Origin of the sequence: Comamonas sp. E6, from assembly GCF_001010305.1 — a bacterium.
GTDB classification, from domain to species: Bacteria; Pseudomonadota; Gammaproteobacteria; order Burkholderiales; family Burkholderiaceae_C; genus Comamonas; species Comamonas thiooxydans.
The window spans coordinates 57,672-115,142 of record NZ_BBXH01000006.1 but is presented as its reverse complement, the minus strand read 5'-3'; the positions used below and the strand labels follow the sequence as shown (position 1 = coordinate 115,142).

The 57,471-nt window shown below is 62.1% G+C and carries 52 protein-coding genes and 1 riboswitch (2 of these 53 running past the window's edge); of the genes, 17 read left to right on the top strand and 35 right to left on the bottom strand.

The window, feature by feature from the left end:
• The 6 genes from CSE6_RS03795 to accD all read left to right on the top strand — a co-directional run.
• Positions 1-2,756, top strand: the 3' portion of a protein-coding gene (locus CSE6_RS03795; protein ID WP_059439925.1) for a FimV/HubP family polar landmark protein. The gene continues 154 nt to the left of window position 1, outside the view; the window shows 2,756 of its 2,910 coding nt (coding positions 155-2,910); its start codon lies beyond the left edge, outside the window; the stop codon is at positions 2,754-2,756.
• 40 nt (positions 2,757-2,796) lie between these two features.
• Positions 2,797-3,627: a tRNA pseudouridine(38-40) synthase TruA gene (gene truA, locus CSE6_RS03790; protein WP_034389371.1), complete on the top strand. Its 831-nt coding sequence runs from the start codon at positions 2,797-2,799 to the stop codon at positions 3,625-3,627.
• 49 nt (positions 3,628-3,676) lie between these two features.
• The gene (locus CSE6_RS03785) at positions 3,677-4,462 is read left to right on the top strand and encodes a phosphoribosylanthranilate isomerase (protein WP_059439924.1); all 786 of its coding nucleotides are present in this window, start codon (positions 3,677-3,679) and stop codon (positions 4,460-4,462) included.
• On the top strand, positions 4,387-5,679 hold the full coding sequence (gene trpB / locus CSE6_RS03780; RefSeq protein WP_059439923.1) for a tryptophan synthase subunit beta: 1,293 nt from the start codon (positions 4,387-4,389) through the stop codon (positions 5,677-5,679). The genes CSE6_RS03785 and trpB overlap by 76 nt, the downstream gene beginning before the upstream one ends.
• Positions 5,676-6,485 (top strand): tryptophan synthase subunit alpha, encoded by an 810-nt coding sequence (trpA, locus tag CSE6_RS03775; RefSeq protein WP_003064247.1) that lies wholly within the window; start codon positions 5,676-5,678, stop codon positions 6,483-6,485. Before trpB ends, trpA begins: the two co-directional genes overlap by 4 nt.
• Positions 6,486-6,672: 187 nt before the next feature.
• Positions 6,673-7,548: an acetyl-CoA carboxylase, carboxyltransferase subunit beta gene (accD, locus tag CSE6_RS03770; protein ID WP_034353411.1), complete on the top strand. Its 876-nt coding sequence runs from the start codon at positions 6,673-6,675 to the stop codon at positions 7,546-7,548.
• A gap of 161 nt (positions 7,549-7,709) precedes the next feature.
• Here accD and CSE6_RS03765 read toward each other — a convergent pair whose 3' ends face one another.
• Positions 7,710-8,276: a YggT family protein gene (locus tag CSE6_RS03765; RefSeq protein ID WP_034389370.1), complete on the bottom strand. Its 567-nt coding sequence runs from the start codon at positions 8,274-8,276 to the stop codon at positions 7,710-7,712.
• Between the two features lie 60 nt (positions 8,277-8,336).
• Here CSE6_RS03765 and CSE6_RS03760 point away from each other — a divergent pair, with 60 nt between their 5' ends.
• The 5 genes from CSE6_RS03760 to CSE6_RS03740 all read left to right on the top strand — a co-directional run bounded on the left by CSE6_RS03760 (position 8,337) and on the right by CSE6_RS03740 (position 13,932).
• Complete coding sequence (locus tag CSE6_RS03760; protein WP_034353402.1) at positions 8,337-8,987, top strand: LON peptidase substrate-binding domain-containing protein; 651 nt, start codon at positions 8,337-8,339, stop codon at positions 8,985-8,987.
• Positions 8,988-9,229: 242 nt separating this feature from the next.
• Positions 9,230-10,774, top strand: coding sequence for a lysine--tRNA ligase (gene lysS / locus CSE6_RS03755; RefSeq protein ID WP_059439922.1), 1,545 nt, complete (start codon positions 9,230-9,232; stop codon positions 10,772-10,774).
• Between the two features lie 162 nt (positions 10,775-10,936).
• Positions 10,937-11,965 (top strand): hypothetical protein, encoded by a 1,029-nt coding sequence (locus CSE6_RS03750; protein ID WP_059439921.1) that lies wholly within the window; start codon positions 10,937-10,939, stop codon positions 11,963-11,965.
• 233 nt (positions 11,966-12,198) lie between these two features.
• On the top strand, positions 12,199-13,137 hold the full coding sequence (locus CSE6_RS03745) for a diguanylate cyclase domain-containing protein (RefSeq protein WP_003064229.1): 939 nt from the start codon (positions 12,199-12,201) through the stop codon (positions 13,135-13,137).
• Positions 13,138-13,275: 138 nt separating this feature from the next.
• A complete protein-coding gene (locus CSE6_RS03740) occupies positions 13,276-13,932 on the top strand; it encodes a mechanosensitive ion channel family protein (RefSeq protein WP_083994674.1) in 657 nt (218 codons plus the stop codon).
• 71 nt (positions 13,933-14,003) lie between these two features.
• Here CSE6_RS03740 and purT read toward each other — a convergent pair whose 3' ends face one another.
• The 26 genes from purT to CSE6_RS03610 form a co-directional block, all read right to left on the bottom strand.
• A complete protein-coding gene (purT, locus tag CSE6_RS03735; RefSeq protein ID WP_059439959.1) occupies positions 14,004-15,221 on the bottom strand; it encodes a formate-dependent phosphoribosylglycinamide formyltransferase in 1,218 nt (405 codons plus the stop codon).
• Positions 15,222-15,355: 134 nt separating this feature from the next.
• Positions 15,356-15,709 carry a hypothetical protein gene (locus CSE6_RS03730; protein WP_046461215.1) on the bottom strand — a complete coding sequence of 118 codons (354 nt, stop codon included), beginning with the start codon at positions 15,707-15,709 and terminating at the stop codon, positions 15,356-15,358.
• Between the two features lie 115 nt (positions 15,710-15,824).
• The gene (locus tag CSE6_RS03725) at positions 15,825-16,295 is read right to left on the bottom strand and encodes a hypothetical protein (protein ID WP_003057958.1); all 471 of its coding nucleotides are present in this window, start codon (positions 16,293-16,295) and stop codon (positions 15,825-15,827) included.
• A gap of 54 nt (positions 16,296-16,349) precedes the next feature.
• Positions 16,350-17,405, bottom strand: coding sequence for a 6-phosphofructokinase (locus CSE6_RS03720; protein WP_059439919.1), 1,056 nt, complete (start codon positions 17,403-17,405; stop codon positions 16,350-16,352).
• Positions 17,406-17,517: 112 nt separating this feature from the next.
• The gene (locus CSE6_RS03715; RefSeq protein ID WP_059439918.1) at positions 17,518-19,299 is read right to left on the bottom strand and encodes an ABC transporter ATP-binding protein/permease; all 1,782 of its coding nucleotides are present in this window, start codon (positions 19,297-19,299) and stop codon (positions 17,518-17,520) included.
• A 193-nt stretch (positions 19,300-19,492) separates the two neighbouring features.
• Positions 19,493-20,587: a beta-N-acetylhexosaminidase gene (gene nagZ, locus CSE6_RS03710; protein ID WP_059439917.1), complete on the bottom strand. Its 1,095-nt coding sequence runs from the start codon at positions 20,585-20,587 to the stop codon at positions 19,493-19,495.
• 56 nt (positions 20,588-20,643) lie between these two features.
• Positions 20,644-21,039, bottom strand: coding sequence for a holo-ACP synthase (acpS, locus tag CSE6_RS03705; protein WP_034378694.1), 396 nt, complete (start codon positions 21,037-21,039; stop codon positions 20,644-20,646).
• A 64-nt stretch (positions 21,040-21,103) separates the two neighbouring features.
• Complete coding sequence (locus tag CSE6_RS03700) at positions 21,104-21,877, bottom strand: pyridoxine 5'-phosphate synthase (RefSeq protein ID WP_059439916.1); 774 nt, start codon at positions 21,875-21,877, stop codon at positions 21,104-21,106.
• Positions 21,874-22,653 carry a DNA repair protein RecO gene (recO, locus tag CSE6_RS03695; protein ID WP_003064206.1) on the bottom strand — a complete coding sequence of 260 codons (780 nt, stop codon included), beginning with the start codon at positions 22,651-22,653 and terminating at the stop codon, positions 21,874-21,876. The genes CSE6_RS03700 and recO overlap by 4 nt, the downstream gene beginning before the upstream one ends.
• A gap of 145 nt (positions 22,654-22,798) precedes the next feature.
• Positions 22,799-23,902 carry a GTPase Era gene (era, locus tag CSE6_RS03690; RefSeq protein WP_122974417.1) on the bottom strand — a complete coding sequence of 368 codons (1,104 nt, stop codon included), beginning with the start codon at positions 23,900-23,902 and terminating at the stop codon, positions 22,799-22,801.
• Positions 23,899-24,582 carry a ribonuclease III gene (rnc, locus tag CSE6_RS03685; protein ID WP_059439915.1) on the bottom strand — a complete coding sequence of 228 codons (684 nt, stop codon included), beginning with the start codon at positions 24,580-24,582 and terminating at the stop codon, positions 23,899-23,901. Before rnc ends, era begins: the two co-directional genes overlap by 4 nt.
• A gap of 9 nt (positions 24,583-24,591) precedes the next feature.
• Positions 24,592-24,942 (bottom strand): DUF4845 domain-containing protein, encoded by a 351-nt coding sequence (locus CSE6_RS03680; RefSeq protein WP_034378690.1) that lies wholly within the window; start codon positions 24,940-24,942, stop codon positions 24,592-24,594.
• A 72-nt stretch (positions 24,943-25,014) separates the two neighbouring features.
• The gene (gene lepB, locus CSE6_RS03675; RefSeq protein ID WP_034378688.1) at positions 25,015-25,992 is read right to left on the bottom strand and encodes a signal peptidase I; all 978 of its coding nucleotides are present in this window, start codon (positions 25,990-25,992) and stop codon (positions 25,015-25,017) included.
• Positions 25,992-27,800, bottom strand: coding sequence for a translation elongation factor 4 (lepA, locus tag CSE6_RS03670; protein WP_059439914.1), 1,809 nt, complete (start codon positions 27,798-27,800; stop codon positions 25,992-25,994). The genes lepB and lepA overlap by 1 nt, the downstream gene beginning before the upstream one ends.
• A gap of 429 nt (positions 27,801-28,229) precedes the next feature.
• A complete protein-coding gene (locus CSE6_RS03665; protein ID WP_059439913.1) occupies positions 28,230-29,729 on the bottom strand; it encodes a DegQ family serine endoprotease in 1,500 nt (499 codons plus the stop codon).
• Positions 29,730-29,989: 260 nt separating this feature from the next.
• Positions 29,990-30,778 carry a sigma-E factor negative regulatory protein gene (locus CSE6_RS03660; RefSeq protein WP_059439958.1) on the bottom strand — a complete coding sequence of 263 codons (789 nt, stop codon included), beginning with the start codon at positions 30,776-30,778 and terminating at the stop codon, positions 29,990-29,992.
• 27 nt (positions 30,779-30,805) lie between these two features.
• Positions 30,806-31,435, bottom strand: coding sequence for an RNA polymerase sigma factor RpoE (rpoE, locus tag CSE6_RS03655; RefSeq protein ID WP_003064186.1), 630 nt, complete (start codon positions 31,433-31,435; stop codon positions 30,806-30,808).
• A gap of 38 nt (positions 31,436-31,473) precedes the next feature.
• Complete coding sequence (locus CSE6_RS03650) at positions 31,474-31,956, bottom strand: hypothetical protein (RefSeq protein WP_034378685.1); 483 nt, start codon at positions 31,954-31,956, stop codon at positions 31,474-31,476.
• A gap of 124 nt (positions 31,957-32,080) precedes the next feature.
• On the bottom strand, positions 32,081-33,325 hold the full coding sequence (gene fabF, locus CSE6_RS03645) for a beta-ketoacyl-ACP synthase II (protein ID WP_034353357.1): 1,245 nt from the start codon (positions 33,323-33,325) through the stop codon (positions 32,081-32,083).
• Between the two features lie 36 nt (positions 33,326-33,361).
• Positions 33,362-33,601, bottom strand: coding sequence for an acyl carrier protein (gene acpP, locus CSE6_RS03640; protein ID WP_003058049.1), 240 nt, complete (start codon positions 33,599-33,601; stop codon positions 33,362-33,364).
• 159 nt (positions 33,602-33,760) lie between these two features.
• Positions 33,761-34,504, bottom strand: a complete 744-nt coding sequence (fabG, locus tag CSE6_RS03635; protein WP_003058052.1) for a 3-oxoacyl-ACP reductase FabG — start codon at positions 34,502-34,504, stop codon at positions 33,761-33,763.
• Positions 34,501-35,445, bottom strand: a complete 945-nt coding sequence (gene fabD, locus CSE6_RS03630; protein ID WP_059439912.1) for an ACP S-malonyltransferase — start codon at positions 35,443-35,445, stop codon at positions 34,501-34,503. The genes fabG and fabD overlap by 4 nt, the downstream gene beginning before the upstream one ends.
• A 51-nt stretch (positions 35,446-35,496) precedes the next feature.
• Complete coding sequence (locus tag CSE6_RS03625) at positions 35,497-36,477, bottom strand: beta-ketoacyl-ACP synthase III (protein ID WP_034389360.1); 981 nt, start codon at positions 36,475-36,477, stop codon at positions 35,497-35,499.
• An 8-nt stretch (positions 36,478-36,485) separates the two neighbouring features.
• Entirely contained in the window at positions 36,486-37,526 is a 1,041-nt protein-coding gene (gene plsX, locus CSE6_RS03620; RefSeq protein WP_034353347.1) for a phosphate acyltransferase PlsX, read from the bottom strand.
• 197 nt (positions 37,527-37,723) lie between these two features.
• Entirely contained in the window at positions 37,724-37,906 is a 183-nt protein-coding gene (rpmF, locus tag CSE6_RS03615) for a 50S ribosomal protein L32 (RefSeq protein WP_003058062.1), read from the bottom strand.
• A 241-nt stretch (positions 37,907-38,147) separates the two neighbouring features.
• Positions 38,148-38,702, bottom strand: a complete 555-nt coding sequence (locus tag CSE6_RS03610; protein WP_059439911.1) for a DUF177 domain-containing protein — start codon at positions 38,700-38,702, stop codon at positions 38,148-38,150.
• Between the two features lie 25 nt (positions 38,703-38,727).
• Between CSE6_RS03610 and CSE6_RS03605 the strand changes: the two genes are divergently transcribed.
• Positions 38,728-39,336: a Maf family nucleotide pyrophosphatase gene (locus CSE6_RS03605; RefSeq protein WP_059439910.1), complete on the top strand. Its 609-nt coding sequence runs from the start codon at positions 38,728-38,730 to the stop codon at positions 39,334-39,336.
• Positions 39,333-40,121: an SAM-dependent methyltransferase gene (locus CSE6_RS03600; protein WP_034353338.1), complete on the top strand. Its 789-nt coding sequence runs from the start codon at positions 39,333-39,335 to the stop codon at positions 40,119-40,121. The genes CSE6_RS03605 and CSE6_RS03600 overlap by 4 nt, the downstream gene beginning before the upstream one ends.
• Before the next feature lie 97 nt (positions 40,122-40,218).
• Here CSE6_RS03600 and CSE6_RS03595 read toward each other — a convergent pair whose 3' ends face one another.
• The 4 genes from CSE6_RS03595 to CSE6_RS03580 are packed head-to-tail and all read right to left on the bottom strand — an operon-like array spanning position 40,219 to position 43,338.
• The gene (locus CSE6_RS03595) at positions 40,219-41,265 is read right to left on the bottom strand and encodes a S49 family peptidase (protein ID WP_034353335.1); all 1,047 of its coding nucleotides are present in this window, start codon (positions 41,263-41,265) and stop codon (positions 40,219-40,221) included.
• 1 nt (position 41,266) lies between these two features.
• A complete protein-coding gene (locus tag CSE6_RS03590) occupies positions 41,267-41,632 on the bottom strand; it encodes a Rieske 2Fe-2S domain-containing protein (RefSeq protein ID WP_034378675.1) in 366 nt (121 codons plus the stop codon).
• Positions 41,633-41,640: 8 nt separating this feature from the next.
• Positions 41,641-42,324, bottom strand: a complete 684-nt coding sequence (locus CSE6_RS03585) for an HAD family hydrolase (RefSeq protein WP_034408589.1) — start codon at positions 42,322-42,324, stop codon at positions 41,641-41,643.
• A gap of 9 nt (positions 42,325-42,333) precedes the next feature.
• Positions 42,334-43,338: an RluA family pseudouridine synthase gene (locus CSE6_RS03580; protein ID WP_034385443.1), complete on the bottom strand. Its 1,005-nt coding sequence runs from the start codon at positions 43,336-43,338 to the stop codon at positions 42,334-42,336.
• A gap of 585 nt (positions 43,339-43,923) precedes the next feature.
• Here CSE6_RS03580 and CSE6_RS03575 point away from each other — a divergent pair.
• The 4 genes from CSE6_RS03575 to queF all read left to right on the top strand — a co-directional run bounded on the left by CSE6_RS03575 (position 43,924) and on the right by queF (position 49,663).
• Positions 43,924-46,890, top strand: a complete 2,967-nt coding sequence (locus CSE6_RS03575) for an Rne/Rng family ribonuclease (RefSeq protein WP_059439909.1) — start codon at positions 43,924-43,926, stop codon at positions 46,888-46,890.
• A gap of 107 nt (positions 46,891-46,997) precedes the next feature.
• Entirely contained in the window at positions 46,998-47,798 is an 801-nt protein-coding gene (gene yaaA, locus CSE6_RS03570) for a peroxide stress protein YaaA (protein ID WP_034389356.1), read from the top strand.
• Positions 47,799-47,843: 45 nt separating this feature from the next.
• On the top strand, positions 47,844-48,743 hold the full coding sequence (locus CSE6_RS03565) for a 2OG-Fe(II) oxygenase (protein ID WP_059439908.1): 900 nt from the start codon (positions 47,844-47,846) through the stop codon (positions 48,741-48,743).
• A 74-nt stretch (positions 48,744-48,817) separates the two neighbouring features.
• The gene (gene queF / locus CSE6_RS03560; RefSeq protein ID WP_034389354.1) at positions 48,818-49,663 is read left to right on the top strand and encodes an NADPH-dependent 7-cyano-7-deazaguanine reductase QueF; all 846 of its coding nucleotides are present in this window, start codon (positions 48,818-48,820) and stop codon (positions 49,661-49,663) included.
• Positions 49,664-49,759: 96 nt separating this feature from the next.
• Here the strand turns inward: queF and CSE6_RS03555 are convergent, their stop codons facing one another.
• From CSE6_RS03555 to CSE6_RS03540, 4 genes are all read right to left on the bottom strand, one after another.
• Positions 49,760-52,120: a hypothetical protein gene (locus CSE6_RS03555; RefSeq protein ID WP_059439907.1), complete on the bottom strand. Its 2,361-nt coding sequence runs from the start codon at positions 52,118-52,120 to the stop codon at positions 49,760-49,762.
• A 74-nt stretch (positions 52,121-52,194) separates the two neighbouring features.
• On the bottom strand, positions 52,195-53,751 hold the full coding sequence (locus CSE6_RS03550) for a PAS domain-containing methyl-accepting chemotaxis protein (RefSeq protein WP_034353311.1): 1,557 nt from the start codon (positions 53,749-53,751) through the stop codon (positions 52,195-52,197).
• Between the two features lie 137 nt (positions 53,752-53,888).
• The gene (dinB, locus tag CSE6_RS03545) at positions 53,889-55,106 is read right to left on the bottom strand and encodes a DNA polymerase IV (RefSeq protein ID WP_233425095.1); all 1,218 of its coding nucleotides are present in this window, start codon (positions 55,104-55,106) and stop codon (positions 53,889-53,891) included.
• Positions 55,107-55,308: 202 nt separating this feature from the next.
• Positions 55,309-56,829: an amino acid permease gene (locus CSE6_RS03540; protein ID WP_034353308.1), complete on the bottom strand. Its 1,521-nt coding sequence runs from the start codon at positions 56,827-56,829 to the stop codon at positions 55,309-55,311.
• Between the two features lie 543 nt (positions 56,830-57,372).
• A riboswitch (glycine riboswitch) is annotated at positions 57,373-57,471 on the top strand (it continues 1 nt past the right edge of the window).

Below are 57,471 nucleotides of genomic sequence, written 5' to 3'. Positions count from 1 at the left end.
GCGCTGCCGAGGCCGACAGCCTGCAGGCCGCTATCGCATCGCCAGCTGCATTCCGCGCCCAGGGCATGGAATTCACGGGCACGGCCAACTCGGTACGCGTGCAGGTGCAAAAACGCGCCAACGGCTCGGCCGTGCTCAAGCTCAGCAGCTTTCAGCCGGTCAATGATCCCTTTGTCGACCTGGTGATCGATGCCAACTGGGCATCGGGCAAGTTGCAGCGCAACTACACCTTGCTGCTCGACCCTCCTGCAACGCGCCGCCCTGCTCCTGCGCCCACCACCGCTGCCCAGGCCACGCCTGCCGTGGTGCCTGCGCCTGCGCGTCCCGCTGTGACTGCACGCCCGGCGTCCAGCCCTGTCAACACGGCCGGCCGGGACCTGCGCAATGACCGCGATCAGGACGAAGCTGCAACCAAGCCTCAGCGAAAACGCCAGGCCGGCACTGCAGCACCGGCTGGCAGCAGCGATGAAGTTCGCGTCAGGACAGGCGACACCGCAGGTCGCATTGCTGCAGCGCACAAGCCAGCAGGCGTCTCGCTTGATCAGATGCTGGTCGCCATGCTGCGCAGCAACCCGCAGGCCTTTGTCAATGGCAATATCAACCGCATGCGCAGCGGCGCGGTGATTCAGTTGCCCGATCAGGCGGCCGCCCAGGCCACCTCGGCCAAGGAAGCCCGCCAGATCATGGCGGCCCAGTCTCAGGATTTCAACCAGTTCCGCCGTCAACTGGCTGGCGTGGCACCTGTGGCTCCTGTGGAAGCAGCATCGCGCAGCGCTTCGGGCCAGGTTCAGGCCCATGTCGCAGATGCCAAGGCCAACACCGCAGCCCCCGACAAGCTGACCCTGTCCAAGGGCTCCGTCAAGGGCGTGGCCGCGGATGAGCAAGTGGCCCAGCAAAAACAGGCCGCAGACCAGTCTGCGCGTGCCGATGAGCTCAAACGCAATATGGCCGAGCTGAGCCAGATTGCGGCAGCCACCAAACCTGCAGGTACGGCTGCAGCTCCCGCAGCAGGCACACCGGCTGCAGCTGCACCAGCGGCAAGCCCTGCAGTCACCGTACCCGCGGCCAGCGCCGCCAATGCTGCAGCGCCTGCCCTCGCACCGGCTGCTGATGCGGCTGCAACGTCTGCGCCCCCAGCCACACCCGAGGCGGCTGCAGCCGATGCAGCCAAGCCAGGCGACACCACGCCTGCACCAGCTCCGACCGAAGGCGAACCGGCACAGGCCGCAGCCGAGCCTGCAGCGCCCACACCGGCACCGGTTGCACCTCCCAAGCCTGTTGCAGCACCGGCCCCCATTCCCGAGGAGCCCAGCTTTATCGACAGCCTGATGGAAGACCCGACCATCCCGCTGGCTGGTGCAGCACTGCTGGCCCTGCTTCTGGGCTATGGCGGCTACCGTGTTTCTCAGCGTCGCAAAGCCGCTGCGGCAGGCGCGGACAGCACGCTGGGCGACAGCCAGCTTTCAGCGGACTCCTTCTTCGGCGCCAGCGGCGGCCAGCGCGTGGACACCACGACCAGCAGCAGCCAGATGTCGGGCCAGTCCATGCAGTACTCTCCCAGCCAGCTCGACGCCGGCGATGTGGACCCGCTGGCGGAAGCCGATGTGTACCTGGCTTACGGCCGCGACCTGCAGGCCGAGGAAATCCTCAAGGAAGCGCTGCGCAGCGACCCCAACCGCCTGGTGCTGCACCAGAAGCTGGCTGAAATCTATGCCAAGCGCCATGACCGCATGGCCTACGCATCTGTAGCCAACAACGTCTTTGCCCTGACCCAGGGCAAGGGGCCCGAATGGCAGCGGCTGGCCGATCAGGGCCGTATCCTGGACCCGGAAAATCTGACTTACCAGCTGGGCGGAGCTCCCCAGCCCCAAGCAGGCGCAGCGGCTGCGCCCAACGCCTTCAGCCCCACCGATCCCTCAAGCGCCCTGCAAGGCGGCGTGGCCGCCGCCGTGGGCTTCGGCTCGGCACTGGCTGCAGCACAGGCGGCCGAAGCCGCTGCCAGCCACGAAGGGCCACCCACAGAGCCCGCCGGCATGGACTTCGACATGGATCTGGAGCTGCCGGCGGACCTGCCTGACACCGCAGCCAGCGCAGCGCCTGTGGCCTCCGAACCCGTCTCCTTGCCCAACGAGCAGGATTTCGCGGCACTGGCACAGTGGGACACCCCTGTCACCGCATCCGAGCCAGCACCCGCAGCAGACAATGGCCTGAACCTGAACCTCGACGACCTGGCCTCGTTCAGCCTGCCCGCCACGGCATCTCAAGCCCCGGCCCCCGTCGCAGCTCCCGCGCCTGCCGAGCAAAGCTCCCTGAATGCACTCGAGTTCGACCTCGACAGCTTCACCCTGCCTTCGCAGGCACAGCCCGAGGCCGAGAGCGGACAGGAAACTGCGCCGCTGGAACTGTCTTCCAGCCAGGAGCGCCTGGACACAGAGCAGGACATCGAAGCCCTGACCTTGCAGCAACCGGGTGAAGAGGCCGCCAGCCCTGCCGCCGCCCCTGCGCAAGCCGATGTGACTTTCGACCTCAGCGGCCTGTCGCTGGATCTGGGCACATCCGATATCGCTGCGCCAATCGATGCCGTGCCAGCACCCTCCGAACCCGAAGACCCGCTAGCCACCAAGCTGGCCCTGGCCGAAGAGTTCAATGCCATCGGCGACAGCGACGGAGCGCGTACACTGATCGAGGAAGTGATCGCCGAAGCCCATGGCGATCTCAAGGCCAAGGCTCACAGCCTTCTCTCTCAGATTGGTTGATTGATTTGATGCATTCAGACCCCGCGCCGGGAGCCATGCCATGCGCATAGCTCTTGGCGTCAGCTACAACGGTCAGGCCTATCGCGGCTGGCAAAGCCAACCCGATGGCAACACCGTACAAGACAAACTCGAAGCGGCCCTGGGCCGCTTTGCTGCTCAAGAAGTCTCCACCATCTGCGCCGGTCGCACCGATTCCGGTGTGCACGGCCTGATGCAGGTCGTGCACTTTGACACCGAGTTGCAGCGCGCGCCCAACTCCTGGGTGCGCGGCACCAACACCTTTTTGCCCAAGGACATCGCCGTGCAATGGGCGGCCGAGGTCGCCGACGGCCCGAATGGCTTCCACTCCCGGGCCTGTGCCACTGCACGCCGCTATGCCTATGTGCTGCTGCAGTCGCCCGTGCGCCCCAGCGTCGACCATGGCCGCGTGGGCTGGGTGTTTCAGGCCCTGGATGCGCAGCGCATGCGTGCAGCCGCCGACCTGCTGCTGGGCGAGCATGATTTTTCGTCCTTTCGCGCTGCAGGCTGCCAGGCCAAGAGCCCGATCAAGACCCTGCGCCGCATCGACATCCACTACCGCCCCGCAGGCCAGGCACCCATGCGCGACGGACAGATGGAATGCGGCTACTGGCGTTTCGAGTTCGAGGGCAGCGCTTTTCTGCACCACATGATCCGCAACATCATGGGCTGCCTGATCTACGTGGGTCAGGGCTCCAAGCCCGTGGAATGGATGCAGCAAGTGCTGGAGGCACGCTCGCGCGAAGTGGCCGCCCCCACCTTCTCCCCTGACGGTCTGTACTTTCTCGGCCCCATTTACGATACGCGCTGGGGCCTGCCTGTAGACACCCCCCCGTTTGCCTGGCTGCCCTGAGCGGCCAGCGGCCAACGGCCAACGATTGCTGCAACGTCAGAGATTTGCCATGTCTTCCATTGCCCCCCGCACCCGCATCAAGATCTGCGGCCTGACCCGCGAGCAGGATGTCGACGCTGCAGTGGCCGCCGGTGCCGATGCCGTCGGCTTTGTGCTCTATGCGCCAAGCCCGCGCGCCGTGACGCTGCAACGCGCGGCCGAGCTGGCCCGGCGGCTGCCACCCTTTGTCACACCTGTTTTGCTCTTTGTGAATGAAACAGCTACCAATGTGATAGCTGCTTGCGACCTAATACCTAACGCCTGCGTGCAATTTCATGGTGATGAATCGGCTGCGGATTGCGAGGCCGCCACCCGGGGCGTGCAGCCCTGGTTGCGTGCGGCGCGCATACCCCTTGGAGACGATGCGGGGCAGTTTGACCTCGTAGAATATGCCCAACGTTATTCAAAGGCCCAAGCCATCCTGCTCGACGCCCATGTCGATGGTTATGGTGGCGGCGGCAAGGCATTCAATTGGTCACTTCTGCCAACAAGCGTCGACTCTCACCTCGTTTTGTCTGGTGGACTCACGCCTGCAAACGTGACCGATGGCATCTTGCAAGTGCGCCCTCGCGGGTTGTCTCTGGCCGTTGATGTGAGCTCTGGAGTCGAGGCCGAAGGCCCCGACGGCAAGCCCCTCAAAGGCATCAAGGATGCCCACAAGATTCATCACTTCATTGCTGCCGTACGTGCAGCTGATGCCCAAATTTTGCAGACTGACACATGTTTGAATACCAGTATCCCGACGTCCACGGCCATTTCGGCCGCTACGGCGGCAGCTTCGCCAGCGAAACCCTGACCCACGCGCTCACCGAGCTGCGTGAGGCCTACGCAAAGTATCAGAACGACCCCGAATTCATCGCCGAATTCCAGTCCGAGCTGGCCCACTATGTAGGCCGTCCCTCGCCCGTCTATCACGCCTCGCGCATGAGCCGTGAAATGGGCGGCGCGCAGATCTATCTGAAGCGCGAGGACCTCAACCACACGGGCGCACACAAGATCAACAATGTGATCGGCCAGGCCATGCTCGCCAAGCGCATGGGCAAGCCGCGCATCATTGCCGAGACAGGTGCCGGCCAGCACGGCGTGGCCACGGCCACCATCTGCGCTCGTTACGGCCTCGAATGCATCGTCTACATGGGCGCCGAAGACGTGAAGCGTCAAAGCCCCAATGTCTACCGCATGAAGCTGCTGGGCGCCACCGTGGTGCCCGTGGAATCGGGCTCCAGAACGCTCAAGGATGCGCTCAACGAAGCCATGCGCGACTGGGTGGCCAATGTGGACAACACCTTCTACATCATCGGCACCGTGGCCGGCCCCCATCCCTATCCCATGATGGTGCGCGACTTCCAGAAAGTCATCGGCGACGAGTGCCTGACGCAGATGCCCGAGTTCCTGGGCGCTAACAAGCAGCCCGACGCGGTAGTCGCCTGCGTGGGCGGCGGCAGCAATGCCATGGGCATCTTCTACCCCTATATCCCCTACGAGAACACCCAGCTGTTCGGCGTGGAAGCGGCGGGCGAAGGCCTGGAGTCCGGCAAGCACTCGGCCTCGCTGCAAAAAGGCAGCTCGGGCGTGCTGCACGGCAACCGCACCTTCATCCTGCAGGACGAAAACGGCCAGATCACCGAGACCCACTCGGTGAGCGCCGGCCTGGATTACCCCGGCGTGGGTCCTGAACATGCATGGCTGCAGGAAATCGGCCGTGCCCAGTATGTGGGCATCACCGATCAGGAGGCGCTGGACGCCTTCCACTATCTGTGCCGCGCCGAAGGCATCATCCCGGCTCTCGAGTCCAGCCACGCCGTAGCCTATGCCATGAAGCTGGCCAAGACCATGCGCGCCGACCAGTCGATTCTCGTCAGCCTATCGGGCCGTGGCGACAAGGACATCGGCACCGTGGCCGACCTCTCGGGTGCCGAATATTTCGACCGTCCCTCCATGCGCGGTCTCACCGTCAAGGGCGCTCCCGGACATGATGCAGCCAAGGCTGCCGCAGGGGGCAACAAGTTATGAGCCGAATTACCGCCACTTTCAGCAAGCTCAAGGAAGAAGGCCGCAAGGCCCTGATTCCCTATGTGACTGCAGGCTTTCCATTTGCCGCCATCACCCCCTCCCTCATGCACGGCATGGTGGAAGCCGGTGCCGACGTGATCGAGCTGGGCGTGCCCTTCTCGGACCCCATGGCCGACGGCCCCACCATCCAGCGCGCGGGCGACAAGGCCATCGCCAACGGCGTGGGCCTGAGCCAGGTACTGGCCTATGTGGCCGAGTTCCGCAAAAAGGACCAGACCACGCCCGTGGTGCTGATGGGCTATGCCAACCCCGTGGAACGCTACGACCAGATCCATGGCGAGGATGCCTTCGTCAACCATGCGGCCGCTGCCGGCGTCGACGGCGTGCTGATCGTGGACTATCCGCCAGAGGAATGCGAAGAGTTTGCAGCCAAGCTCAAGGCCCGCGACATGGATCTGATCTTCCTGCTGGCTCCCACCAGCACCGAGGAGCGCATGCAGCAGGTGGCGCGCGTGGCCAGCGGCTATGTCTACTATGTCTCGCTCAAGGGCGTGACCGGTTCGGGCGCTCTGGACACTTCGGCCGTGGAGGCAATGCTGCCGCGCATTCGCCAGCATGTCAGCGTGCCCGTGGGCGTGGGTTTCGGCATTCGCGATGCCCAGACCGCACAGACCGTGGGCCAGGTGGCCGACGCCGTCATCATCGGCAGCCGCATCATTGACCTGCTCGACAACCAGCCCCACGAGAAGATCGTGCCTCTGGCAATAGACTTTCTGCGTGGTGTGCGAAAGGCTCTCGACGCATAATGCAGCCCTGAAATCAGCCACCCCCTGAGCGGCTTCGCTGCTTCCCCCTTGAAGGGGGACGACAGCCTCGCAGCGGGGCGGCCCTTGCTCGCTGTCCCTGACCGGGATTGCGCCAGTGCCTGCGCCGCGCCGCCCTCATGGGTTGCGGGTGGCGCGCAGTGCAGTGGAAACTGAAAAGGAAATAACCATGTCCTGGCTTGAAAAACTTCTGCCTGCAAAAATCCAGCAGACCAATCCGACGGAACGCCACCAGCAGATTCCCGAAGGTCTGTGGATCAAGTGCCCCAGCTGCGAAACCGTTCTGTACAAGACCGATCTGGAAAAGAACCAGAACGTCTGCCCGACCTGCGGCCACCACCACCGCATCGGCGCGCGCGCGCGTCTGAACCATTTCCTCGACGCCGAAGGCCGCTATGAAATCGCTCAGGAAGTCATTCCTGTCGACCCGCTGAAATTCAAGGACAGCCGCAAGTACCCCGAGCGTCTGAAGGAAGCACTGGAGAACACCGGCGAGACCGACGCACTGATCGTCATGGGAGGCTCCGTCAAGAGCATCAATGTGGTCGTGGCCTGCTTCGAGTTCGACTTCATGGGCGGCTCCATGGGTTCCGTGGTCGGTGAACGCTTTGTGCGCGGCGTGGAGACCGCCATCGAGCAGAAAGTGCCTTTCATCTGCTTCACCGCCACCGGTGGTGCCCGCATGCAGGAAGGTCTGCTGTCGCTGATGCAAATGGCCAAGACCAATGCTGCGCTGACACGTCTGGCCAAGAAGGGTCTGCCCTATATCTCCGTGCTGACCGACCCGACCATGGGCGGTGTGTCCGCCGGCTTCGCCTTCGTGGGCGATATCGTGATCGCCGAGCCCAAGGCCCTGATCGGCTTTGCCGGCCCCCGCGTGATCGAAACCACCGTGCGTGTGAAGCTTCCTGAGGGCTTCCAGCGCGCCGAGTTCCTGCAGGAAAAGGGCGCCGTGGACATGATCGTCGACCGCCGCGAGCTGCGTGATCGCGTCTCCAGCTCTCTGGCCATGCTGCAACGCCTGCCTGCGGACGCCGTGGAATAAGCACCGGCCGACCAAAAGCAAAAAGGCTGACGCAGCATTCATCTGCGTCAGCCTTTTTTTGTCAGTTTTAGCACCTCGGAACATCCAAAACACACCACACAGCAGGCTTTGGAATTGACGAGGCTCCGGGCAATACGGCTTTCCCGGCCCGGGCAGCCCCCCTAGCGCACCCCGGCAATCATGGACAGGCCGCTAGCCTGCACATAGTTCAGCACCATCAGCAGCACCTGCAGGCCAATCAGGGCAATCAGCGCCGAAAAGTCCACATTGCCTATCAGGGGCACCACCTTGCGGATAGGAGCCACCAGCGGATCGGCCAGACGCTGCAGCACGCCGTAGATGGGCGAATAGGGCTGCACCCAGGACAGGATGGCGTAGATCAGCAAGATGCCCATCATGCCGGACAGAATGACCTTGATCAGCCCGCACAGCGCCAGCCATGGCAGCGCCAGAACCGAGCCTTTGGCCCCCAGCAGCAGCCAGATCAGCAGCACCTGCACCAGTTGCAGCAGCAAGGCAGCAATAAGACTGGATTTGTCCCAGCGGCCCTTGGCGGGAACGACTTTGCGCAACGGCATGACAATCCAGTCGCTCAGCGCAAAGACCAGTTGTCCCACGGGATTGCCGAACGGCACACGCTGCACCTGCATGTACATGCGCAGCAGGCAGGCCCCGCTGATCAGCCCGACGACGACATCCAGCAGAAACAAAACGATTTCAAACAGCATGTGACCCAATTCAGAAAACAGTGAGCAACTCACCCATTCGTGGGATGATAGCCGGGCACCATGACTGATACACAAAGTCTGCATTCCCTGCCCCTGTTCCCGCTGAACACGGTGCTGTTTCCTGAAGGCCTGCTGAGCCTGCAGGTCTTCGAGGTGCGTTATCTGGACATGATCCGCAAATGCCAGCATGCCGACGCCCCTTTCGGCGTGGTTGCGCTGCAGTCGGGACAGGAGGTACGCAAGGCCGGCGCCCAGACCGAGCGCCTGCACTCGGAGGGCGTGCTCGCCCATATCGCCCGGCTCGACTCTCCCCAGCCCGGGCTTCTGCACCTGCAATGCAAGGGCGTCCAACGCTTTCACATCCAGCGCTGCTGGCAACTGCCGCATGGCCTGTGGGTAGCCGATGTCGCCATGCTGCCCGACGACCCCAAGGTCACTGTCCCCAAGCATTTGATCAGCACCTCCCATGCACTGGCTCAGGCCTTGCTGAACCTGCACAGCCACGACCCCGACCACGCGCAACTGCCCACCCCTACGCAGATGCACGACTGCGCCTGGGTTGCCAATCGCTGGGCCGAGATGCTGCCCCTGCCGGTGCGGGTCAAGCAGCAGCTCATGACACTGGATGCCCCGCTGCTGCGACTGGAGCTGATTGCCGATGTGCTGGAGCAAAGCGGCATTACCGGATCAGGCCCGCAGGAGGAAGCCTGAATTTGGCACCTCCCTTTAACGGCGGTGTAAAAACACTACTTTTTCGACAGCATTCAGCTGGCTTTCTCGGCTGCAGTCTGGGCCATGGAGGCGACATTCCGCAGTTCCTGCGAGCGCTTTGCCCGGTCGCTTACCGCTGACTCGGCAAAAAACTTAAAATCACCGGTTTCGGGCAGCGGCTATCCTTGCCGCGCCCCCATTCCTGGCCTCCAACCGGCGCTTGTCGCTGGCGCTCTCTTTTCATGACTGAACAAAACATCTCTTCTGCGGCAGAAAACACCGCCCCTCAGGACGAAAACAAACTCATCGCCGAGCGCCGCGAAAAACTCAAAGCCCTGCGCGAGTCTTCCAGGGCCAATGGCGGCGTTGCCTTTCCCAACGACTTCAAGCCCGAGCACCGCGCCGCAGCCCTGATCGCCGAGCACAGCGACAAGGATGCCGAAGCCCTGGACGCTGCAGCCGTCGCCGTCAGCGTGGCTGGTCGCATGATGCTCAAGCGTGTGATGGGCAAGGCCAGCTTTGCCACCGTGCAGGACGCCACGGGTCGTATCCAGGCCTATGTCACCCGCGATGCCGTGGGTGAAGAGGTCTACGCCGACTTCAAGAAATGGGATCTGGGCGACATCATCTCCGTCGAAGGTCAGCTGATGAAGACCAAGACCGGCGAGCTGTCGATCAAGGCCACGAAGATCCGCCTGCTCACCAAGAGCCTGCGCCCCATGCCCGACAAGTTCCACGGCATGGCCGACCTGGAGCAGAAGGTGCGCCAGCGCTATGTGGACCTGATGACCGACGAAGAAGCCCGCAAGCGCTTCGTGGCCCGCAGCAAGGCTGTGGCCGGCATCCGCGACTTCATGGTCGAACACGGCTTCCTGGAAGTCGAGACACCCATGCTGCACCCCATCCCCGGCGGTGCCAATGCCAAGCCCTTCATCACCCACCACAATGCGCTGGACCAGGAGATGTACCTGCGCATCGCGCCCGAGCTCTACCTCAAGCGCCTGATTGTCGGTGGCTTCGAGCGCGTGTTCGAGATCAACCGCAACTTCCGTAACGAAGGTATCTCGGTGCGCCACAACCCCGAGTTCACCATGATGGAGTTCTACGCGGCCTACTGGAACTACCAGGATCTGATGGACTACACCGAAAAGCTGATCCGCGACGCGGCCATGAAGGCCGTTGGCACGCTGGAGCTGAGCTATGGCGGCAAGCCCGTGGACCTGGCCAAGCCCTTTGAACGCCTGACCATCCCCGAAGCCATCGTCAAATACACCGAAGCCGGCGACAACGTGGGCAACCGCGAATGGCTGACCAATGCCCTGAAGAAGCTGGGCATGAAGGAAGACAAGGACAAGCTGTCCACCCGCACCCTGGCCAGCCTGCAGGTGCTGTACTTCGAAGAGGTGGTGGAAGAGAAGCTGTGGAACCCCACCTTCATCATGGAACATCCCACCGAGATCTCGCCGCTGGCGCGCGCCAACGACGAGCGCCCCGAAGTGACCGAGCGCTTCGAGCTCTACATCACGGGCCGCGAATTCGGCAACGGCTTCTCCGAGCTCAATGACGCCGAAGACCAGGCTGCCCGCTTCAATGCCCAGGTGGAAGCCAAGGACGGAGGCGATGACGAAGCCATGTACTTCGACCACGACTTTGTGCGCGCCCTGGAATACGGCATGCCCCCCACCGGCGGCTGCGGCATCGGTATTGACCGCTTCATGATGCTGCTGACCGACAGCGCCAGCATCCGTGACGTGATTCTGTTCCCGGCATTGCGCCGCGAGGTCTGAGAAGCGGCTGTGCGCCCGGCTCGGGCGTTGCGGAGCAACATGGCCTGACGGGCCTCTGACGATCCGCGACTGAGACACCAATAGCCACCGGCACAGCCAGATTGCGCACCGGCCATTATTCAAAATAGGCTGTCGCAATACTGGCTGGCTATACTGCTTGACATGCAGATTCCCCAATACTGGGCTCAGGCAAGACTACGTCATCAGACCGGCGTACGCCATGGCGTCACCGTTCAACGCTGGGGCTGGTCCGACAACAGCGAGTCAGATGCCCAGGCTCATGCTCAGCAAAGAGCACAGCAGGCACTGGAGGCAGCTCTCGCTGCCGCAGCCAAGCGCAGCCTGCCCGAAGACTTCGAGCGCATGGAATGGCGCACCGAATACGGGCTGGACGGCGGCACACCCATTCGCGAAGAGGTGCTGGAGCGGCGTGATGAATCCATCATGACGCGCAATAGCTATGGCGCACACTGCCTGAATACAGAGAACGTGGCCATTGCCGATATCGACTTTCCACATCAGAAAAAGCCTGCCCGCTTCCCAGTCATTTCGTCGCTGCTGCTGGCTCTGGCCCTGCCCTGGCTGTGGCTGACCCCGCTGACCTGGAGTCTCGGTGCGGCGATGCTGATGCTGCTGGTGGCCAGCATCGGCCTGGTCTTCTGGTCAGGCCTGAAGCAATGGCTGCATGCCCGCCAGACGCAGCGCAACAATGCCCACCTGCCACCGCCTGTGGATATTGCACTGGCAAAAGTTCGGGCGTTCTCAGCCAGGCACCCGGACTGGGGCTTGCGCGTCTACGAAACGCCCAAAGGACTGCGCGTCATTGTCACCCACACCGCACTCGCCCCCTCCTCGCCCGAGGTCCAGGGGCTGTTCCAGCAACTGGAGGTTGACCCGCTCTACGCCATGCTGTGTAACCAGCAGCAGTGCTTTCGCGCCCGAGTCAGCGGCAAACCATGGCGCATGGGGCTGAACGGTCTGTCGAGCCAGGAAAGGCGCTGGCCCCTGCCTGCCGCCTCTCAGACTGCACGCCAGCAGTGGGTGTCGGTTTATGAAACAAGATCGACGCAGTTCGCGGCCTGCCGCTTTATCGCTCAACTGGGCGCGACGACGCTGTGTTCAGCGGCACAGACTTTCGTCATCTGGCACGATGAACGCAGCAAAGCGCACTCCTCTCTGGCATTGGCCTGAGCATATCCGTGACCATTCACAAAGCCTGTTGCTTAAAACCGGCGTATAAAGTAACAATATATTTCCCAGACCATGCCTGAACTACCGATGAGTCTGACCCTGACCTTCCTCTCATGACAGCTCTGCCATCTTCTGCATCAGCTTTGTCTGCCATCGAATCCAGCGGGGCACGGTTCTCGTCACCCGATTCTGCGACGCCGTTCTCCGTACTGGTCGTCGAGGATCAAGCAGTCATGCGAGCTGCTCTGGTGACGGAACTTCGCCAGGCCGGTGTGACACAGGTGCTGGAAGCCGAAAACGGCCGCACCGCGCTGGCACTGTTTCGCAGCGAAAGACCCGATCTGGTGCTGCTGGACATCCGCCTTCCCGGCGAAGACGGCTATTGGGTCGCGCGTCAGCTGCGCGAGGCCGAGCCCGGCGAGTGGACACCCATCATCTTTCTCTCCGGCCTGGACAACGATCTGGACGTCTGGCGCGGTATTGAGGCGGGCGGCGACGATTACCTGGTCAAACCCGTCAAACCCATTGTGCTGGTCGCCAAGCTGCGCGCCATGCGCCGCCTGCTGGACATGCGCCGTCGCCTAGTCACGGTCTCTGCAGAGCTGCATCTGGCGAATCAAAAGCTCAACGAAATGGTGGAGCTCGATGCGCTCACGGGTCTGGTCAATCGTCGAGGCCTCGATCGCATGCTGCATGCCGAAATTGCTGCGGCAAGGCGCGAGAGCAGGCCGCTGACGCTGATGCTTTGCGACCTCGATCACTTCAAGCACTTCAATGATACCTACGGCCATGTCCAGGGTGACGAATGCCTCAAGCAGGTCGGACGTCTGCTGCGCGAAGTCTGCGTGCGCCCGCGCGACATCGCCGCACGTTATGGCGGTGAAGAGTTTGCCATGATCCTGCCCAATACCCCGCGCTCCGGTTCGATGACGTTCGCACGTGCTCTCGGCCAAATGCTCAAGTTCCTCAAGATTCGCCCGCCAGGAGCCGCCGAGGATATTCCGCTGACCCTCTCCGGCGGGATTACCACCTGCATTCCCGACGAGCACACCAGCGCCGAATCCATGCTGATGCGAGCCGACGAAGCCCTGTATGCCGCCAAGTCTCAAGGGCGCAACCGCTTCTTCAGCTTCGAGATGCAGATGGACACCATAGAGCAGAGACAGATCTAGCAGTCCGCCAAGCAGCGTTGCGGCACTGCCTGCCCATTCGACACTTATCAGCTCCGCTCTCAAGAGACGCTAGGATTGGCGCATTGTCCTGTCAGCCCTTCGGGGCTGACCTCTGCCGTTTTTCTCGAGTGACTGGTTATGCGTCGTCTTCAAATGCACCTGCCCGATTGGATGCAGGACTGGCTTGAAATCCTGATTCCCGGGGTTCAGATCTTTCTCATCATCCTGGTGGCCTGGCTGATCAACTGGCTCATCAAGCGCATCATCTCGCGTGCAGGCAAGGCCTACGACCTGCCTCATGAGTTGCTCATGCCGCTGCGCGGCGTGTTTCGCTGGATCATCATCGCCGCCGCCATACTGGCGATTCTCGAGCGCCTGGGCATGTCGGCCACCGTGCTCTGGACGGCCTTCACCGGCTTTGCCACCGTGGGCGCCGTTGCCTTCTTCGCAGCCTGGAGCGTGCTCTCCAATCTGTTTTGCGCGCTGCTGATCGTCACCGTCGGCCCCTTCCGTCTGGGCGACTATATCGAGGTGCTCGACACTGCCGAGAAGCCTGGAGCCAAGGGCCGCGTGATCGACCTCAATATGCTCTACATCACCTTGCAGGATGACAGCGCACCGGCAGGCATGCCCAATCTGCTGCAGATTCCCAACTCACTAATCTTCCAGCGCGTCATTCGCCGCTGGAAAGGCGGCATGCCGGTGGTGACGGAGAACACGCCGGCCACCAGCCAGGAAGAAGCGTGCGCGGTGGCCATCACGACTCCTGGCGACAGCGCCGCTGCCTCGGGCTGATACCGGCGGATATCGGCTGATACCCGGCCTCCATGCAAAAGGGCTTCCTGAGAAGCCCTTTTTTGATTCCCTCAAGGCAGACGCGGCCTGACCTTGCTGGCAGCCAGCTTGGCATTCACACGGGCTTGCTCTACATCGCTGGCGCGCGCCAGGGCCACGCCCATGCGACGCTTGACAAAGCTCTCGGGCTTGCCAAAAAGGCGCAAATCGGTGCCGTGCACTGCCAGGGCCTGGTCCACTCCATCAAACACCAGGCCTTCTGCATCCTGACCACCGTAAATTACGGCACTGGCACCAGGGTTGCGCAGGCTGGCATCCACAGGCAGACCCAGAATCGCGCGGGCATGTAGTTCGAACTCGCTTTGCCACTGCGTGCACAGCGTCACCAGACCTGTGTCATGGGGACGCGGCGAGACTTCGCTGAACCAGACCTGCTCGCCCTTCACAAACAGTTCCACGCCAAACAGGCCCAGGCCGCCGAGGTCATCGGTAACGGCCTTGGCAATCTGGCGCGATTTCTCGAGTGCGGCTGGGTGCATGGGATGAGGCTGCCAGCTCTCCACATAGTCGCCGGCCTGCTGGATATGGCCCACGGGATCGCAGAAATGGGTTTCGATCTGGCCATCCGCACCCTTGGCGCGCACAGTCAGCTGGGTGATTTCGTAATCGAAGTCGATAAAGCCTTCGACGATCACGCGGCCCTTGGCCACACGGCCGCCGGCCATGGCGTAATCCCAGGCCTTGGCCACATCGGCCGGGCCGTCGATCTTGCTCTGGCCCTTGCCCGAGCTGCTCATCACGGGCTTGACCACACAGGGGTAGCCGATGGCGGGCTGGCCGTCGCTTCCGTCGATCGCGGCTTGCAGCTCGGCCAGCGAGTCGCAGAAACGATAGGGGCTGGTGGGCAGGCCCAGGGTTTCAGCGGCCAGACGGCGAATACCTTCACGGTCCATGGTCAGACGCGCGGCTCGGGCCGTGGGAATGCAGGTGATGATGCCTGCGGCCTCCAGCTCTTCCAGCATGGGCGTGGCAATGGCTTCTATCTCGGGCACGACCAGATCGGGCTTGACTTCTTCGATCAGTGCCTTGAGCTGGGCCGGATCGCTCATGGTGATGGTGCGCGCATGATGGGCCACCTGCTGGCCAGGCGCGTTTTCATAGCGGTCCACGGCAATGGTTTCCACGCCCAGGCGCTGCAGGGCAATCAGCACTTCCTTGCCCAGCTCGCCGCTGCCCAGCAGCATGACTTTGGTGGCATTGGGGGAGAGAGGGGTTCCTAGGGTGGTCATGGTTGCATCCTGCATATAAGGGGGGCCGAGCCCCCGATCATAGGCGAGCAGGCAAGCCTCTCGTGACTGCAGCCTGGCAATTCGGCCGCTTTCAGCGCCGAGCTATGAAACGCATGGCACGGCTGATTGAAGATTCAGTGCGGCATCGGCGAGTAATGCTCGATGCGGCAGGCGCCGCGATTCTTGCATTGCCCGTCCAGATAGCGAAAGCGTACCGTCACGGCAGTACCGGGACTGGGCCACTGCCTGCGCGGCAGCTCGCTTTGATAGTCTGCCGTTTCTGGCCTGAAGCTCAGCGCCGTGCCCGGTTGCGGACATTCGGCATCGCCGCTGGCTTTGGCTTCAAGCACGCGGGTCTGCAGCGCGCGGCCACCGCTTTGCTTTTCTCGCACCTGCACCTTGAGATCGCAGATCTGCCAGTCTGCAGCCTGGGCGGCAGCGGCGCAGGCGGTCAAAGCCGCCGCGATCAGAATTCGGAAAAGAGTCATCTGCCTACCTGCAAGTGAGTGGTGTTCATGGCCCAGCATCTCTACCAAATAGATAGCTTCAATCGCTTCAAGACAAAGGGATTGAAGCCAATATCTTGAAATTTTTCGGTGGGTATCAGTGCGTCAGACCGACAGCCTTGCCGCCACGCTGCGGAATGCTTCCCGCGTCGAATCGCATTTCGGAAGTCCAGACCGCATCGTCCCAGACCCAGGGGCTGCTGGCCTGCTCCAGACCCAGCACATGCACGCCGCTCAGGTCCTTGACGCGTTCCTTGAGCCAGTCGATCTGATCGCTGCGCACAAACACCAGGCAGGCAATCTCCCAGTCGGGCTGCGTGATGCCCAGACCGTGCAGTTGCGACAGCAGCGGGGCATACCATTTCTCGACCCGCTCGTTGAGACGGTTGACCAGCGCCAGCGGATAGCCGGAAGCCGATACCTCGACCACATAGACCTGGCGACGCGCCGGGCGCAATGCCACGAAAGCCGGACATTGCCAGCCATCGGCCACCTCGTACTTGGGGGCCACAAAAGTCTCACCGTTGGCCGTGAGCAGCTGCATCACGGCTTCTTCATGTCGGTCCATGCTGAATTTCTCCGGTGCGCCGAAAGTGCGCGCAGGCTCACACCTTAGCGCAGCTCAGGCCTCGCCAAAGCAAATTCCGATATCGCGCGCCATGGTCAGCAGCGGGCTGTCCAGCGGCACGGTGCGCTGGGTATTGGCCACATCGGCAATCGCCACACTGCCGATGCGGCCGTTCTGCAGCGTGACCATATGGCCCAGCTGGCCGCCCAGCACCAGTTGCGCCGCATGGTGGCCGAACTGCGTGGCCAGTACCCGGTCAAACGGCGTCGGATCGCCGCCGCGCTGCACATGCCCCAGCACCGTGGTGCGCACCTCGCTCTGGAGATGGGGTTGCAGGCGCTCGCGCAGCACATGGCCGACGCCGCCCAGACGCACGGGGTCGGGACTGTGCGCAATCCGCTCGCGCACCGTCAGGCTCTGGCCGCTTTCCTTGGCCCCCTCGCCGATGCAGATGATGGTGTAGCGCTGACGCCGCTCGCGCTCCTGACAGACCTTGATGATGGACTGCAGGTCGTAATCTATCTCGGGCAGCAAAATGATGTCGGCAGCACCGGCGATGCCGGACTCCAGCGCCAGCCAGCCTGCGTGGCGCCCCATCGTCTCCACGATCATCACCCGGTGGTGGCTCATGGCCGTGCTCTCGATGCGGCGCAGGCTTTCGGTCACCGTGGCCACGGCCGTATCGAAGCCGAAGCTGCGCTCGCAGTTGGCAATGTCGTTATCGATGGTCTTGGGCACGCCCACGCATTGCAGTCCCACCTGCGCCAGGCCATGGGCCAGGCTCATGGTGCCGTCGCCGCCGATGGCGACCACCACATCCAGTGCCAGCGCCTGGACATTCCGCCCCACCTGGGCCAGCGTGGCCGCATCGCGCAATGGATTGGCGCTGTTGCTGGTGCCCAGGATCGTGCCGCCGATATGCAGAATGCCGCTGACCTCGTCCCAGCTCAGCGCTCTGACGCGCGGACTGGCATCCATCAGCCCTTCAAAGCCGTCGGCAATGCCCAGTACCTCGCACTGGCCATGGTTGATCAGGGACTTGGTGACCGCACGGATCACCGCATTGAGGCCGGGGCAATCGCCGCCACCGGTCAGCACACCAACGCGCATGGGCTCGCTCTCCAAAGATTCTCGAATGCACATCATCCCACGAGAAAGTCGCTGCCAGAGCCTCCCATGCCTGTACCGTGGTTGAGACTGCTTGTCCCCGAACCTGCCTGCCTCAGCGGCTCCCGGGCAGGTCGGCCTCCCGGATCCCTTGCTGCGGCTGCAGCAGCCAGCGGGCCGTGTGGAACTCCGTCACGCTGTCGCGGTGGGCCACCGAAACCAGTGCCCCGCCTCTGCCCTGCACCAGTTGCACCAGCCGGCTGTAGATCTGCGCTTCGGCGGCATTGTCCAGCGCGCTCGTGGCCTCGTCCGCAAACACCCAGGCCGGACGCTTGAGCAGGACCCGCGCCACGGACAGCCGCTGCTGCTCGCCTCCCGACAGGCTGCTGTTCCAGGCCGCCTGGCTGTCCAGCCGCTCCTGCAGCTGCGGCAATTGCGCTTCGCGCAAGACCTGTTTGAGCTCAGCGTCGCTGTAGCTTGCCGCCGACTCCGGATAGGCCAGGGCATCGCGCAGGCTGCCGTCGGGAAAATAAGGGCGCTGAGGAATGAACATGGCGTCCATAGGCCGCTCCACCCGACCTCGCGCATAGGGCCAGATACCAGCAAACGCTCGCAGCAAGGTGGACTTGCCGCTGCCCGAAGGCCCGCTGATCAGCAACCTCTGGCCAGGGCGTATCTGCAGCCCGGCGTCCGCCACGATGGGGCTTCCTGCGGGCAGGGATACATCGAGATTCCGGGTCTGCAACTGGTTCGAAGCTTCAAGCTGCACGCCGACCGGATGCTCCTCCTGCTCGCGCAGGCTCTCGTCGAAACCGGCCAGGCGCGCAGTCGTGGCCCGCCAGGCAGCGATATCGGAGTAGTTGTTGACGATCCAGCTCAGCGAGTCCTGCACCTGATTGAAGGCCGAGCCTATCTGCATCAGCTGACCCAGCTGGATGGCGCCGCTGAAAAAACGCGGTGCCGCAATGATGAAGGGAAAGACCACGGCCGCCTGGCCGAAGAAATTGGTAAACCAGCCCAGACTCTTCTGCTTCTTGGTCAGATTCAGATAGTTGCCCAGGGCGTCGCCGAAACGCAGGCCGATCTGGGCACCCTCCACGCGCTCGCCACCGTCCAGGGCGATCGCCTCGGCATGCTCGCGCACACGGATCATGTGATGGCGGAAGTTGGCCTCCAGTTGCTGCTGGCGGTTGTTGAGTCGGACCTGTGGTTTGCCGATCCAGAAGGTGATCGCACTGCCGACCAGACAATACAGCACGGCCATCCAGACCATCAAACCGGAAATCTGCAGCTGCCCGCCGCCGAGCAGTGCCGGCAGACCGATATCGACGACGGAACTCAGACTCCAGAGAATGCCGACGAAGCTCACAAAGGTGACGGCCGCATTCAGCAGCCCCATGGAAAGCGACACGGTATAGGTGGTGAACAGATTCAAGTCCTCCTGAATTCGCTGATCGGGGTTGTCGGGGGCCTTGGCATTGCCGTCCACGCCATAGCGCCCCAGCTCCAGCCGGTAGAACGCCTTAGCCGACAGCCAGCGCTGCAACATGTGCTCGGTCAACCAGCGCCGCCAGTTGAGTTGCAGCAACTGCGTCAGATAGAACTTGTAGACCGCGATGACGATATACACCAGGGCCAGCCAGAGAAAGCGCCATAGCTGCTGCCAGAACACCTCGGCCTGCTTGTTCTGCAATGCGTCATAGAACACCCGGTTCCATTCATTGATCTGCACCAGCATGAACACCGCGGCGAGATTGAGGCCCACGATGGCGGCCAGCAGCCCCCAGGCCCGCCATTTCTCCTTGGACTGGAAATAGGGCCGGGTCAGGGTAAAGGCCTGGCGCAGCACGCCCGGCTGGTGTTTGCGGGACTCAGGTCCCAGGCTCTTGGAATTCATGCAGGCTTTCGGTGATTCATGAACCGCTGGCGCTGCGGCGATGCCGCTGCCAGGCTCCTGAGCTCACGCTAAGCCGGTTAACTGAGGCCAGACTTAAATGCCGGCAGCCGCCCTGCCCGGCCTTCGAAAGGCATAAAAAAATCCGCTGCCCTTGCGTCAAAGGCAGCGGATGACGGGGTCGGCCCAGTGCCGCCTAGGGCAACAGATCCAGCGCCTGCAGATAGGCTGGCTGGCGCATCAGATCGTCCCAGGTCTGGGGTTCGGTATCGGGCAGCAGCGAGACACGGCGCGATTCGGAGTCGATATCAGGCACCCAGCGGCCGTCGCGCAGCGCGGCATCCATGCCGTCCAGCAACTCGTCCACATGCTCGCCCAGACCCAGGCTCTGGTTGCACAGCAGCACCATGTCGCAGCCCGCATTCAGGGCCGTCAACGCGGCATCGGTGTAGCTGATGAGTGCGCCGTCGATGCGGCGCGCGCCCTCCATGCTGAGGTCGTCGCTGAAGATGGCTCCGTCATAGCGCAGACGGGCGCGCAGGATGTCCTTGAGCCATTTCTCGCTGAAGCCTGCCGGGCGCTTGTCCACCTTGGGATAGATCACATGGGCCGGCATGACGGCCGTGAGCACGCTGGACAGCCAGGGATAGGGGGCAGCGTCTTCGTCGAGGATGGCCGTCAGGCTGCGCTTGTCGACGGGAATATCCACGTGCGAGTCGGCCTTCACAAAGCCATGGCCGGGAAAATGCTTGCCGCAATTGCCCATGCCGGCCTGCAGCAGACCCTGCATCAGGCTCCTGGCCAGTGTGGCCACCACGCGCGGGTCGCGGTGAAAGCTGCGATCGCCGATGACCGAGGATTCGCCATAGTCCAGGTCCAGCACGGGCGTGAAGCTGAAGTCCACGCCGCAGGCGCGCAGCTCCGTGCCCAGCACATAGCCGGCGGCCGTGGCGGCGTTCATGGCCCGCATGGCACCGCTGCCTTCGCGGTATTTCCGGCCCTTGCCACCGTCATCCATCCACATCTCGCCAAAGGCGCGCATGGGCGGCAGATGCGTGAAGCCATCGGTGCGAAAGCGCTGCACGCGACCGCCCTCGTGGTCCACGCTGATCAGCAGATCGGGCTTGACGGCCTTGATATCGGCACACAGCTGAACCAATGCGCTACGGTCCTGCCAGTTGCGCTTGAAGAGAATGATGCCGCCCACCAGCGGATGGGCCAGGCGCGCGCGGTCCACATCAGTCAGCGATGTGCCGGCAATATCAATGATCAGAGGTGCATGCATGCTCATGATTTATATATTTCTATAGCTTCCAGCGCTTATATATCAAGCACCAGAGGCTAATTTCACTCTTTTCTTTCGACGACACAAAAGCTGGCCGCGTAGTCGGACTCGTCGGTGACGGACAGGTGCGCCGTCAGATTGTTTTTCTCGAACCATTCCTTGAGTTCGCCATGCAGACGAATCGCAGGCTGGCCGCTGGGCAGTTTGATGACTTCGCAATGACGCCAGGTCATGGGCATGACCATGCCCATTCCCACGGCCTTGCTGAACGCCTCCTTGGCCGAGAAGCGCGTGGCCATATAGCGGATGCCGCGTTCGGGCCAGCGCTCGCTGCGTGCCTTCCAGGTCGCCAGCTCGCCATCGGCCAGAATCTTGCGGGCAAAACGCTCGCCATGCTTTTCCAGGCTTGCGCGTATGCGGCGCACATCGCAGATATCGGTGCCGATGCCGTAAATCATCCGTGGCTCCTTATAGAGAAAAAGGCCTCAAACGCTTACCTAAAAAGCGCTGGCAGCTATCTTTTCAGGAATTTTTACCTGCCATGCCGGCGTCGATGCAGGCCTGATAGGCCTTGACGGTCTCGGCATAGCCCAGCTCCAGCGCATCGGCAATCAGCGCATGGCCGATGGAGACTTCGGCCAGACCGGGCACCCGGGCCACAAAGGCGGCCAGATTGTCGCGATTGAGGTCATGGCCGGCATTGATGCCCAGGCCCGCATCCAGCGCGGCCTGCGCGGCCCTGGCATAGGTTTGCAGCTGCTGCTCCTGCTCGGCCTGGCCCCAGTTGGCAGCAAAAGGCTCGGTGTAGAGCTCCACGCGGTCGGCACCTACGGCCTTGGCCGCCGCCATCTGCTCGGGAACGGGGTCCATGAACAAGCTCACGCGCACGCCCAGGGCCTTGCACTCGGCAATCAACGGCTGAAGGCGTTCGGCATCCAGGGGAAAGCTCCAGCCATGGTCGCTGGTGAACTGGTCTTCGCTGTCGGGCACGAAGGTGGCCTGATGCGGACGCGTCTGGCGGATGAAATCCATCAGATTCTGCGTGGGATTGCCCTCGATATTGAACTCGGCGCCAGGCCAGCTCTTGAGCAGATCGTGCAGCTCGAACACATCCTGCGCACGGATATGGCGCTCATCGGGACGCGGGTGGATGGTGATGCCCTGCGCTCCGGCCTCCAGGCAGATCTGCGCCGCACGCGTCACCGAGGGAATGCCCAGATGGCGGGTATTGCGCAGCAGCGCCACCTTGTTGACATTGACCGAAAGCGCGGTGCGAGGGGAGGCAGGGGTATTCATAGCGATTGCAGATCCATCATCAGCTGGCGGGTGCGCAGCATGGTTGAGCCGCAATGGTATTGCAGAAGATGGCGCAATTGCGGCTTCAGGGCCTGGGCCACCTCCGGCTCGGCCAGCGCGTTCAGGGTTCTCGGAAATGGCTGCTCGGCCTGCAGCGCCAGCTCTATGGCCTGCCACTGCTGGCCGCTCAACGCCGCGCGCTCGTAACCGGCGGCCTGGCGCAGGCCGCCGTCGGCCACCAGGGTGTAACGCAAAACACTGTTGAGCTGGCTGAGCGTTGCGCTTTCCTGCCTCAGATCGGGCAGATGGCCGAGTTCGCGCAGCAGCACCAGCTCGAAGGCGCGCAGCACGGGTTCGATGGCCTCGGTCGTACCGCCATGCTGGCCGGCCAGCACGCGCACCACACCGGCATAGATATCGAACAGCGCCGTATAAGGGTCGTCGCGCGCCAGCAGGCGCAGCAGCAGCTCGTTCAGATACATGCCCGACCACAGCGCATCGCCCTGGGGCATGACATGGCCGCCCACCCATTCCGCCCCCTTCAGGCTATGAATCTCGGCATTGCCCTCTGCTCCCAGCGTGTAGCTGAGCTTGAGCGGCTGCAGCGGCAGCAGCACGGGGCGAAAGTTGGAGGTATGGCGCTTGACGCCCTTGGCCGCAAGCGCCACGCGCCCGCGATGACGTGTGAACACCTCCAGAATCAGGCTGGATTCGCTCCAGTCGTACTGGTGCAGGATGTATGCGGGTTCGTCGCCGACGCGTTTGGCGCTAGCCATGACTTGCTCCGTACCACAACAAAAATGTGAATGGGGCGGTTTTGCCGCCGGGCCGCCCCAAGGCAAAACCCGGCCTAAGCCGGGTCAGGGCCCCCTCGGGGGGCAGCGGGCACACGCAGTGAGCGAGCGTGGGGGTCAAAAAGTTTTACTCGTAGCCGAAGGATTTGACCCGGGCCTCATCGTCGGCCCAGCCGGACTTGACCTTGACCCAGACTTCGAGGAACACCTTGGCATTGAGCAGCTTTTCGAGCTCCTGACGGGTTTCGGTGGAGATGCGCTTGAGGCGCTCGCCGCCCTGACCGATCACCATGGCCTTGTGACCGTCGCGCTCGACCACGATGGTGGCTGCAATGCGCATGAAGCGACCGAACTTGGGGCTGGGCTCTTCCTCGAACTTATCGATGACAACTGTCGAGGTATAGGGCAGCTCGTCGCCCGTGAAGCGGAACAGCTTCTCGCGCAGAGTCTCGGAAGCCAGGAATTTCTCGCTGCGGTCGGTCAGTTCGTCCTCGCCGTAGAACCAGGGCTGCTGCGGCAGGTATTTGGCGCAAATGCCATACATGCGCTCGATATCCTTTTTGTTCTTGGCCGACATGGGTACGAACTCGGCAAAAGGATGGCGCTCCTGCATGTCGCGCAGCCAGGGCGCGATCTCGGCGCGGCGACCCACGGTGTCGAGCTTGTTGGCGATCAAGAGCGTGGGAATGCCGGGCTTGAACAGGCTCAGCACCTTGGCATCGGCCAGCGTGAAGCTGCCTGCCTCCACCACGAACAGGATCAGGTCCACATCGCCGATGGCGCCCATCACGGTCTTGTTGAGCGACTTGTTCAGGGCAGTGGAATGCTTGGTCTGGAAACCGGGGGTATCGACAAAGACGAACTGGGTCTCGTCCTTGGTGCGGATGCCGGTGATCCGGTGGCGCGTGGTCTGGGCCTTGCGCGAAGTGATGGAGATCTTCTGGCCCACCAGCGCGTTCATCAGCGTGGACTTGCCCACATTGGGCTTGCCGACGATGGCGATCAGGCCGCAGCGCTGCTCTTCGGGCGCGTAGACGCGGGCCGGAGCCTCCTCTTCCTGGTCGCGGATGGCAGTCGGCGTGCTACCGGGCTTGGCAGCGGCCAGCATGGCGCTGATGTAGTCCAGGCTCGGGTCGCTGATATCGGTAGTAACAGACTTGGGACCTTTTGGGCCCTTGGCTTTTTCTGCACCTGCGGTGCCCGCTATCTTTTTCTTAGCAGCATCGGTCATGGATTTTTGGCTTTCACTTTTTCCAGCAAGGCAGCAGCGGCTGCCTGCTCGCCCATGCGACGGGATGCTCCCGAGCCCTGGGCGCTGATATTCCATTCGGCAATCGTGCACTCGACCTTGAAGGTCTGCTTGTGCGCCGCGCCACTGATTTCCACCACATGGTATTGCGGCAGCTTCATGCGCTTGCCCTGTAGCAATTCCTGCAGTGCGGTCTTGGGGTCTTTGTCGGCCGCACGCATATGGGGGTTGATGTCCACGCCCTCGAAAAGGTGGTGGACGACTTTCTCGCCTGCGGCAAAGCCGGCATCGAGGTAGACGGCACCGATCAGCGCCTCCACGGCATCGGCCAGGATGGAGGGACGCTGCTTGCCACCGGACTTGGCCTCACCTTCGCCCAGACGCAGCAGATCGGGCAGCTGCAACTTCAGCGCAATCTTGTGCAGCGTGCCTTCCTTGACGAGATTGGCGCGAACACGCGAGAGATCGCCTTCGGGCATGGAGGCCAGCTTGACATAGAGCAAGCTGGAGATGGCCAGACTCAGCACCGAGTCGCCCAGAAACTCCAGTCGCTCGTTGTTGTCGGCCGAAAAGCTGCGGTGCGTGATGGCACGCTGCAGCAGCGCCGGGTTGGCAAATTGATGTTGCAGCCTTTGCTGCAGAGCGACTAGAGCAGGTTCCACCTGAAAGGTCTATTTCTTGAAACGGTAAACAAGGTAGGCAGGGCCTGCCAGATGAATCTCACGGGAATACTCGAAGCCCACGACGATCTTGTCGTTGACCTTGGTCACGTTCAGATCGTTGCCGGAGATGGACTTGAAGTCGTCAATGGAGGCCGAACGATCGAAGCTGGCCTTGACTTCGGCAACGGTACTGCCTTCAGCGGCGGCCTTGTTGGCCGCCTTGGTGATGGCCTGGTACTCCAGGAAGACGGGCACCGATTGTGCGCCAATTGCGGCAACCGCCACGATGATGGCCACGAGAAACACCAGACCGATGAAGGACAGACCACGCTGCCTGGAGCGCGATGCCAGATTTTTCATGCTTTTCCCCTCTCAAGCCGGGCATGTTCCTGCCCGTGTATCCCAGAAAAATGACGAAACGATTGCCGATGCTCAGTGGAAACGGCCGATACGGCTCAGATCACCGAAGTTCATCCAGACAAAAAAGGCCTTGCCCACGATGTTCTGGTCCGGCACAAAGCCCCAGTAGCGCGAATCCAGCGAGTTGTCGCGGTTGTCGCCCATCATGAAGTAATAGCCTTCGGGCACCTTGCAGGTCACGCCTTCCACGCTGTAGCGGCAGTTTTCCTTGTACTCGAAGTTGCTCGCCCCCTGGATGAAGGCCGGCACATCGTTGTTGACGATGGAGCGGTGCGGCTGCTCGCCCAGGGTTTCCTCGAACTGCTTGAAGTAACGCATCACGTCACGGTCCAGAAAGTCCGGCAGCTCGCGGGTGGGCAGCTCCTTGCCGTTGATGCTCAGGCGCTTGTTGATATAGGCCACCTCATCGCCGGGCACTCCCACCACACGCTTGATATAGTCCAGCGTGGGCTGGGGGGGGTAGCGGAACACCATCACATCGCCGCGCTGGGGCTTGTTGCCTTCGATGATCTTCTTGTTGATCACGGGCAGGCGGATGCCGTAGGTGAACTTGTTGACCAGGATCAGGTCGCCCACCATCAGCGTCGGAATCATGGAGCCCGAGGGAATCTTGAACGGCTCGAACAGAAAGGAGCGCAGCACGAAGACGATGGCGATCACCGGAAACAGACCGGCGGTCCAATCCAGCCACCAGGGTTGCATGAGAATGCGACCTTTGGCGTCTTCGGAGACTTCGATGTCGGTCTTGGCGATGCCCATGCGGTCCAGCTCGGCGCGGCGCTCGACCGCGGCCTGCTCCAGCGCAGCCGCAGCCGCGCGGCGTCGAGGCCAGAAGTAAAAGCGCTCGGCCAACCAGTACACCCCGGTCACCACTGTTGCCAGAAACAGCAGCAGTGCGAAGTTGCCTTCGATGGAGCCGGTGTACCAGGCCGCGATATAGCCTACAAAGGCCGCCAGGATGGCGGCCGTGATCCACTGCATGACTTGCATCAATCCTCCACTTGCAGAATGGCCAGGAAGGCTTCCTGCGGCACTTCCACCGAACCGATCTGCTTCATACGCTTCTTGCCGGCCTTCTGCTTTTCAAGCAGCTTGCGCTTACGCGTGATGTCGCCGCCATAGCACTTGGCCAGCACGTTCTTGCGCATGGCCTTGACGGTCTCGCGCGCAATGATGTTGGCGCCGATCGCTGCCTGAATGGCCACATCGAACATCTGGCGGCTGATGATCTCGCGCATCTTGGCCACCACGGCACGGCCGCGGTAAACGGACTGCGAGCGGTGCACGATGATGGACAGCGCATCGACCTTTTCGCCATTGAGCAGAATGTCGACCTTCACCACGTCGGAAGCGCGATATTCCTTGAACTCATAGTCCATGGAGGCGTAGCCGCGCGAGACGCTCTTGAGCTTGTCGAAGAAGTCCAGCACGATTTCGCCCAGAGGCATCTCGTAGGTCAGCATGACCTGACGGCCGTGGTATTGCATATTCATCTGCACGCCACGCTTCTGGTTGGCCAGCGTCATCACCGGACCCACATAGTCTTGCGGCATGTAGAGGTGCACGGTCACGATGGGCTCGCGGATCTCCTGGATGCGGCCGATGTCGGGCATCTTGGACGGATTTTCCACGTCGATCAGCTCGCCATCGCCCTTGATCACCTGGTAGACCACGCTGGGGGCCGTGGTGATCAGATCCTGGTCGAACTCACGCTCCAGGCGCTCCTGCACGATTTCCATGTGCAGCAGACCCAGGAAGCCGCAGCGGAAGCCAAAGCCCAGAGCCTGCGAGACTTCGGGCTCGAACTGCAGCGCCGCATCGTTGAGCTGCAGCTTTTCCAGCGCATCACGCAACTGGTCGTATTCAGAGGCTTCGGTGGGGTACAGACCCGCGAAAACCTGGGGCTTGACTTCCTTGAAGCCCGGCAGAGGCTTCTCGGCAGGACCCTGGTTGTTGGGCAGCTTTTTTTCCAGCGTGATGGTGTCGCCCACCTTGGCGGCCTTCAGCTCCTTAATGCCGGCAATGATGTAACCCACCTCGCCGGCCCTGAGCATGTCGCGTGGCTGGTTGGCCGGGGTGAACACGCCGATGTTGTTGGCTTCATAGGCAGCGCCGCTGGCCATCATCTTGAAGCGCTCATTCTTCTTGAGCTCGCCATCGACCACGCGCACCAGCATCACAACGCCCACATAGGGGTCGAACCAGCTGTCCACGATCATGGCACGCAGCGGGCCATCGGGATTGCCCTTGGGGGCCGGCACCTTGGCCACGATGGCTTCCAGGATCTCGTCGATGCCCATGCCGGTCTTGGCCGAGCAGGGAATGGCATCACTGGCATCGATACCGATCACGTCCTCGATCTCGGCCTTGGCGTTCTCGGGATCGGCCTGAGGCAGGTCCATCTTGTTGAGGACAGCGAACACCTCCACGCCCAGGTCCAGCGCGGTGTAGCAGTTGGCCACTGTCTGGGCTTCCACGCCCTGGGAGGCATCGACCACCAGCAGACCGCCTTCGCAGGCCGACAGCGAGCGCGAGACTTCGTAGGAGAAGTCCACGTGGCCAGGGGTGTCGATCAGGTTCAGGTTGTAGACCTTGCCGTCCTTGGCCTTGTACTGCAGGGCGGCGGTCTGGGCCTTGATGGTGATGCCGCGCTCTTTCTCGATGTCCATCGAGTCCAGCACCTGGGCTTCCATGTCGCGGTCGGCAAGGCCTCCGCAGCGCTGGATCAGGCGGTCCGCCAGAGTGGACTTGCCATGGTCAATGTGCGCAATGATGGAGAAATTACGGATGTGATTCATCAACGAGAAAGACAGCTTTGGAATTGAAAAAAGTGGCCTGCAGCAGCAAGAAAAAAGGGCGCGTCCCTCAAGCGGCGCGCCCTTAACCAACAATCTCTGGCAACTGCGATAGTTGGGACTTTATTGTAGGCAAAACTGGCCGCAAGCCAAGACCCAGCAAGGCTTGACAAGTTTCGGTTTGTGATTTTCGAATTCATTTATCCACAAATTACCCACAAACCAGAAAACACCGTTTAGCCATCAGCAGCCGGAGATTGCAAAGGCTTTTGCACCGCTTGAAAACCGCCTGTCAGCGTGATTTTTTGCGTCCAACCACCATGCATTTGCGTGGGATTCTACCCAATGGCATAGGGGCACTGACAGGCTGAGGGCTTGTTGTCATTTCAGATCACGAAATGGCAACAAGCCCATGCAGGCTTTTCGCCACATTTATTTGGCAGGGCGAATCAGCACATACTGCGCCCAGTCACCACGGCGCACCAGCACATTGACGGGTTTGGACTTGTCGGCCTTGGCCCAGGCAGCCTCGAAGCTCTTGAGATCGGAGACTTCCACATTCGCCAATTGCAGAATCACATCGCCTTCACGCAGGCCGGCACGGGCTGCGGCATCCACCGCAGCCGACACGCGCACGCCGCCCTTGATGGCCAGCTCCTTCTTCTGTGCAGACGTCAGCTCGCTCAGCGTCAGGCCCAGAGCCTTGTTCTCCAGCGTACCGGATGGAGTCTTGCCTGCACCACTGTTGCCTGCCTTGGTCTTGGCAGATTCGTCGGAAGGTACTTCGGCAATCACCATGCTCAACTCCTTGAGCTTGCCGCGGCGCAGCACGGTAATGGTGCTCTTGGTGCCGGGCTTGGTATTGCCCACGAGACGCGGCAGATCGGAGACCTTCTCGATGGCCTTGCCATCGAACTTGGTGATCACGTCGCCCGCCTCCACGCCGGCCTTTGCGGCAGGCGAGTCCGGCTCGACGGCCGACACCAGAGCGCCCTCGGGCTTGCCAAGACCGATGGACTCGGCCACATCCTTGGTCACGGGGCCGATCTGCACACCGATACGGCCGCGCGTGACCTTGCCGGTGGCACGCAGCTGATCGCTGACACGGATCGCTTCATCCACGGGAATTGCAAAGCTGATGCCCATGAAGCCGCCCGAGCGCGAGTAGATCTGACTATTGATCCCCACCACCTCGCCGCGCATATTGATCAGCGGGCCGCCCGAGTTGCCGGGATTGATGGCCACATCGGTCTGGATGAAGGGCAGATAGTCGCCGGTATCGCGCTGCTTGGCCGAGACAATGCCGGCTGTGACCGAATTTTCGAGTCCGAAGGGCGAGCCAATCGCCATGACCCACTCGCCCACACGCAGCTTGCTCACATCGCCGATCTTGACTGCGGGGAGCCCTTTGGCATCAATCTTGACGACAGCCACATCGGTGCGCTTGTCCGCGCCGACTATTTTTGCCTTGAACTCGCGCTTGTCGGTCAACGTGACAATGACTTCATCGGCACCATCGACCACATGGGCATTGGTCATCACATAGCCGTCAGCCGTGAGGATGAAGCCCGATCCCACGCCACGTGGCTGCTCTTCCTCGGACTGACCGCCCTTGGGCGAGCGCTGACGCGGTACATTGGGCACGGGAAGGCCGAAGCGGCGGAAGAACTCCAGCATATCTTCATCCATGCCCAGAGCTTCGGCGCTGTTGTTGGAGACCTTCTCCAGTGTACGGATGTTGACCACCGAAGGGCCGACCTGATCGACAAGATCCGTGAAGTCCGGCAGCCCGCGCGCCGTTGCAGCACTTTGGGCATGAGCGGCAGTAATCGGCAGCATGCCTCCTGCAGCCAGGGCCGCGATCGCCATCGAACTGGCAATGGCTGTAGCCGAAACACGGGATTTGAGCGTCATCCAGGATGGTGTGCGCATCGTTTTTATTCCTTGTTCGAGTCGTCGGACAGAACGGGCCGCCAAATCAGACCCATGAGAGAAAACAGGTGAGAGCATTGAAGCGCATTCTGGCAAAAGCCGCCATCAACTGAAAGCGCTCCGGTCCGTGAAATCGGGCGCAGATCAAACAGTATCTGCACCTAACTGATCCTAAATCAATAGCTGCGTACGAAAGCTGCATAAAAGCTTAGGCCTGAAAACCCTGCATTTCAGGCCTAAGACTGCTGTGCGGAGAAGCATCAATGACGGGTAGCCGTGGCAAAGCTTGCATTGCGCAAAAAGCTGGCAGGCATCTGCAGATTGGGCACGCTGCTTTGCTGGGGGTGAGAAGCCAGCAACTCGTCCAGACGCGGATCACGCAGCATCACGGTCTGGCCGTTGGGACCAGCAACTGCCACCACGGTGGAGGACTGGGCTTCCGAGCCCAGAGGCATGGCGGTCTCTTCACCGCCCGAAACGGGCTGGCTCAAGCCCAATGATGCGGCAGGCGCAGCGGCCACTACGACATTCGGGCTGAGAACAGCGAGCTGCGCCCCACCCTGGCGACCGTACAGCCCCCCCGAGCCCGCGATCATGACCCCCCAGCCAACGGCGGCCACGGCAGCAACCGAGGCAAAGCCGGCAGCCATTTTCCAGCGAAAGACCGATGCATTGGCCGCCTGACGTGCAGGCAGGCTGACCACGGTTGCGCCGTTGCCCAGCGCCTGGCCTCGCTCCTCGGCAGCTGTGATCTGCTCCAGACCGCCCAAGCTCAATGAGCTGGCCGCATCTGCGGTCACACCGGGCAGATGAATGCCGCGGATCGGCTCGCGCTCCATATGGGCGCGCACGCCGCTCAAAATATCGTGCTGACTGTGATGAGCCAACTCGGGAGAACGCAGCACATCGCCAATCAGGTGGTACATGGCCCAGGACTGCTGGCCTTCGTCGCTTTCCGCATAGGAGAGCACAGCCTGCATCTGGACCGAGGAAGCCTCGCCATCCACCAGTGCCGACAACTGTTCCTGCTTGATCAGATCGTCATTCATGAAGTTCACCTGCTCGTCTTGCCTGTACTACCAACGCTTTCCACCCTGGCGCTCCAGCAAGGGCTTGACCCTGGCCGAAATCGCCTCGCGTGCCCGAAAGATGCGCGAGCGCACCGTGCCTATGGGACAGTCCATCGCCTGCGCGATTTCCTCATAGCTGAGCCCCTCGATTTCGCGCAGCGTGACCGCCTGGCGCAAATCCTCGGGCAAAGCCTCCATGGCGGCATTGACGGCTTCGGCAATTTCACGCGCCGCCAACACTGTTTCCGGGGTTTCCTGAGTCGTTAGTTCCTGTCTGTGAACAGAAGTTTCATCCTCATCGTCCCCAGTGTGTAACGCGCTCTCGGTCATCACCGGCGAGCGATGCATTTCCATCAAGGCCTTCTTGGCCGTATTGACGGCAATGCGGTACAGCCAGGTGTAGAACTGTGCCTCGCCGCGGAACTGGTGCAAGGCCTTGTAGGCGCGAATGAAGGTTTCCTGCGTGATGTCAGGCACCAGATCGACATCGCGCACCATGCGACCCACCAGACGTTCGATGCGACGCTGGTATTTGATGACCAGCAACTCAAAAGCCCGTGTGTCGCCAGCATTGGCTCGTTCGACCAGAGCCAGATCGCTGTCGGCAGAGGGAGTGGGAAAATCGGGAGGTGTCATGAAAGGCCAAGCGGCGTGCTGCCATAACCGGCGAGGGCCTAGCCCTGCTCTGCCAGCGGCACGATGGAGGAATATACCGCACGCCGCAAGTCTCCCCACTGCTCGGGGCTGTGTCGTTGAGACAGGAAAATCCATAGCAGCTTGCGCCTGCCGCCCTTGGTCCTGAACACCAAAACATCCGAAACACTGATCCAAAGCCAGCTGCCACCGTCAAGTCCCACCGCCAGCCGCACAGGAAGTGACCGAGCGGTTGACAGGTTTTCGGCCTCCAGCAACCAATACTCTCCATTCCAGAGCAGATGTCCTTGCGGCCAGTTGCGCCACTGCTCGCAAAGCAGCACGGCAGCCAGGATCGAGGCCGGTAAAGCCAACAGCACCTGCAACCAGCCCGACTGAACTTGCAGGCACCATGCCAGCAGAGCCATCAGCAAGACCATCCCGGTCAGCAGCAGCAGTCCTCCGGCCCAGCCAGGCCGGACGAAGATATAGGCAACGGCTGGAGCATGGTAGCGGGCACTCATGGGCCGACCATGTGCGAAAAACCGGCTGCCGCAAAGCTAGGGAAAGCACGATCAAGCCGCACATAGAACAAAGCCCGCAAGGCCTGGGCCAGTGCGGGCTTGTGCAGAAGCTGCTCGAAGCGACTTAGACGCGCTTGAAGACCAGGGTACCGTTGGTGCCACCGAAACCGAAGTTGTTCTTCACTGCAACTTCCAGCTTGGCGTCACGCGCCGTGTTGGCGCAATAGTCCAGATCGCACTCGGGATCCTGATTCACCAGATTAATGGTCGGAGGAATCTTCTGGTCGTGCAGTGCCAGCACGGTGAACACGCTCTCGATGCCGCCAGCGCCGCCCAGCAGGTGGCCGGTCATGGACTTGGTCGAGCTGACCACCAGCTTGCTGGCATGCTCGCCCATGGCCGCCTTGATGGCGTTGGACTCATTGATATCGCCCAGCGGGGTCGAGGTGCCGTGCGCATTCAGGTAGTTGACCTGATCCTGGTTCACACCGGCGTTGCGCAGAGCATTGAGCATGGCGCGGCGCGGGCCGTCCATGTTGGGAGCCGTCATGTGACCGGCATCGGCACTCATGCCAAAGCCTGCCAGCTCCGCGTAAATCTTGGCGCCACGGGCCTTGGCGTGTTCGTACTCTTCGAGCACCAGCACACCAGCACCTTCGCCGAGGACAAAGCCGTCACGGTCCTTGTCCCAGGGGCGCGAGGCAGCCTTGGGGTCGTCGTTGCGCGTGGATAGCGCACGCATGGCGGCAAAGCCGCCGACACCCAGAGGCGAAACAGTGGCTTCCGTGCCACCGGCCACGACGATGTCTGCATCGCCGTATTCGATCATGCGTCCTGCTTCGCCGATGCAGTGCAGGCCTGTGGTGCAGGCTGTCACTATCGACAGATTCGGCCCCTTGAAGCCGAAGCGCATGGACACATGCCCCGCCACCATATTGATGATGGAAGCAGGCACGAAGAACGGCGTGATGCGGCGCGGACCGCGGGCAGCCAGTTCTGCGTGGGTGTTCTCGATCAGCGGCAGGCCGCCGATGCCCGAGCCGATCACGCAGGCAATGCGCGTGGCCAGGTCTTCGGACAGGGCTTCGCCTGTGGGCAGGCCTGCGTCTCGAATGGCTTGCTCCGCAGCCGCAATGCCGTAATGAATGAAGCTATCCATGGAGCGCGCATCCTTGGCGCTCATGTACTTCTCCACCTCAAATCCCTTGACCTCACCTGCAATCTTGCAGGAGAAGTTCGACGCATCGAACTTGGTGATGAGGTCAATACCGGACTGGCCGGCCAAAAGATTGGCCCAGGCTTCGCCCACCGTGTTACCCACGGGGGAGATGCAGCCCAGACCGGTCACGACAACGCGACGACGGCTCATGCGTTCAAACCTTTAACTGATCGCTGAAAAAAGACCTTAGGCCTTTTGGTGGGTATTGGCGTAGTCGATGGCGTTTTGCACCGTCGTGATCTTCTCTGCGTCTTCGTCAGGGATCTCGATGCCGAATTCATCTTCCAGGGCCATCACCAGTTCCACTGTGTCCAGGGAGTCAGCGCCCAGGTCAGCCACGAAGGCCTTTTCGTTGGTCACTTGGGACTCTTCAACGCCGAGTTGTTCGGCAATGATTTTTTTGACACGTGCTTCGATATCGCTCATGGTTTCCCTCAGGGGGTTGTGAATGAACCCGCGATTCTAGCCGTTTCGGGAGAAGCCCCTTGGCGGCTGGCCGTCGCGAGGAAACGGCCACTGAACTTGCAAAAGTGTTCAGCTTCTGGCAGCAAGTGCGGCAAACACCGCGCAAACTGCCGAAATTTCTTACATGTACATGCCACCGTTGACGTGCAATTCTTGTCCCGTCACATAGCCAGCACCGGCAGAAGCCAGATAGGCCACGGCATGCGCGATGTCGCTGGGCTGACCCAGATCACCCATGGCGATCTGCGCCTTGAGCGCAGCCTTTTGCGCCTCTGGCAGATCTGCCGTCATGTCCGTGGCGATGAAGCCTGGGGCCACACAGTTCACGGTGATGCCGCGGCTGCCCAACTCCTTGGCCAGAGCACGGGTCATGCCAGCCACGCCAGCCTTGGCTGCAGCGTAGTTGGCCTGACCGGCATTGCCCGAGGCACCGACCACGCTGGTGATGCTGATGATGCGGCCGAAACGCTGCTTCATCATGGGACGAATAGCCGCACGGCTGACTCGGAAAACAGCCTTCAGATTGGTGTCGGTGACGGCATCCCAATCGTCATCCTTCATGCGCATCGCCAGGGTATCGCGGGTAATACCTGCGTTGTTGACCAGCACATGGAGGCCGCCGTCATTCTTGACGATGGAGTCGATCAGGGCATCCACGGCAGCGCCGTCGGTCACGTTCAGCGTGACACCACGGCCACCGAAGGCGGACAGAGCCTGGCTGATCTTTTCAGCACCAGCATCCGATGTGGCCGTGCCAATCACTTGATAGCCCTTGGAGGCCAGCTCCTGCGCGATGGCGGCACCAATGCCACGGGTGGCACCGGTGACCAGGGCAACCTGGGGCTTGGTCTGGTTATCAGTCATGCGAGCAATTCTTTCACGTCAGCCAGGGTGGCTGTATCAAACAGGGGAACACCCGTCAGGTCGGCGTCAATACGCTTGACCATGCCGGCCAGCACCTTGCCGGGTCCACATTCCACGATATGGGTCACGCCGCGAGCCTTGATGGCCTGCACGCACTCCACCCAGCGCACCGGACCAAAGGCCTGACGATACAGGGCATCGCGAATCGCATCAGCGTCCGTCTGGACGGTGACGTCGATATTGTTGATGACGGGAATCAGGGGAGTAGCCAGCGTCAGCTCGGCCAGCGCGGCCTTGAGCTTTTCTGCAGCAGGCTTCATCAGGCTGGAGTGGAAAGGTGCGGAGACCGGCAGAGGCAGGGCGCGCTTGGCGCCAGCAGCCTTGACCGCTTCACAGGCCTTCTCCACGGCCAGCTTGCTGCCGGCGATCACGGTCTGACCGGGATCGTTGAAGTTCACGGCTTCCACCACTTCGGCACCGCCCAGCTGGGCCGTCACTTCGGCGCAGACCGCCTTGACCTTTTCGGCATCCAGGGCCAGCACGGCCGCCATGCCACCCGTGCCAACGGGCACGGCATCCTGCATGGCTGCGGCACGCAGACGCACCAGCGGAGCTGTCTGAGCCAGCGTCAGCACGCCGGAAGCGACCAGCGCCGAGTATTCACCCAGGGAGTGACCGGCCACGGCATCTGGCAGTGCACCGCCTTCTGCCTGCCAGACACGCCAGGCCGCAACACCGGCAACCAGCATCACGGGCTGGGTATTGGTGGTCAGCGCCAGAGCTTCCTTGGGGCCTTGCTTGATCAGCAGACCCACATCCTCGCCCAGAGCCTCGGAGGCTTCGGCCACGGTCTGAGCCACGACGGGATGATCCCCCCAGCCATCCAGCATGCCCACGGACTGCGAACCCTGGCCAGGAAATACAAATGCGAATTTCTTCATATTTCTTAGTATAAAAATTGCCTGAAACGCTTATTTATATTGCGTCTACAGCTACATCTTGAGGAGCACCGCACCCCAGGTGAAGCCACCGCCTACCCCTTCGAGCAGCACGGTCTGGCCTTTTTTGACCTGTCCGCTGCGCACGCCGTGATCGAGTGCCAGAGGAATCGAAGCCGCCGAGGTGTTGCCATGCTGATCGACGGTCACCACCACCTTGTCCATGGACAGCTTGAGCTTGCGCGCCGTGCTTTGCATGATGCGGATATTGGCCTGGTGCGGGATCAGCCAATCGATGTCGGCATCCGTCAGACCCGCTTTATCCAGCGCGGAGCGAGCCGCCTTGTCCAGCACGCTCACCGCCAGCTTGAAGACAGCCTGACCGTCCATCTTGAGCAAGGGGTCGCCCAGCACATTGCCGCCGGAGACATTGCCCGGCACGCAGAGAATGCCCACATGGCTGCCATCGGCATGCAGCTCGGTAGCCAGAATGCCAGGCTCGTCGGAAGCCTCCAGCACCACGGCGCCTGCGCCATCACCGAACAGCACGCAGGTCGTGCGGTCGTTGAAATCCAGGATACGGCTGAAGACTTCGGAGCCCACCACCAGCACGCGCTTGGCAGCGCCGGTCTGGATCATGGAATCGGCCACCGTCAGGGCATAGACGAAACCGCTGCACACGGCCTGCACATCGAAGGCCGGGCAGCCATTGCTGATGCCCAGCTTGTGCTGCAGGATGGCGGCCGTCGAGGGAAACACCATGTCCGGAGTGGACGTGGCGACAATGATCAGATCGATGTCCGAAGCCTCGATGCCTGCGGCCTCGATGGCCTTGCGGCTGGCCTCAAGAGCCAGGTCGCTGCTGGTCACATCGGGCTCGGCGAAGTGGCGGGCACGAATGCCCGTGCGTTCGACGATCCACTCGTCCGAGGTTTCCAGGCCGCGCTGAGCCAGCTCGGCTGCGAGGTCGTTATTGGTCAGGCGGCGGGGCGGCAGGTAACTGCCGGTGCCAATGATGCGTGCGTAGCGTCTCATGTCTTCTATCAGGGCGCCGAAGTTCCAGATTCCGTCTGCGCTGCCAGCAGCAAAGGTGCGGCAGCAGCAATACGGCTGCGGACACGGTCAAGCAGGTTGTTGCGTGCCGCATCATACGCGCGGTTCAAAGCATGCTCGAATGCCATTGCATCAGCCGAGCCATGGCTTTTGAAGACCAGCCCTCGCAGACCCAGCAACGCAGCGCCGTTGTAACGACGGTGATCAACACGCTTCATCAGCGCAGATAGCACCGGATAAGCAATGATGGCAGCCATCTTGGTGAAGATGTTGCGCTTGAACTCTTCCTTGAGAATCCCCGAAATCATCGAGGCTACCCCCTCGGTGGTCTTGAGTGCAACGTTACCAACGAAACCATCGCACACGACAATGTCCACCACACCCTTGAAGGTGTCGTTGCCTTCCACATTTCCGTAGAAGTTGAGATTGCCCGCATCGCCTGCAGCGCGCAGCAACTCGCCGGCGCGCTTGATGACTTCACTGCCCTTGATCAGCTCTTCGCCGATATTGAGCAGACCGACGCTGGGCGCCTCGGTGTTCTTGAGTGCTGACACCAGGGCCGAGCCCATGACCGCAAACTGCAGCAGATGCTCTGCCGTGCAGTCCACATTGGCCCCCAGGTCCAGCATGGTGGTGTCACTGCCCTTGGCATTGGGCAAGCCGAAGGCAATCGCGGGACGATCGATGCCATCCAGAGTCTTGAGCAGATAGCGCGAGATCGCCATCAGCGCCCCGGTATTGCCGGCGGACACAGCCGCCTGAGCCGCTCCATTCTTGACCTGCTGCACGGCCACGCGCATGGACGAGTCCTTTTTCTTGCGCAGAGCTATTTCCACGGGATCATCCATGCTCACCACCTCCGTGGCGGGAACAATGGTCACGCGCTCATGCTTGAAGCCGGCCAACTCCTCGGCCTTGCCGACCAGCAGCAGATGCGCATCGGGGTGTGAATTCAAAAACTGACGGCACGCGGCCAGCGTGACGCGGGGGCCATGATCGCCCCCCATGCAGTCAACAGCCAAATTAATCATGGGCGACTGACAAATCCAATTAGGCTTGGGATGATGAATTGAAGGATCCGAGGACCACAACAGAAGCTATTTGCAAAACCAGCATTGAGATTTTGCAGCCATGCCCGTCATGACAGGCTTTGCAAATATCTCCCATAAAAACAAAAGCCTGTTGCTACAAAAAATGTAGCAACAGGCTTTGCGAATGCAGTCGTCGCTTAGGCTTCGGACTTGTTCTTCAGCACTTGACGGCCACGGTACACGCCGTTGGGGCTGATGTGGTGGCGCAGGTGTGTCTCGCCGGTAGTGGCTTCGACAGCGATGCCAGGCACATTCAGTGCGTTGTGCGAACGGTGCATGCCGCGCTTGGAGGGAGACTTCTTGTTTTGCTGAACAGCCATGATGGCTCCTGTGTATCTTGAAAGGGTTGGTAACACGACTCACACAGCAAGACCGGGCAAAAAACTCTGCCTTTCGACGCCCCCTCCGAGAGTGAGAGTGCGCCCTTGTCCGTGCAAGTCCTAAAAAAACGCGATCAGCCCATTAAAGACACGAGGGGGTTTCGCGCGAAGCTCACGATTATAGCGCAAACGCTTTTCGCGGCCCAGGCAAAATCAAATCCCCACCGTGCTATGGGATGGATCAGTCGGCAGACTTGCCTACATTGAGAGATTGCAGCACGGCAAAAGGGTTTTCCTTTTGCTCACTGGCCTGCTCGAAGGCGTCATCGCTGACCTCCAGCTTGACGGGGACCGGGCAGACCTCATGGCGAGGCACTACAGGCACTTCCATCAGCAACTCGTCCTCGATCAGCTCCAGCAGATTGAACTCGCTGCTCAATGCCAGCACATCCTCATCGCTGTCGTCATCTTCCAGTTCTGCCGTCGCTTCGTCCGGAACGAAGCGAAATGACCGATCCACGTAAAGGGGAATATCGACCTCAGTCAGGCAGCGCTGACAGGTCAGCGGCAAAGCCACCTCGGCACTCAGATGCAGCCACACATGGCCGCTGCCGCCTTTTTGCTCCACCAGCTCGCCTTCGGCTTCCCAGCGCACCAGGGGTTGCTCGCCGGTAATCGCCAACGCATCGGCCGCCAGACGCTTGAAGTCCGACAATGGTGCCTGACCATGCAGATGACCTTCAGCCTGCGCGAAAGCACGCACGTCCAGCCGGGTCGCAGAAAAATCCTTGCTCATGCAGCCAGTGTAAGAGAATCCCGCAATGCCCGACTTATTGATTGCCGGACGACTTGAGCGTCCATTGATTCTTGGCTCCACCTCGCGGTACCGCCGTGAGCTGCTCAGCCGCCTGCAACTGCCGTTCGAGACGGTGTCTCCAGAAGTGGATGAAACCCCGCTCAGCGACGAAATGCCCCACGATCTGAGTCTGCGCCTGGCCATAGCCAAGGCACAGGCCGTGGCCCAGTTGCACCCCGGCGCCATTGTGATCGGCTCCGACCAGGTGCCCGAGCTCGATGGCCAGCCCCTGTCCAAGCCCGGCACCCACGAGCGCGCCACCGAACAGCTGCGCCAGATGAGCGGCCGCCAGATGAATTTCCACACCGGCGTCTGCGTGAGCTGTGCCGAAACCGGCTTCACGGAATCCAGCGTGGTCACGGTGCAAGTGCGCTTTCGCGAACTGAACGACCTTGAGATCGAGCGCTATCTGCGCACCGAGCAGCCCTATGACTGCGCAGGCTCGGCCAAGAGCGAAGGCCTGGGCATCGCCCTGCTGGATGCCATCGTCAGCGACGACCCCACGGCACTGATAGGCCTGCCGCTGATCCGCACCTGCCAGTTGCTGCGTGCCGCAGGAGTGGTTCTGCCATGAGCGAAACATCGAAAAGCAAAGCGGGCACCCTTTATCTGGTACCTGCTCCGCTCGATTTCGGCTGCGAAAGCCAGACCGCTTTGACCGAGGTGCTGCCCGAGGGCACGCTGCGCCGCGCCGCCTCCCTGACTCACTGGATCAGCGAAAACGCCAAAACCGCACGCGCCTATCTCAAGCGCATCGATGCCTTGTTTCCGCTGGCTGCTCCGTTGCAGGCCCAGAACATTGTCGAGTTGCCACGTGAAGCCCATAAAAAAGGCGACCATGGCAACAAGGGCGCGGCCGTCTTCGACCCCAAGCCCCTGCTGGCAGCGGCCCTGGCCGGACAGGACATGGGTTTGATCAGCGAGGCGGGCATGCCCGCCGTGGCAGACCCCGGCAGCTCCATCGTGCGTGCCGCCCATGACCTGGGCATTCGCGTCGTGCCGCTGACGGGACCGGTGTCGCTGCTGCTGGGCCTGGCAGCCAGCGGCCTCAACGGCCAGAATTTCGCCTTTGTCGGCTACGTGCCTCAGGATGGCTCCGAGCGCACGGCCCGCATCAAGGAGCTGGAGAGCCTGGCCCTGCGTCACGGCCAGACCCAGCAGTTCATCGAGACCCCTTACCGCAATGCCGCCCTCTGGCAGGCATTGCTGCAAACCTTGCAACCGAATACCAGGCTGGCCCTGGCCAGCGGATTGACGCTGGAGACAGCACGCATTGAAAGCCATCTGGTGCGCGAATGGCGCCAGCGCAACGCGCCTCCCGACAACCGTACGCCGGTGGTGTTTGCCATAGGCCGTTGAGCACCAAGAAACAAAAAAGCCTGCGGCCAATACCGCAGGCTTTTTTGATAGCAACCAGTGCCTATCCAGAAAGGTCCAGCAGCCTTCTGATGCTTGATCAGCGAATGCTTGGCACCAAGCCGCGCATGGCTTTGACCGATCCCTCGCCGATGGCGGCGCCAAAGCGCTTGGCCAGGCGCTCGGCCACATTATCACGGCGAGTGTAGTCGATGACTTCCTCGGCCTTGACCACCTCACGCGCTACATAATCGAGGCTGCCCAGCTTGTCGGCAAGACCCAGCTCCACGGCTTGCTGGCCGGTCCAAAACAGTCCGCTGAACATCTCGGGGGTTTCATGCAGACGGTCGCCACGGCCGGCCTTGACCACGCCGATGAACTGCTGGTGAATCTGCTCCAGCATCTGCAGCGCAAATTCCTTTTGCTGCGCCGACATGGGGCTGAACGGATCGAGAAAGCCCTTGTTCTCGCCAGCCGTCAGCAGGCGGCGCTCCACGCCCACCTTGTCCATCACACCGGTGAAGCCGAAGCCGTCCATGAGCACGCCGATGCTGCCCACGATGCTGGCCTTGTCGACGAAGATTTCGTCGGCCGCCGCCGCGATGTAGTAGGCCGCCGAGGCGCAGGACTCCTCGACCACTGCATACAGAGGCTTGTTGTACTTGGCCTTGAGACGCGTCATCTCGTCGTTGATGATGCCTGCCTGCACGGGGCTGCCTCCGGGCGAGTTGATCAGCAGCACCACGGCGCGCGAGCCCGAATCTTCAAAGGCGCTGCGCATGGCCGCCACCACGAACTCGGCACTGGCGTCCGCTCCCGAGGCAATCTCGCCCTTGATCTCCACCACCGCGGTATGGGGCGAGGTGCTGGTCTTGGTGGCAGTATCCTTGAAGAACACCGCCCACAGCACCAGCAGCACCACCACGGACCACAGCAGACGGCTGAAAAAGCGCCAACGTCGTGCTGCTCGCTGTTCTTTGATGGAGGCAAACACCAGCTTTTCCAGCACATCGCGCTCCCAGCCCCCGTTCCCGGAGGCCTTGGCCGCAGCGGCGGGCGCCTCAGCGGACGCAGCAGACGCCTTGGACCAGAGGTCCGCGCCCGGCGTCACATGCGACTGGGAATCATGGTTGTCAGGAGTACTCATCTCAAAACTTCAGAGGTTTCAGGTGTGGCCCAGTATGCCAGCGCACCAAGCCGCCGCTTTCGCTCAAGGCGATTTTTACCAACCCACCGCGGCAAGGACCGCCTGCACAGGCGCCGCTGTCAGGTTCGTAGACAGCTCCGTGGGTAGAACACAACAGCCAGCGACCGGAATCGTCAAAAAACTGACCTTCCTGGTAGTCCATTTCCATGGGGATATGGCTGCAGCGATTCAGATAGGCATGAACCTGCCCCTGGTAGCGGATGGCAAACGCGCGGCTGCTCTGACCGGCATACAGCACATCAAAGCTCACCGCCCGACCGCCGTCGACCAGATCCGCACTGGCGCAGAGCTCCACGGCATCTGTCATATCTGGCTTCACGCGTTGGCCAGCAGCCAGGCCCGCAGCTGCATCGCGGAATCGGCCACGAACAGCGGATTGAACTGGGCGAAGCCGTCGGGTGCATGGGCGCCATAGGAAACCCCCACACAGGCACAGCCGGCATTCTGTGCCATCTGCAAATCGTGCGTGGTGTCGCCAATCATCAGCGTTCGCTCGGGCTCCACGCCGAATTCGGCCATCAGCTCGTGCAACATCAGCGGACTGGGCTTGCCAGCGGTCTCGTCGGCCGTGCGCGAACCGTCGAACAATCCCTTGAGCTGCGGGTCCTGCAGCGCATGGTTGAGCCCCATGCGGCTCTTGCCCGTGGCCACGCTCAGCCAGTGGCCGCGCTCGCGCAGCTCGGCAAGCAGCGGCAGTATGCCGTCAAACACGCAGATATCGTCCTGATGCTTGAAGAAGTGAAAGCGATAGCGATTGGCCAGCTCAGGATATTTTTCGGGCGGCACATCGGGTGCCGCGCGGGCCAGGGCCGGCATCAACGCCATGCCGATCACATAGGCAGCCTGCTCGTCGCTGGGCACGGTGCCGCCCACATCACGCACAGCCTCCTGGATGCTGCGACTGATGATGGCCGTGGAGTCCGCCACCGTGCCATCCCAGTCGAATGCAATCAGATCGAAGCGGCGTGGTCGCCGGGCGCTATGGTTTTCAGTAGTCATGAAGCCTAGTCAGTTCACAAAGTCCGCCAGCTCAGGCGGCAGCTCGGCACGCAGTTCGACACGCTCGCCGCTGGCGGGATGATTGAACTGTAGCCGCCAGGCGTGCAGAAACATGCGCTTGAGACCCTGCTTTTGCACACGACGGTTGAGATCAAAATCACCATATTTGTCATCGCCCACGATGGGATGCCCCTGCGAGGACAGATGCACGCGGATCTGGTGGGTGCGACCTGTCTTGATGGTCACCTCCAGCAGACTCATCGCAGGCAGCCCCTGCAGGGGACGCGGCTCGATCAGCTTTCTGACCTTGACCAGGGTGATGGAACGCATTCCATCCGGGTCATCGGCCGTGGTCACGCGCACACGGCGCTCGCCATCGGCCTGCAGATACTTGTGCAGCGGCAGATCGATGACCTTCTTGTTGGCCGGCCAGGCACCTTGCACCAATGCCAGATAGGTCTTGCCGGTCTCGCGCTCGCGAAACTGGTCCTGCAGATTGATGAGTGCCGAACGCTTTTTGGCCACCAGCAAAATGCCCGAGGTTTCGCGATCCAGCCGGTGCACCAGCTCAAGAAACTTGGCATCGGGACGCGCCTGGCGCAGTTGCTCGATGACGCCAAAGCTCACGCCCGAGCCTCCATGCACGGCCACGCCGGCAGGCTTGGACAATGCAATCATGTGTTCGTCATCCAACAGGGCGGGAAAGTCCTTAGCCGGTGCCGGGCGCTCCGCTTTTTCAGCCACTTTGTCGGAAATCCGGACCGGGGGAAGGCGCACCACGTCGCCGGGCTGAACCCGGGTCTCGGCGCTCACGCGCCCCTTGTTGATGCGCACCTCACCACTGCGGATGATGCGGTAGACATGGGTCTTGGGCACCCCCTTGAGGTGGCGCATGAGAAAGTTGTCGAGTCGCTGTCCGGCGGAGTCTTCATCGACCTCGATCAGCCGTACCGAGGCCGCGGCCGTATTCTGGGACCGGTCCTGTGCCGGTTTGCCCTCTATAATGTGTTTCACCTGTGCCGAGCTTAGTTGTAAGTGATTGATTCGCATGGAGTTTAGTCCAAACAATCATTTCCCACCGCACAGGCAGGTCGATGCCCGCCAGTTTTGCACACGCAAATTGCAGTCAAGATGAGCTGCAGCAGCCTGTGAGAGCCTGGCAAAGGCTGACGAATTGAAACACTGATACGGAATCTCATACCGTGCAGTTGTCCAGGCAAAAGCAGCCTGCAACTGTCGGTTCTCTCAACGAGCATGTGGATCTTTTGGACATTGCTGATCAACCTCTGGGGCAAGGCACGGCCGGCCCCCGGGACGAGTCATGTCTCGAAGAAACCACCCACCTCCCTAGCACGCGCGTCGGCTTCTTTTGTACCCCGTCTGCATGCGCGTCCTCTCCCGCTCGTCCCCCGGCCTGTACCTCCGCTACTGACTTGAGATCAGGCCAGTAGCGCCGTCCTGTACCGCCCCAGATTCCTCATCCGTTTCAACTCGTTCGTCTGGCATCACGGCTCCTGTTGAGCCTGTCTTTGATTACCAGTCAAAGGCACGTTGGTCTGTGACCAGCGTGCCTCATAAAACGAATAAAGGAAACGCATCATGAAACGGATGCTGATTAACGCGACGCAGTCCGAAGAACGCCGCCTGGCCATTGTGGACGGCCAGAAGCTGCTGGACTACGAGATCGAGATCGAAGGTCGCGAACAACGCAAGGGCAATATCTACAAGGCCGTCGTGACCCGCGTCGAGCCATCTCTCGAAGCCTGCTTTGTGGACTACGGCGAAGACCGTCACGGCTTTCTGCCCTTCAAGGAAATCTCCAAGCAATACTTTGCCGAAGGCGTCTCGCCCAGCCAGGCCCGCATCAACGACGTGATCCGCGAAGGTCAGGAGCTGATCGTCCAGGTCGAGAAGGAAGAGCGCGGCAACAAGGGTGCAGCCCTGACCACCTTCATCTCGCTGGCCGGCCGCTATGTGGTGCTGATGCCCAACAACCCCCGTGGCGGTGGCGTTTCGCGCCGCATCGAGGGCGAGGACCGCGCCGAGCTCAAGGAGGCCATGGACCAGCTCGAGTACCCCAAGGGCATGTCCATCATTGCACGCACTGCCGGCATCGGCCGTTCGGCCCCCGAGCTGCAGTGGGACCTGAACTACCTGCTCAAGCTGTGGAGCGCCATCGACGGCGCCGCCAAGGCCTCCAAGGGCGCCTTCCTGATCTATCAGGAATCCAGCCTGGTGATCCGCGCCATCCGCGACTATTTCAACAATGACATCGGCGACATCCTGATCGACACCGATGACATCTATGAACAGGCCCAGCAGTTCATGGCACATGTGATGCCCGAGCACGCTGCACGCGTCAAGCGCTACCGCGACGACGCCCCCCTGTTCTCGCGCTTCCAGATCGAGCACCAGATCGAGTCCGCCTACTCGCGCACCGTGACCCTGCCCTCGGGCGGCGCCATCGTGATCGACCACACCGAAGCCCTGGTCTCCGTGGACGTGAACTCGGCCCGCGCCATCAAGGGCGGCGATATCGAGGAAACCGCGACCCGCACCAACCTCGAGGCAGCCGACGAAGTGGCGCGCCAGATGCGCCTGCGCGACCTGGGCGGCCTGATCGTGATCGACTTCATCGACATGGAAGAGGCCAAGAACCGCCGCGAAGTGGAAAACCGCCTGCGCGATGCCCTGCGCCAGGACCGCGCCCGCGTGCAGTTCGGCACCATCAGCAAGTTCGGCCTGATGGAAATGAGCCGCCAGCGCCTCAAGCCCGCTTTGTCCGAGGGCGCCCACATCAACTGCCCACGCTGCGGCGGCTCCGGCCACATCCGCGACACGGAAAGCTCGGCGCTGCAGATTCTGCGCATCATCCAGGAAGAGTCCATGAAGGACAACACGGCCGCCGTGCACTGCCAGGTGCCCGTGGAAGTGGCCTCCTTCCTGCTCAACGAAAAGCGCAGCGAAATCACCAAGATCGAGCTCAAGCAGCGCGTCAACGTGATCATGGTGCCCAACAAGTCCATGGACACGCCGCACTACAAGCTCGAGCGCCTCAAGCACGACGACTCGCGCCTGGAATCCATGGAAGCCAGCTACAAGCTGGCCGACGAGCCCGAAGAGGTGACCACGGTCACACGCCGCTCGCAGGAGCCCACCAACAAGCAGACTCCCGTCATCAAGGGAGTGCTGCCCGATGCTCCCGCGCCGATTGCCGAGCCTCGCCCACCGCGCCAGCCTCGCGCTGCCGCTGCGACGCCTGCTCCCGCTGCAGCCCGCCCCGTGGTGCGCGAGCAAGGCTTCTTTGCCTGGCTCAAGAATCTGTTCGGCTTTGGCGCACCGGCTCCCGTGGCAGCGCCCGCTCCCGTGGCCGAGGCTCCCGCTCCCGCCGCCCGTGAAGGCAGCCGCGACGGCCGCCGAAGCGAAGGCCGTGGCGGCGACCGTAACCGCCGTGGCGGTGACCGCAATGAGCGCAGCGACCGCAACAGCACGGAGCGCAATGGCGGCGACCGCAACAACCGCCGCAATGCCCAGGGTCGTGACGAGCAGCAACGCAACGAGCGTCCCGAACAGCAACAGCGCCAGGACCGTCCCGAGCGCGGCAACCGCCGCGGTGGCGAACGCAACGAACGTCGCGACGAGCGCCAGCCCCAGGTGGCAGAAGCTGCTCTGAACGGCGAAGAGTTCAACGCAGCTCCCAAGCCCGAGCGCAACCGCCAGGAACGCGGTGAGCGTGCGGAACGCAATGAGCGCGGTGAACGCGGTGAAGGCCGCCGCGAGCGCCAGAATCGCAACGCCGATGCCCAGCCCGCCATGCAGACCGTGGCCGACGAAACAGTGCTGAACACCGCCCAAGCTGAAGGCTCTGACGCTCAGTTGCAGGATGGCGCACAAGGCGGCGAGGCTCGCGAGCCCCGTCAGCGCCGTTCGCGTGACCGCTATGGCCGTGACCGCCGCGACCGTGCACCGCGCGATGCCCAGGCCGAAGGCCAGACTGCAGAGCAGGCTGCCGAAGCCCAGGCCCCGGTCGAAGTGCCTGCCGCAGACGCTGGCGAGCAGCCGGCACGCCGCAGCTACTTTGATGCTGTTGCACCTCAGGCTCAGGCAGAACAGGTGCCTGTTGCTGCAGAAGTGCAGGCACCCGTGGTTGCAGAAGCCGTGGTGGCAGCTGTCGCCACTGTGGCAGAACTCTCTCAGCCCGTGCAAGCAGAACCTGCTGCTACCGCAGAGCCTCAGGCTGCCGCCGTGGAGCCTGTGGCTGAAACCGAGGCGCCTGCCCCGGCAGTCGCAACGCCCAAAGCTCAGAGCTATGCGCTGCCGATTGCCGAGCTGCAGGCCCTGGCAGCCGCATCGGGTCTGGAATGGATCAACTCCGATGCCGAAAAGATCGCCGCCGTCCAGGCTGCGATTGCCGCCGAGCCCAAGCCCGTGCGCATTCCTCGCGAGCGCCCACCCGTGGTGGTGCTCGACGAAGGCCCGCTGATCCTGGTCGAGACCCGCAAGGATCTGAGCCTGATGCAGCTGCCGTTCGAGAAGGAAGAACAGGCTGCAGGCGTCAACGCCTAAGCAGACTGCCTTCCGGCATCACAGGGCCAAGGGGACTGTCCACTTCGGTGGATGGGGCCTTGGCCCTTTTTCATGCGCCCTTTCTTTGATTGAGTGAACGTCAAGCCATGTTGTTTCTGATCTCTCCGGCCAAATCGCTGGACTATGAAAGCCCTGTTTCCGCCGAGTTGCCGCACACGCTGCCGGTTTTCAAAAAGCAGCCCCTGGAACTGATCGAAGTGCTGCGCGAGAAATCGCCCCAGCAGATTTCCGAGCTCATGAGCATCAGCGACAAGCTGGCCGTACTCAATGTAGGCCGCTACGAAGCATTCAGTTCCAAGTTCACCACCAGGAACTCGCGCCAGGCCGTGCTGGCCTTCAATGGCGATGTCTATGAAGGCCTGAATGCCGCCAGCCTCAAGCCCAGGGAGCTGGACTGGGCCCAGGAGCATGTCGTAATCCTTAGCGGACTCTACGGCGTGCTGCGCCCGCTGGATCTGCTGCAGCCTTATCGCCTGGAGATGGGCACCCGGCTGGAAAACGCCAAGGGCAGCAACCTCTATCAGTTCTGGGGAGCCCAGATTGCCGACTACCTGAACGAACGCAGTGCTGCGCAAGCCGAGCACAGTGACGCCCAGGCCGAGCGCATTGTCGTCAACCTGGCGTCTCAGGAATATTTCAAGGCCGTGGATCTCAAGGCGCTCAAGCCCCCCGTGGTCGAATGCGTTTTCGAGGACTTCAAGGGCGGCAAGTACAAGATCATCAGCTTCCATGCAAAGCGCGCACGCGGACTGATGGTGCGCTGGGCCGTACAGCACAAGGCCAGGAAGGTGGCCGACCTGCGCAAGTTCGACCTGGAAGGCTATGCGCTGGCCGAGCAGGCCAGCACGCCCGGCAAGCTGGTGTTCCGCCGCAAGCTGCAAGACTGACGCTGCGCATTGAAATCGGCATCAGTGCACACTAGCATTGTCGACATGAGCACCTCCACCCAAGACGAGTTCGTCACACCTCCCGGCCTGACACCCGAGCTGATGCAATGGGTGCGCGCCCAAAGCGCCTCCGGCGTGCCGCTGCCATCGCTGCTGCAGTCCATGCGCAAGGCTGGCTGGGCCGAGCATCTGGCGCGCCGCGCGCTGGCTCTGCCCGAAGAGGGTGAACTGCCCCTGCCTTTCGCAGCAGCCCGGCCCGAAACCGAAGTGGCAGTGCAGGTCCATGAGTCAGGCGTTCCCGAGCCCGATCTGCTGACCGATCCCTGCTGCGTCCATGCCGGCGATCGCGATGTCCATGTGCTGATGAGCGTGCGCCACCCGCGCGTGGTGGTGTTCGGCAATCTGCTCTCCGACGAGGAGTGCGATGCCCTCATCGCAGCTGCCCGCCCGCGCATGCGGCGCTCGCTGACCGTGGACAACCAGAGCGGCGGCGAGGCTGTCAATGACGACCGTACCAGCAATGGCATGTTCTTCCAGCGCGGCGAGAACGAGCTCATCAGCCTTGTCGAGCAGCGCATCGCACGCCTGCTGAACTGGCCGCTGGAAAACGGCGAGGGCATGCAAGTGCTGCACTACCGGCCTGGCGCCGAATACAAGCCGCATTACGATTACTTCGCCCCCAACGAGCCCGGCACGCCGACCATACTCAAGCGTGGCGGCCAGCGCGTGGGAACCCTGGTCATGTATCTCAACGAGCCCGCGCGCGGCGGCTCAACCACCTTTCCCGATGTAGGGCTGCAGGTCGTGCCGCGCCGTGGCAATGCCGTATTCTTCAGCTATAACCGCCCCGACCCGGCCACCAAGACCCTGCACGGCGGCGCTCCCGTGCTGGAGGGCGAAAAATGGATTGCCACCAAGTGGCTGCGCGAACGAGAGTTCAAGTAAAAACAGGCTCCATCCCTTACTCACAAAGCGCCAGCAGCTATCTTTTTTACTGCTGGCCATTTTGTTTTTGAATCATGCACACCCCTGAACAATCGCAGCTGGGCAAAAGCTCGGCCTATGTGGACCAGTACGATGCGTCCCTGCTCTTTCCCCTGCCACGCCTGACCAAGCGCGAGGAAATCGGCGCCGCCATCAACCCGCCGTTCTTTGGTGCCGATCTGTGGACTTCATTCGAAGTTTCCTGGCTCAATCTGCGCGGCAAGCCCCAGGTGGCGCTGGCGCATTTCACCATCCCCTGCGAAACGCCCAACCTGATCGAGAGCAAGTCCTTCAAGCTGTATCTGAACAGCTTCAACAACACCCGTTTTGCCGACGCCAGCGAGGTGCTGGCGCGCCTTCGCACCGATCTGTCCGAAGCGACCTGGCGCGGCAGCGAAACCCAGGGCAGCGTGGGCGTGCGGCTGTTGCAAGCAGAGCAGTTCGATGCCCAGCAAGTGCATGAGCTGGACGGCCTGCTGCTGGACCGCCTCGATGTGGAGTGCACCCGGTACACGCCGGCTCCCGAGTTGCTGCGCGCAAACCACGACGAAGCCCCCGTCAACGAAACCCTGGTCAGCAATCTGCTCAAGAGCAACTGCCTGGTCACCGGCCAGCCCGACTGGGGCAGCGTGCAGATTCAATACAGCGGTGCGCAAATCGAGCAGGAAGGTCTGCTGCAGTACTTGGTGAGCTTTCGCAACCACAACGAATTCCACGAGCAGTGCGTGGAGCGCATCTTCATGGACATCTGGACCCGCTGCAAACCCATCAAGCTGGCCGTCTACGCCCGCTACACACGCCGCGGCGGCCTGGACATCAACCCTTTCCGTACCAGCCACCCGGGTGCCCTGCCCGCCAACGTGCGTACGGCACGCCAGTAACACCAGCACCGTCTCAATCAGGGGCAGCAAGCAAGGGCCGCCCCGCAGCAAAGCTGCCGTCCCCCCAGAGGGAAGCCGCAGAGTGGCTCAAGGGAATCAACTCTTCCATGGGCAGTCATCCTGCCCCAGCAAAGCCTCGGCATAACGCAGATCCTGAATGCGCAGCCACAGCCCGTTCATGCCCTGGCGCAGGGGCTCGACGGCAGCACGCTGCCAGGTCTGCGCCACCACCAGCTGACGCGCCGCTGCGGGCTCCGACTGGGGCTTGTGAACCGCGCTGGCCTCGCCCTGCAGCGCCACTTCGTCAGGCAAGGGCAGATCCTGCCAATGCAGGCCCTGGGCATCCCAACCCTGCAGCACCGGCATGCGCGCCTTGAGCATCAGCGTGCGCACTTCCTTTTCCACGGGGTTGAGCCAGTGCAGCTGCCATTGACCCAGTTCGCCATAGCGCGTCTCCACAAGCTCCAGCAAGGCCCAGCCTTCGCCTGAAGGATGGGGACAGGCGCAGGGCCCGACACCGCAGAACGCCAGACCGCTGCGCGTCATGATCACGCCGTCCTTGCGAGGTTCATCATGCTGCCAATAGTGGTTGACGCGCTCGTTCACGCCGCCCCACCACCAGACGGTGTCGCCGCGCACATCGTCACGCCAGACATAGTCGCCGTCGGAACAGGGGTGTTGAATCTGTCTCACCTCGCGCCAGCGCGGCAGCAACTGCCAGCGCCCTTGCGCATCGGGTGCCAGTTCGCGCTCTGAGTAGAGCGGGCGCCAGTCGGGTCTTGCCAGATGGCTGGCCGATACGGACTGCAAAGGCCAGCGCCAGGATGCGGTCGAGGGGTCCCAGTCCTTGTCCGCCAGGCTGGCCGTCAGCGCCAGCACGCGCAGGCGAGCAGCCATGCCGCCCTTGACCGACGGCACAGCGGCCAGCCGCACCACGGGCCAGGGCAGGTCCACGCTTTGCAGGCGCTCCCCGTCCCAGATCTGCAGGCTGCCGCTGCCACCGCGAATCGGTGCACGGCCATGCGGCATGAGAATCGCCCAGCGCCCCTGCACGATCACATGTTCCAGTGCCCAGGTACCGGGCAGATGGCGTTCGCCCCATTGCAGGTTGTAGGCCGCCGTTTCGCCCAGCTCCTCCCGGGCGGGCTTGGACAGAGTCCAGATCAGGCGCTGCCCCTTGAGCGGCTCGCTCTGCGCGCGCCACAGCGCGGGCTGCGCCGGATCACGCAGCCAGTCGAAGCACAAGGGAAGCGAGGGTTTGAGGATGGGCAGGCCATCGCGCTGATGGGCAGCGCAGACATCCACCTCGCTCATGGCGCAACTGATGCTGGTGCCATCGTGCAGGCGCTCGGTCTCGGGCGTATCTAGCTGCACTTTCTGCAGCAGCAGCTCATTGAGCCAGCTCAGCGGTAAAACCGCTGGCGCTTGCGGCTCGCTCGGCGGCTCAAGATCCGGCAGGCCCAGGGCCCAGGGCTTGCGATCCTCGGGCATCAACTCCGGCCATTGCTGCCAGCCTCGCTCCATGGTCCAGACAGCGAGCCGCAGGCTGGCCTGGCTGGCATCGCCCTGGGTAGGGTAGGCATAGAGCGCAAAGGCCTGGGCATCGGCACGCCAGACCATGCTGTGGCTCTCGTCCAGCACCCAAGGCTGGGCGGCCTCACCCAGCATCAGCTGCCAGTGCGGATTCTGCAGCGGAGCCATGGGATAGCGCAGCTTGCGCAGCGAAGCCGGCCAGTGGCGCTGCAGCGCCACCGGCGGCACCGGGGTGGGCTGAGCCGGTTGAGGCAGAGTCGGCATGGGCCGGGCGACTTCGGCCGGCAGGCAGTCTGCCGGCACCCAGAGATCCACCACCTGCAGCAGGGGCTGCGGCTGCGCAGCCATATGCTCGCCCAGCCAGGCCTCGAAGCTGGCATCGGACATGATCACATGCGCATCGTCGGCAATGCCGCTTTCGTTGATGCTCTCGCCACTCCAGCGCGGCATGCGCCAGTGGATGGCATCCAACAGCTCGCCTTCCGGCTTGCTGATCACCCAGCTGCGACGGGATTTGCGGTCGACCAGATGGGCGGCCTCGCTGTCATAAAAGCCCGTGCGCAGCCAGCGCCCGTCATAGGAGGTGTGCATGTCCATCTCCCAGACATGGGGCAGGTAGACGCCATCCGCACACAGCACATCGCCATAGATGGGACCGCCCATGCCACGCTCGCCCTGGGGGCGAAAATTCACATCCCTGCTGGCCTCTGATGCCACATCCGCCTGCGCCGCAAGCTCTTGATCGGAGAGTGTCCGCGCCGCAACATCCGACGCCGCTCCGGCCTGGGCCACGGACGGCTCGGCCTCCTGCCCAGCAGTTGCAGACGACGCGGGTCTGGCGTCAGCGCGCAAACGCGATATCAGCCAGATCAGCAAACACAGGGCCAGCGCCGCAATGGCGATCAGGGTCAGCACAACACTCATGGCGCAATCCTACCGAAAGCCAATGTGAAAAAGGCAGCTCCACGGCTGCCTTTTCAGAGCAAGACCACAAAAGCCTAGAGATGGAACACGTCCACCGAACGCTCCAGCGTCCTGGCACTCAGGCGCAGCGATTGCGCTGCGCTGGTCGACTGCTCCACCAGCGCCGCATTCTGCTGGGTCACTGAGTCGAGTTGGGCCACGGCCTCGTTGACCTGGGAGATGCCTATCGACTGCTCACGCGTGGCAATGCTGATCTGGTGCACCAGGGAGCCGACCTTGTCCACGGCCTGCACCATGCCGTCTATGGTCTGGCCCGCGGCACGCATGCGCGCATTTCCGTCATTGATGCCATCGACCGTGCGGTTGATGAGCACGCTGATCTCCTTGGCCGCTTCGGCGCTGCGCTGGGCCAGTGCTCGCACCTCGCCTGCCACCACGGCAAAGCCGCGCCCCTGCTCGCCGGCCCGCGCCGCTTCCACGGCCGCGTTCAGCGCCAGCAGATTGGTCTGGAAGGCAATGCTCTCGATCACGCCAATGATCTCGCTCATGCGGGTGGAGGAGCCGCGGATATGCTCCATGGCCAGTCCCACTTCGCTGATGGCCGCGCCGCTGCGGCTGGCCACCTTGCTGCTCTCGTCGCTGGCACCGGCCATGAACTGTGCCGTGTCGGCCGTCTGCGACACGGTGCCCGAAATTTCCTCCATCGAGGCCGCCGTCTGCTGCAGGCTGGTGGCCTGCGACTCGGTACGCCCTGCCAGATCGAAACTGCTCTGGGCGATTTCATGGGCAGTCTGGGCAAAGCCCTGCACCTCGGTACGCACATCGCCCACCACGGCGCGCAGATTGATCTGAATCTGCTGCAGCCTCAGCATCAGCGCCCCCACGGCACCGCTGTAGCTCTGGCTGCATTCGGTACTCAGATTGCAGGCGGCCACATCGGCTGCAAAGCGGCTGGCTTCCTCCAGTCCCGCCACGCAGCGCCGTTGAAAGCGCCACAGCACGAATGCGCCGCCTGCCACCAGGCTTGCAGCACGCCAGCCCCAGGCAGTTGCACCCTGCCAACCCAGCATATCGGGCAGCATGGCGATCAAGGCCATGATGGCCAGCAACCAGGCCATGCGCGCCACCAGGCCCACATCCTTGCGACCATCCCACCAGCCCATCAGCCCCAGACGGCGCACCGCGCCCGCGCGCAGGCGGAAGCTGGCCTGTGCCTGCTTTTCCTCGTTGCGCATGCGCGCGTACAGCGCTTCGGCTTCGGCCACTTCGGCGGCCGAAGGCTTGGTGCGCACCGACAGATAGCCGCTTGGCTTGCCGCCCTCCATGATGGGCGTGACATTGGCGCGCACCCAGTAGTGGTCGCCGTTCTTGCGGCGGTTCTTGACCAGTGCCGTCCAGGGATAGCCATGGGCAATGGTGCGCCACATATCCTTGAAGGCAGCGGCCGGCATGTCGGGGTGGCGAATCAGATTGTGCGGCTGGCCGATCAGCTCTTCGTAGGCATAGCCGCTGACGCGCACAAAGGCCGGGTTGCAATGCGTGATCTCGCCCTTGGTGTTGGTGCTGGAGACCAGCAGCTCGTCACCTGGAAAGTCGTAGTTTTGTTGAGATACCGGCAGGTTCAGGCGCATGCTTTGCACTCCTCCAATAAGCCTGTTTAGTTTTTGTTCGAGAGTGAGCGATCAGGCATCCCGTCGATAGCTGGTTAACCAGATACACAAATTCACACTTGGATCATCGCACAGTGATGATTCCCGAGCCCCCAGGCTCAGAACAGAGATGCGGTATAGGGATCCGAATGCTTGACCGAGGTCAAACCATGAGGTCTGAGCAGCAGTTCGCGAGCCGCAGGATCGTGGGCGCTGGCCTGCCAGAGCTGCTCGGCAATCAGGCCCGAGACCTTGACCCCAAGCAGCCTGATGCGCTTGCCAAGCGGCACGCGCTTGAGGCATTGGCCCGCGGCCAGGCGGATGGCCGCCGCATCCTGTATCGGCAGGTTCAGGGTCTGGTCCCGCGTGGCAATCCTGAAATCGTCATAGCGCAGCTTGATGCCCACGGTGCGCCCCACATAGCCCTTGCGCTGCAGATCCTCGGCCAGACGCTCGCACAGGTCCGTGAAGATCGCGCCCAGTTCGACCTTGTCGCGTACGGCATGCAGATCGCGCTCGAAGGTGGTCTCGCGACTCATGGACACCGGCTCGCTCTCGGTCACCACGGCGCGTTCGTCCCGCCCCCAGGCCGACTCGTGCAGCCAGTGGCCATAGCTTTTGCCAAACCAGTGCAGCAGCTGCGGCAGGCTTTGCGCGGCCAGGTCGCCAATGGTTTCTATGCCCAGGCTCTTGAGCTTGGCATCGGCCTTGGGTCCTATGCCGTTGACCTTGCGGCAGGCCAGCGGCCAGATCCGGCTTTGCAGATCTTCGGGCTGGACGATGGAGATGCCGTTGGGCTTGTTGAACTCGCTGGCCATCTTGGCCAGCAGCTTGTTGGGCGCCACGCCGACCGAGCAGGTCAGGCCCGTGGCGTCGAAGATGGATTTCTGGATCAGCCGGGCCAGCACGCGTCCGCCTTCGCGCTGGCCGCCGGGCACGTCGGTGAAGTCGATGTAGACCTCGTCCACGCCGCGGTTCTCCATCAGCGGAGCAATCGACACGATGATCTCTTTGAAGGCCCGGGAAAAGCGCCTGTACTCGGTAAAGTCCACGGGCAGAAGAATCGCCTGCGGGCACAGCCTGGCGGCCTTCATCATGCCCATGGCCGAGCCCACGCCGAACTGCCGCGCCGGATAGGTGGCCGTGGTGATCACGCCGCGCCCCGTGTAATCGCGCAGCAGCGGAAAGTCCGCCACCGGGATCTCGGACAGCGGCCGCCCCGCATGGCGCGCCAGCAGCTCCTCGTCAAAGCTGCGCCGACCGCCACCGATGACCACCGGCAGCCCCTTGAGCTGCGGGTAGCGCAGCAGCTCCACGGAGGCGTAGAACGCATCCATGTCCAGATGCGCGATGCGCCTGGGCCTGGAATCGGGGCTGGTGGGAAGATCTCTCACAGTGCCGATTTTGCCTGCGCTGGCAAGAGACGGCAGCCATGCATTAAACAAGCACACACGCACCTGAAAACAGCAAGCAGCGGCATGACCTCATGCCCTGCAGCCTTCCCCCTCCCGCACAGAGAAGAGGAAGGCTCAAACCGCCTCAGGACGAAACCTTGCCCTGCTTGATGTCTTCGAGCTCGTCAAAGCGCATATCGGCATAGCTGACCCAGGTCTTGCGCTTGACCAGCCAGTAACCCAGCCAGAACAGCAGGAACAACGGAATGCCCAGATAGGTCGAGACCACGCCGCCCCAATCGATGCGATCTTCCAGGAAGGCCTGGTAGTTCTGGCCCAGCGTCACCACCAGACACAGCACAAAGGCAAAGATGGGACCGAAGGGGAAGGCGCCGGCCTTGTAGGGCAGCAGGCCCACATCGTGGCCGTGCATGACATAGCCGCGACGGAAGCGGTAGTGGCTGACGGCAATGCCCAGCCAGACGATGAACTCCGTCATGCCGGCCAGATTCAGCAGCCAGATATAGACGGCCTGCGGGCTATAGAGCGAGGAAAACAGACACAGGCTGGCGACCAGCGTGCTGCCGATCAAGGCCACCAGCGGCACGCCGTTCTGGGTCAGCCGGGAGAAGATGCGCGGCGCATTGCCCTCGGTCGCCATGTTGTAGAGCATGCGCGTGGCCGCATACATGCCGGAGTTGCCGGCCGACAGCACCGAGGTCAGGATCACCGCATTCATCACCGTGGCCGCCGACAGCAGGCCTGCGTGCTGGAACACCAGCGTGAACGGGCTCACGGCGATATCCGCCACATCGGTGCGCAGCAGCTGCGGATCGGTATAGGGAATCAGAAAGCCGATGACGACAATGGCCAGCACATAGAACAGCAGGATGCGCCAGAACACCTGACGAATCGCACGCGGTACGTTCTCGCGCGGATTCTCGGATTCGCCTGCCGCAACGCCCACCAGCTCCGTGCCCTGGAAGGAATAGGCCACGATCATGGCCACGCCCACAAAGGTCGCGAAATTACCGACGAATGGCGCATCGCCCGTGGTCCAGTTCTCGAAGCCGGGTACATGGCCGTTGCTGATGATGCCGAACAGAATCAGCACGCCGGTGATCAGAAAGGCCACCACGGCCAGCACCTTGATCAGCGCGAACCAGTACTCGGCCTCGGCAAAGCCGCGCGCGGAAAACGCGTTCAGCCCCACCATCAGCAGCAGGAACAGGCCGCTCCAGACGATGCCGGGCACATCGGGAAACCAGTAGGCCATGACCAGTTGCGAGGCCACCAGGTCCACCGCCACCACCACAGCCCAGCTGAACCAGAAGTTCCAGCCCAGCGCAAAGCCGAAGCCTCGATCCACATAGCGCGAGGCATAGGTAGAGAAAGAGCCGGCCACAGGCATGAAGGCGGCCAGCTCGCCCAGGCTGGTCATGATGTAGTACACCATGATGCCTATGAGCAGATAGGTGAGCACGGCACCACCAGGGCCGATCTGGGCGATGGCCGAGCCTGAGGCCACGAACAGGCCCGTTCCGATGGCGCCGCCAATGGCAATCATGCTCAGGTGGCGCTGCTTGAGCACCCGGTGCAAGCGGGGCTGGTTATCGTCACCATCACCAGTCGGCGCGAGCTGCTGGCTTGAGTTGGGTTGGGACATAAATGTCTTGTTGTAATGGTTTGCGCCCATCCGGACAAAACACCCAACCATCCCGCAGGCGCTGCGGCAGGCAACGCAAAAAGGCGACCATGACGATCGCGGGCAACAAGGACAAAGGAACGAAGCCATGACAGCAGAACGCCATGGCGGATAGGCCAGTTGCATCCTGAATCGGCAGCCACCCCAGTCGGGCGCTTCAATGGCAAAGCGGTGATATCGCCGGGCCAATTGACAGGCAAAGACGATATTTTGCCCAAATCCACCGCCGACCATGCCCCGCCATGCCAATGCAGGGGCTGACTCTGGGGCTGCTCGGTGGCACTTGACAGCGTCTATCGCTATGAATTTAGAAGCACACTGCGCTTTAATAAATTCATTTTCATAGACAAACAATCAATATTTCATTGAAGGATAAGCGACAAGCGCTATCAAATAGCGTGAACCCGACATGAGTAGCCATGGCTGGGCCCTGGCGCAGAAGTCTAGAAAACCCGTATATCCAGGCACCGCCGTTCTTCCTACATTTGCCCACAGGCTCTCAGCCCGGTGATGCCGAGAGAGACTGCAGCGCAAACTTGGCGCATGCAGCGCCGAAGGAGCAACCGCCCCGGAAACTCTCAGGCCAAAGGATCGGCATCGCTT

Bases quoted from the DNA above. Each gene is read 5' to 3' on its own strand.
- truA (WP_034389371.1), top strand. From the start codon at position 2,797: ATGCGCATAGCTCTTGGCGTCAGCTACAACGGTCAGGCCTATCGCGGC.
- CSE6_RS03785 (WP_059439924.1), top strand. From the start codon at position 3,677: ATGTCTTCCATTGCCCCCCGCACCCGCATCAAGATCTGCGGCCTGACC.
- trpB (WP_059439923.1), top strand. From the start codon at position 4,387: ATGTTTGAATACCAGTATCCCGACGTCCACGGCCATTTCGGCCGCTAC.
- trpA (WP_003064247.1), top strand. From the start codon at position 5,676: ATGAGCCGAATTACCGCCACTTTCAGCAAGCTCAAGGAAGAAGGCCGC.
- accD (WP_034353411.1), top strand. From the start codon at position 6,673: ATGTCCTGGCTTGAAAAACTTCTGCCTGCAAAAATCCAGCAGACCAAT.
- CSE6_RS03765 (WP_034389370.1), bottom strand. From the start codon at position 8,276: ATGCTGTTTGAAATCGTTTTGTTTCTGCTGGATGTCGTCGTCGGGCTG.
- CSE6_RS03760 (WP_034353402.1), top strand. From the start codon at position 8,337: ATGACTGATACACAAAGTCTGCATTCCCTGCCCCTGTTCCCGCTGAAC.
- lysS (WP_059439922.1), top strand. From the start codon at position 9,230: ATGACTGAACAAAACATCTCTTCTGCGGCAGAAAACACCGCCCCTCAG.
- CSE6_RS03750 (WP_059439921.1), top strand. From the start codon at position 10,937: ATGCAGATTCCCCAATACTGGGCTCAGGCAAGACTACGTCATCAGACC.
- CSE6_RS03745 (WP_003064229.1), top strand. From the start codon at position 12,199: ATGCGAGCTGCTCTGGTGACGGAACTTCGCCAGGCCGGTGTGACACAG.
- CSE6_RS03740 (WP_083994674.1), top strand. From the start codon at position 13,276: ATGCGTCGTCTTCAAATGCACCTGCCCGATTGGATGCAGGACTGGCTT.
- purT (WP_059439959.1), bottom strand. From the start codon at position 15,221: ATGACCACCCTAGGAACCCCTCTCTCCCCCAATGCCACCAAAGTCATG.
- CSE6_RS03730 (WP_046461215.1), bottom strand. From the start codon at position 15,709: ATGACTCTTTTCCGAATTCTGATCGCGGCGGCTTTGACCGCCTGCGCC.
- CSE6_RS03725 (WP_003057958.1), bottom strand. From the start codon at position 16,295: ATGGACCGACATGAAGAAGCCGTGATGCAGCTGCTCACGGCCAACGGT.
- CSE6_RS03720 (WP_059439919.1), bottom strand. From the start codon at position 17,405: ATGCGCGTTGGTGTGCTGACCGGTGGCGGCGATTGCCCCGGCCTCAAT.
- CSE6_RS03715 (WP_059439918.1), bottom strand. From the start codon at position 19,299: ATGAATTCCAAGAGCCTGGGACCTGAGTCCCGCAAACACCAGCCGGGC.
- nagZ (WP_059439917.1), bottom strand. From the start codon at position 20,587: ATGAGCATGCATGCACCTCTGATCATTGATATTGCCGGCACATCGCTG.
- acpS (WP_034378694.1), bottom strand. From the start codon at position 21,039: ATGATTTACGGCATCGGCACCGATATCTGCGATGTGCGCCGCATACGC.
- CSE6_RS03700 (WP_059439916.1), bottom strand. From the start codon at position 21,877: ATGAATACCCCTGCCTCCCCTCGCACCGCGCTTTCGGTCAATGTCAAC.
- recO (WP_003064206.1), bottom strand. From the start codon at position 22,653: ATGGCTAGCGCCAAACGCGTCGGCGACGAACCCGCATACATCCTGCAC.
- era (WP_122974417.1), bottom strand. From the start codon at position 23,902: ATGACCGATGCTGCTAAGAAAAAGATAGCGGGCACCGCAGGTGCAGAA.
- CSE6_RS03680 (WP_034378690.1), bottom strand. From the start codon at position 24,942: ATGAAAAATCTGGCATCGCGCTCCAGGCAGCGTGGTCTGTCCTTCATC.
- lepB (WP_034378688.1), bottom strand. From the start codon at position 25,992: ATGCAAGTCATGCAGTGGATCACGGCCGCCATCCTGGCGGCCTTTGTA.
- lepA (WP_059439914.1), bottom strand. From the start codon at position 27,800: ATGAATCACATCCGTAATTTCTCCATCATTGCGCACATTGACCATGGC.
- CSE6_RS03665 (WP_059439913.1), bottom strand. From the start codon at position 29,729: ATGCGCACACCATCCTGGATGACGCTCAAATCCCGTGTTTCGGCTACA.
- CSE6_RS03660 (WP_059439958.1), bottom strand. From the start codon at position 30,778: ATGAATGACGATCTGATCAAGCAGGAACAGTTGTCGGCACTGGTGGAT.
- rpoE (WP_003064186.1), bottom strand. From the start codon at position 31,435: ATGACACCTCCCGATTTTCCCACTCCCTCTGCCGACAGCGATCTGGCT.
- CSE6_RS03650 (WP_034378685.1), bottom strand. From the start codon at position 31,956: ATGAGTGCCCGCTACCATGCTCCAGCCGTTGCCTATATCTTCGTCCGG.
- fabF (WP_034353357.1), bottom strand. From the start codon at position 33,325: ATGAGCCGTCGTCGCGTTGTCGTGACCGGTCTGGGCTGCATCTCCCCC.
- acpP (WP_003058049.1), bottom strand. From the start codon at position 33,601: ATGAGCGATATCGAAGCACGTGTCAAAAAAATCATTGCCGAACAACTC.
- fabG (WP_003058052.1), bottom strand. From the start codon at position 34,504: ATGACTGATAACCAGACCAAGCCCCAGGTTGCCCTGGTCACCGGTGCC.
- fabD (WP_059439912.1), bottom strand. From the start codon at position 35,445: ATGAAGAAATTCGCATTTGTATTTCCTGGCCAGGGTTCGCAGTCCGTG.
- CSE6_RS03625 (WP_034389360.1), bottom strand. From the start codon at position 36,477: ATGAGACGCTACGCACGCATCATTGGCACCGGCAGTTACCTGCCGCCC.
- plsX (WP_034353347.1), bottom strand. From the start codon at position 37,526: ATGATTAATTTGGCTGTTGACTGCATGGGGGGCGATCATGGCCCCCGC.
- rpmF (WP_003058062.1), bottom strand. From the start codon at position 37,906: ATGGCTGTTCAGCAAAACAAGAAGTCTCCCTCCAAGCGCGGCATGCAC.
- CSE6_RS03610 (WP_059439911.1), bottom strand. From the start codon at position 38,702: ATGAGCAAGGATTTTTCTGCGACCCGGCTGGACGTGCGTGCTTTCGCG.
- CSE6_RS03605 (WP_059439910.1), top strand. From the start codon at position 38,728: ATGCCCGACTTATTGATTGCCGGACGACTTGAGCGTCCATTGATTCTT.
- CSE6_RS03600 (WP_034353338.1), top strand. From the start codon at position 39,333: ATGAGCGAAACATCGAAAAGCAAAGCGGGCACCCTTTATCTGGTACCT.
- CSE6_RS03595 (WP_034353335.1), bottom strand. From the start codon at position 41,265: ATGAGTACTCCTGACAACCATGATTCCCAGTCGCATGTGACGCCGGGC.
- CSE6_RS03590 (WP_034378675.1), bottom strand. From the start codon at position 41,632: ATGACAGATGCCGTGGAGCTCTGCGCCAGTGCGGATCTGGTCGACGGC.
- CSE6_RS03585 (WP_034408589.1), bottom strand. From the start codon at position 42,324: ATGACTACTGAAAACCATAGCGCCCGGCGACCACGCCGCTTCGATCTG.
- CSE6_RS03575 (WP_059439909.1), top strand. From the start codon at position 43,924: ATGAAACGGATGCTGATTAACGCGACGCAGTCCGAAGAACGCCGCCTG.
- yaaA (WP_034389356.1), top strand. From the start codon at position 46,998: ATGTTGTTTCTGATCTCTCCGGCCAAATCGCTGGACTATGAAAGCCCT.
- CSE6_RS03565 (WP_059439908.1), top strand. From the start codon at position 47,844: ATGAGCACCTCCACCCAAGACGAGTTCGTCACACCTCCCGGCCTGACA.
- queF (WP_034389354.1), top strand. From the start codon at position 48,818: ATGCACACCCCTGAACAATCGCAGCTGGGCAAAAGCTCGGCCTATGTG.
- CSE6_RS03555 (WP_059439907.1), bottom strand. From the start codon at position 52,120: ATGAGTGTTGTGCTGACCCTGATCGCCATTGCGGCGCTGGCCCTGTGT.
- CSE6_RS03550 (WP_034353311.1), bottom strand. From the start codon at position 53,751: ATGCGCCTGAACCTGCCGGTATCTCAACAAAACTACGACTTTCCAGGT.
- dinB (WP_233425095.1), bottom strand. From the start codon at position 55,106: ATGGATGCGTTCTACGCCTCCGTGGAGCTGCTGCGCTACCCGCAGCTC.
- CSE6_RS03540 (WP_034353308.1), bottom strand. From the start codon at position 56,829: ATGTCCCAACCCAACTCAAGCCAGCAGCTCGCGCCGACTGGTGATGGT.